Here is a 57,671-nt window from a genome sequence, read left to right as displayed (position 1 = left end):
CATAAGACTAATCCTGTGATCCGGCTGGTCAGAATGGGCTCGCATGAGGAACTATTCCAGGGCCCGCAGGGCTGATTGCTCGCTTATGATTCGCGGGGGAATAGGGATTGATTCGCGGCCGATTGGCCAAAAATGGCCCCTATTCCACCGTAACTGTTGGAGACGTCCCGTTCGTGGCTGCGACCTCCGGTTCTCCTCTTCGCTGGATTTCGCTTAAAAGTTCGGCTGCAACTTCGCTGCTTTTGAAACGGATGCTGCAGTCCTCTTTCTTAGGAAAGGCCAGTAATGGAATGGTTCCGTACCAGACGGTTTCCTCGTCAATTACTGACGCGCACAGGCGCCCTTCGGCTTTGATGGAATAGTCGACGTTCATCTCGGTAAAAATCGCTTTCACGTCATTGTGCGGAGTCGAGGCAATTGAAATCTCAAGGGCAATCCCACGGGCGGCGGCGCCTGTGAGTACGGCAGCGAGCTTTGCGAGGCATGCAGCGGATGCGTAGGGCGCGGCAATAAAAATGCTTTTCGTTGCGCGCGCGATGTCATCCGCTAAGGCCTCCACGGCCCTTGCCGGCCTAACGAGGATGTTTTGATCGGCCCGTTTGTTGTCATTTGCTGCAAAGACTTCATATCCTAGCTTTGCGTAGGTCTTGAGTCTCTTCTGGTACATACGCGCGAGCATGGGTATCGACAAATCAACATAGTCGAATATCTCAACCCGCTGCTTGCCCTCGTGACTTCTATGTAGTCTGCCTGCCTGCTGCGTTATGCTGCCGTCCCAAGATATCGGTGTGGCAATGAGCAGAGTGTCAAGGTAAGACAGGTCGAAACCCTCGCTCAGAAGGCCTTCGGTTGCGATGATAATTCGATGCTCATGCTCGAAGCCGGGAAGGCTGTTCAGTATTGCCTTTCTTTCTTTGGCGTCGATTTCTCCGGTTAAGAGTATAGGTTCGTGTCCGCGGCTTTGAAGCAGCCTACATAGCTCTTCGGCATGTTTTTTCCTTTTGGATAGCACAAGCGGATGTCGACCGTTTGACGCGGTCTCGAGGGCATCGTCGACAATTGCTTCGTTTCTCGCTGTGTGCGCACACAGGAGATCGAGAACTTGATTAAAGGACGCCCCTGGTTCGTAGGCGGGTAGTCGAACTCCGGTAAAACGCGGCCTAACAACGCGCTGAATTCCCTGTTGGATTGCTTGCGTTTTTGGATCAATGGCATGGCGAAGCGGGCCGCAGAGCATTGAGAGTGCTCGCGTGAGTCCGTCCGAGCGTTCGGGCGTCGCGGAAAGGCCGTATACATATTTGGCTGGAGCGGACTTGAGGACGAGCTCAAGCTGTGGTGCGGCTGCATGGTGACATTCATCACAGATGATGAGGCCGTAATCACGAACGAACTCCTTGGCTATTGGTTCTTCGGTCTGGGGGTCCTTGCTGGACAAAGACTGGAATGAAGCAACGTCGATGAGATGGCTTATGGCGGTTTTGCCTCCTCCGATTTGACCAATGAGCGGAGGCTGCCTTTTGCTGATTCGTCCTTTTGGGGTTCGGACGGGCTCTCTGTTGTCCGTGATGTCGAGAAATCGTTCGAGCTGGGTTTTCCATTGGGCAATGAGCGCAGTCTTGGGAACGATGACGAGCGCTGGAAGACCGATGGCAGCAATAAGATAGGCTCCAATGACGGTTTTCCCGAAACCCGTCGGTGCAGACATGATCCCGTCTTCATGGCCGAGCATTTGTTCAGCGGCAATTTGCTGTTCAGGGCGAAGAGTCCCTTTAAATGTCATTACAATTGGATTTCCAGACTGGCGCTTGTCTGAATAGTGGGCAGCAACGCCGGCTTCTTGAAGCAGCCGCTCAAGCTGAGTCTTGCAGCCTCTGGGAATCGCGACGCAGCCGTCTCTAAGTTCGCTGAGGTCTATGTACCGCGGTTTGCCGAATACCGATTGATGCATAGATTGCGCGCGGAAGAATTCTGGGTTGGCAAATGTTGCAAGCCTGCGGACTTCCATTTGAGCTGCGGGACTCAGAGATTTTTCGGGGATATAGAGCATATCGGCCTGCGTGACGGACAGCGATGACGGGAGGTCCCGCGGTGTGAGCGGAAGCCGCTTTCGCGGCCTCTGGGAATGCGGTGCGGCGGTGTTTGCCGCCGTCGCAGCCGCTATTCCGTGCGACCTATTGTCGATGCTCTCGATCAGATTTTGCACCGTCGTGCGCGGGATTAACTGGATTTGAGAAAGGTAAAGCCATTGATCGGGAAAGGGCTCAAATTGCTCGTCAACAAATACGCTGTTCCCTTTTCGCTGCGCTTTTCCTTGAAAAGGCAGCGCTATGAGATTTCCAAAGCCTCCCTCAGGAATGGTGGACTGTGCGGGCAGCATCCGGTCAAAAGCTTCAAAGGTGATTGTCTTGTTGAGCGCCGCCGCTTCGGTGATAAGGCTGCTTCCAAATTCTCGTGCGATCTTCGCGCTGGTGAGCTCTAGGAAGAAAAACCAGACATGTGTGCCGTTACCTGATCTCGATCGCTCGACTGCAGCATCGATTCCATGGTTTTTTGCGACAAGCCGAATGGCGTTTGTCGCTTCTTTCCAATCGGCTCCGTCAAAGTCGATGACCAGGACTTTTGTGTTGCTGTCATTATCGAGAACATATTGACCTATGACGTCTCGGAGTCTGTCGTCACTGCCCTTGAAATGGGAGATGATCGCGGTATCGCTCAACTCGGGGAAGACGCGGTTGCCGCATTCAGCGCATTTGGTTTTCTGACGATTTGCTTTGGGACAAATGCCTGACTTCCACTCGTTTGCGCAGGCGGGCGTATAGCCGATTCCCCCGTCTTTTCTGCGGTACCCATGGGCGTAAACATCTTTGCGGCCAGTAAAGAGATTGCGAAAGAGCTCGAGTTTGTCGCGCGCTGGGCTCGCACTGGTGACGACACCCTCGACCTGCGCCCGTCTATCGAAAGATTCGCCAGCTTTCTCCCATTCTTCCAGTGTTGCGTAACGGATGTCTGGACCGTTGCCGCAGATGACGATTTGGCTGTGCGGCTCCGATACATGGGCGACGATTTTCTTGAATTGGAATAGCGTGCCCCCGATGAGGGCGTATTGATGCGTGACGGTGCTCATGTAAATGCCGTTCTTGTCGGAGTTCATTGAAATGAGGGTACGTTATTTTGATTTTTAAGGGACTCGGCTCTGATTTTGGTTCGGCGATAGCGGAGTACAGCTCCGTGAGTGGTGTTTGGCTGATGTCAAAATGTGCGGTAGCTGTTGCTGAATGGGTTTTGGCGGCCATGAGGTGGGCTGGAGGCGCAGGAAACTATCCTCGAATAGACCCTGTGGGCAAAAAATGGCAAATATGAGTACTGTGGTTTGAGCAGTAACATATCATCAGGAAAGTATTTAAGACCAATCGATTCGGATTGGATATAATCAACCCTATAAACATGGCGATTCGGGACTTTATGACGCTCGGAATTGGCGGAAGACGGCAAATTCAGCCAGATTTCGCTGTTACTAAACTGGTAACAGTACTCATATTTGCCATTTTTTGCCCAGAGGGTATCGCAAGGGGGTTGGACAAAGCATCGATCGCCGCCAATTTCTCGATTGGCTGGTTGGGCGGCAATGAAGTTGCGGCGTAATGGGAAGCGTTTCGCGGCCTTTTGGCTAAAACGGCCCCTTTTCCGCCGCGACTCCTAAAAAGACGCCGGCGCGCCTTGAGTTGCGGCGCGTCGGCGTGATGGCTTTGTTGTGGCTGGGTGTACTTCGGTTGTTCGACGGCTTTGGCATGTCCGATCTTGCCAGGCAAGCCTTTGTTACTGTTTAACGTTTGCCCAGATAAAACCTGCCAAAATAAACCTGTCCCTAATTGGCAGGTTGGTAGTGGGGGCAGTAGCTGATGGCTATTGCGTCGACGCCTACATGGGTGGCGATGATGCAGCCGATGGGGCCGGTGCCGGCGTCTACGTAGTCTTGGCCCGCGAGCGCTTGGCTGACGAGCTCCTGCTCCTCGGCGGCGCCGGTCGTGAGCACGCGCACGCTTGAGCCCGGGTGCTCGTCCAAAAACGTGAGGCAGTCTGCCATGGTGCTGGCGACGATACGCTTGGCGCCGCGGCCCTTTTTGATGGCCTTGATCTCGCCCGACTGCCACTCCGGCGAAACGGCTAGGCGAATGTTGAGCATCTGCGTGAGCTGGCCGGCGAGCTTGGGCGCGCGGCCGTTCTTAACGAGGTTCTCGAGCGTGCGGGGAATCAGCAGCAGGTGGGCGTCGGGCAGCGTCGCGCGGATCTGCGCCTCGGTCTCGTCCAAGCTGCGGCCGTCTTCGCGCATGGCCAGTGCGTACTCCACCAGCAGGCCCTCGGCGCCCGAGCCAGTGCGCGAATCGATGCAGCGCACGTCGAGCTCGTGGGTCTCGGCGACCAGGCATGCGTTGGAATAGCAGGCGGACCATTCGCTGCACAGCGAGATAAAGATCGCGCTATCGTGGCCGTCGGCGCGCACGCGGTCAAAGAGTGCCTTGAACTCGCCGGCGCTCGGCTGCGAGGTGTGTGGCAGCTGCTCGGAGCCGGCCATGCGGGCGACGTATTCCTCGGCGGTAATCTGCACCTGGTCGAGCAGGTCCTCGCCCTCGATAATCACATGTAGCGGAATGACGTAAATGCCAAGCTCTTGAGCACGGGCGGGGGAGATGTCCGACGTGGAGTCGGTTATGATGGCAAAAGACATAATTGCACCTTTCATTGGGGCGCTTGCGTGCCGCCTTCTGAGAGCAAAGTGCGACAAGTATAGTGGAGTCATTCCACATTTCTAGGTTCAATTGTTGAATAGTCAACAGTTTGAAGTGTCGGTGTGGAAATCATCAACTGGGGAAGAGGAATGCCGATGGAGGCGTTGGAGATATGCAGGCGGCCGGTTGTGCTGTTCGATTTTGACGGCACGGTGGCCGATACGGGCCGGGCGGTGATGACCTCGACGCGCAAGACGTTGGCCGCGCGCGGGTTTTCGGAGGCGCAGATGGGTGACCTGCGCCGCATGATCGGGCCGCCCCTGTGGAAGAGCTTTCACGACTTTTATGGCTTCTCCCGCGAGGAGTCGCTTGTGGTGGCTGACGAGTACCGTGCCTTTTTTGATGAGCTGGGACCGGAAGAGTATCCCGTGTTCGACGGAATCCCCGAGCTGCTCGATGGCCTTGTCGCGCAGGGACATCGCTTGGCCGTGGCAACGTCACGCATGGAGGCGAAGTGTATCGACATGGTGGGAGAGCTGGGACTTTCTCAGTTTGAGGCGGTGGTTGGCATGAATCCGCCGCAGGGGCGCGAGACCAAGGCCGATTCGGTCCGCGACGCGTTGGCGGCCTTGGGTGCGGTCGCGGACGAGGCCGTGATGATCGGCGACCGTTTTAACGACGTTGAGGGCGCGCACGCGATGGGCGTGCCGTGCATCGGCATTTATTCGGGTGCGGCGGCGCCGGGGGAGCACGAGGCGGCGGGCGCCGATGCGGTGGTGCACTCGGTGGCCGAGCTTGCTAAACTTTTCGCTATCTAATAGACGTAATGTGAGGGGCGGGCGTGATCGCCGCTCATGGGTTAGGAGGTCGTCCATGAATCAGGTGGAGCAGAGCGTTGCCGAGTATGTTGACGAGGTCTGGGAAGATGTCGTCGCCGATATCGAGCAACTGGTGAGCTATCCGTCCGTGGCAGTTTCTGCCGATGCAGAGCCCGGCGCGCCGTTTGGCCGCCCGGTCCGTGACGCGCTCGACTGTGCGCTCGGCATCGCGCAGAAGCTTGGCTATCAGACGAGCGACGACGAGGGCTATGTGGGCATTGCCGATATCCCTGGCCGCGGCGACAAGCAGCTCGCGACCATCTGCCACGTGGACGTGGTGCCCGCCGGCCCGGGTTGGAACACCGACCCGTTTGCGCTGGAGCGTCGCGAGGGCTGGCTGCTCGGCCGCGGCGTTATCGACGACAAGGGTCCGGCGGTGCTGTCACTCTACGCCGGCGCCTATCTGCTCAAGCACGGCATTACCCCGCGCTATACTTTCCGCGCGCTGCTGGGCTGCGATGAGGAAGTGGGCATGTCCGACGTTCACCATTATCTGGAGAACCACGCAGACCCCGACTTTTTGTTTACGCCCGATGCCGAGTTTCCGGTCTGCAATGCCGAGAAGGGCCAGTTTGGGGCGACGTTCGTGAGTCCCAAGATCGACGGCGGGCGCATCGTGTCGTGGAGCGGCTCCGAGGCGAGCAATGCCATTCCGTCGCAGTCCATCTGCGAGCTCGCGATTGCCGCCGATGAACTGCCGGCGCCCGTTGAGAACGCCGACCGCCTGGAGATCACGGCGCTTGATAACGGGCATGCGCAGATTTTCGCCCACGGTATTGGCGGCCACGCTTCGATGCCTGAGGGCACCATCAACGCCGTCGGCCTGATCGTGTCGTATCTGCGCGAGGCCGAAGACGCGTTTGGTGCACGCGACGAGCGCCTGCTGACGCCTGCCGAGCACGAGTTCGTCAAGTTCCTGGCCTTTGTGCATGCGGATGCCTATGGCCGCGGCCTAGGTATCGATGCGACGAGTCCGGCGTTTGGCCCGCTTACCTGCAACGCTGGCGTCATCCGCGTGGCGGATGGCCATATTGAGCAGGTCATCGACGTGCGCTTCCCCGACAGCACGAGTGCCGATACCATCCGCGAGCAGCTCGAGCCGCTCGTGGGCCGTTTTGGCGTGACGTGCCAGCTGGGTCGCGCGAAGGTGCCGTTCTCGGTGTCTGCCGACGATCCGGCCGTGAAGGCGCTTATCGATACCTATAACGAGTTCACCGGCAAGCATGCCGAACCCTTTGCCATGGGCGGCGGCACGTATGCGCGCAACTTTGCCCGCGCCGTCTCGTTTGGCCCCGAGGAGACCGGTCTGGAGCTGCCCGAGTGGGGCGGCCAGATGCACGGTCCCAACGAGTGCGCCAACGAGGAACAGCTCAAGCAGGCGCTCAAGATTTATATCGTCGCAATCCTGCGCTTGAACGAGCTGGAGCTTTAAGGCTGCGGCGTTTTAACAACTTAGCACCCCTTTCGTCCGGGCTTTTTAAGTTGCGGTGGAATAGTTCCTAAAAGAGGCTGCCTGATGGCCAAACAGGAACTATTTCACCGCAACTTCGTTTTCATTGGTGTAAAAGGTGTGCCATGTTCGACGCTGGATTGTTATTCGTTTGTAAAGGCTGGGCCGCACTTGCGGTAAGGGTCTATCAAATGCCCGTAAGAAACAGCAGTTGGCGCGGGCGTTGCCTGGTCGGGAACGTATCTTTCCATACAGCAAAGCGGGCAGGGTGCCCGCGAGTCGCATGTATGAAAGGAAGATCATGCTCGATCAGGCTTATTCTCGTCGTCAGTTCCTCGGCCTCGCTGGTGGTCTTGCCAGCATCGTCGGTCTCGGTCTCGTTGGTTGTGGCGTCTCCGGTGCATCCGACGCCGCCGACAAGGGTAGCGCCGCCGCTGCCGAGTCCGTCTCCGGCGAGGTGACCTACGACGGCGCCTCTTCGTTCCAGGCTCTCGTCGAGGCCGCTGCCGAGAAGTTCATGGATGCCAACCCCGACGTCTCCGTCTCCGGTTCGGGCAACGGTTCGGGCAAGGGCCTGACCGCTGTCGCCGCCGGCACCGTTACCATCGGTAACTCCGACGTCTTCGCCGAGACTAAGCTCGAGGCCGATCAGGTCAAGAACCTCGTCGACCACGAGGTTGCCGTCGTGGGCATGGGTCCCGTCGTCTCCAAGAACGTGAAGGTCGACGACCTGTCCCTCGAGCAGCTCAAGGGCATCTTCTCCGGCCAGATCACCAACTGGAAGGAGGTCGGCGGTGACGACGCCAAGATCGTCGTTCTCAACCGCAAGGCCGGCTCCGGCACCCGCGCCACCTTCGAGGCCGCCGTCTTTGGCGACGAGGCCGTCGACTTTAAGGGCGACGCCGAGCTCGATAAGTCCGGCGATGTCCAGACTCAGATGGGCAGCACCGACAACGCCATCTCGTACCTCGACTTCTCGCACTTCGACGACTCCAAGTTCAACGCCATCAAGGTCGAGGGTGTCGAGCCCAAGAGCGCAAACGTCACCGACGATTCCTTCAGGATTTGGGCTACCGAGCACATGTACTGCGCGAAGGACGCCGACGAGGCCACCAAGGCCTTCCTGGAGTTCATGCTCTCCGACGACGTCCAGGGCAAGCTCGTCGAGGAGCAGGGCTTTATCCCCGTCTCTGCCATGAAGGTCGTCAAGGACGCCAGCGGCAAGGTCTCCTCTAAATAAGTAATCGCCCCCGGAAAGGTTTGCAATGGCAAAACAGCTGCCAAAGCGCGACCTTGAGAACGTGGGCCTAGTCGTCACGGGCGCGTGCGTAGCGCTCGTGACGCTTGTCGTTGCCGCGCTCATCTTTATGGTCGCCCAAAAGGGCCTCTCGGCTTTTCTCAAGGACGGCGTTTCGATCGTCGAGTTCTTTACCGGCACCAAGTGGGACCTGGCCAACACGGCCGAAAACGGTCTGCCCTATACCGGCGCCCTGCCCCTGATCGTCACTTCGTTTGCGGTCATGGTGCTCTCCACGCTTATCGCGCTACCCATCGCCATCGGCTCTGCCATCTTTGCGGTCGAGATCCAGCCTAAGTTTGGTTCCAAGGTCTTCCAACCACTGATTGAGCTTTTGACCGGCATTCCCTCGGTCGTCTTTGGCCTGATCGGTTTTCACGTGGTCGTCGGTCTTATGAAGAGCGTTTTCCACGTGAGCACGGGTCTGGGTATCTTGCCCGGCGCTATCGTGCTGGCAGTCATGATTCTGCCGACGATGACCACGCTTTCGGTCGATGGCCTGCGCGCTGTGCCCGACAGCTACCGTCAGGGCTCGCTCGCGCTGGGCTACACCCGCTGGCAGACCATCTGGCACGTGGTGCTCAAGTCCGCCATGCCGTCGCTCATGACCGCGGTCATCCTTGGCATGACCCGCGCCTTTGGCGAAACGCTCGCCGTGCGCATGGTTATCGGCGGCATCGAGGCCATGCCGACGTCGCTGCTGTCGCCTGCCTCGACCATTACCACCACGCTCACCACGTCCATGGCGGTCTATGCCGAGGGCTCGGCCCAGGACGACGTTCTGTGGGCGCTCGGTCTGCTGCTGATGGGCATGAGCCTCATCTTTATCCTGATCATCCACCTTATCGGCTGCAAGGGGGCGAAGGCTCGTGGCTAGCACGCGCATCCACATCGACGAGGCGAGACTCGGGCGTGTCCAAAAGCAGGACCGCATCGCCACGGGCGTGCTGACGGCGATTGTCGCCATCGTCATGCTTATCGTCGTCTCCATGGTGGCCTACATCCTGTTCGAGGGTATCTCGACGCTGTTCCAGCCGGGCTTTCTCACGCAGCCCGCACGCGCCAACGGAACGCAGGGCGGCGTGCTCTACCAGCTGTTCGACTCGTTCTATCTGCTGCTGATCACCCTGGTCATCTCGGTGCCCATCAGTCTGGGCGGCGCGGTCTTTTTGGTTGAGTACGCGCCCGATGGGCCCATCCGCGACATCGCCTCCACCGCCATCGAGACGCTGTCCTCGCTGCCCTCCATTGTCGTGGGCATGTTCGGCTTTCTGGTGTTCTCGGTGCAGCTGGGCTGGAAGTACTCCATCATCTCCGGCGCCGTCGCGCTTACCATGTTCAACATCCCCATCCTGGTGCGCGTGATCCAGCAGGCACTCGAGGACGTGCCGCAAGCCCAGCGCGATGCGTGCCTGGCCATGGGCCTCACTCGCTGGGAGGCCACACTGCACATCCTGATTCCCGAGGCCATGCCCGCCATCGTGACCGGCATCGTGCTTTCGGCCGGCCGCGTGTTTGGCGAGGCCGCGGCGCTGCTCTTTACCTCGGGCATGAGCTCGCCGGTCCGCCTCAACTTCTTGAGCTTTAACCTGTCGAGCCCCACCTGCGCCTGGAACGTGTTCCGTCCCGGCGAGTCGCTGGCCGTGCACATCTACAAGATCTATGGCGAGGGCAGCCCCGAGGCCCAGCAGATCGTCTGGGGCACCGCGGCACTGCTGATGATTTGCGTGCTGCTGTTTAACGTAGTCGCCCGTATCGTGGGCAAGCAACTGGCAAGGAAGATGACGGCCGAATGAGCGATATGAATGCAACGCCCGCAACCGAGGCGGCCACGTCCGACACCCCCCAGGACTTTCTGTCGAGCGTGGGGGAGAGCGAGAGGCGCGTGCGCGTGAGCGGCAAGGCCGTGAGCGACGAGGTCGTGCTCTCCGCCAAGGACGTCAACGTGTACTATGGCGACCACCATGCGCTGCACAATACGTCGCTCGACTTCCACAAGGGTGAGATCACGGCGCTCATCGGGCCTTCGGGCTGCGGCAAGTCGACCTTCTTGCGTAGCCTCAACCTGATGAATCGCGAGATTCGCCGCTGTCGCGTGGAGGGCGAGATCAACTACCGCGGGCGCAACGTGAACACCAAGACCGAGAACACGTACGAGCTGCGTCGCTCCATCGGCATGGTGTTCCAGCAGCCAAACCCCTTCCGCAAGTCCATTCGCGACAACATCACCTTTGCGCCCAAGCGCCACGGCATCACCGACCGTGACGAGCTCGACCGCATGGTCGAGGAGAGCTTGCGTGGCGCCGCGCTGTGGGACGAGGTCAAAGACAAGCTCGACAAGAGCGCCTACGCGCTTTCGGGCGGTCAGCAGCAGCGTCTGTGCATTGCGCGCACGCTGGCGCTCAACCCCGACGTAATCCTGTTTGACGAGCCCTGCTCGGCGCTCGACCCCATCTCGACGCTGGCGATCGAGGACCTCATGTCGTCGATCGTGGCCGACCGCGCCATCGTCATCGTGACGCACAACATGGAGCAGGCGTCGCGCGTGTCCAACCGCACGGCGTTTTTCTACATGGGCGATATGGTCGAGTACGACGAGACCGACGAGATTTTCCAACGGCCCAAGGATAAGCGGCTGAATGATTACCTCACCGGCATGTTCTCCTAGTCCGGGACATGCTTGAGGCCCGCGGCGGCCACGGTTGCCGCGGGACTGATTGGAGAGGCGGGTCATCTCTTGCGGGAGATGGCCCGCCTTTTTGTGTCGTGTGCTGGTGCGCTTGCCCAAAACCACCACGAAGGCGCCCGTCCCCTTTGTGGTGGTTTTCGCTATCATGGAGAACGTTGAATTTCTACGAAGGAGCAGGGCATATGGCGATTCTTTTGGGATGCGATTCCGTCAGCCTAGAGTTTCCCACCAAGCATATTTTCGATAGCGTGACGCTCGGCGTGGACGAGGGCGACCGTATTGGTATTGTCGGCAAAAACGGCGACGGCAAGTCGACGCTGCTGAGCGTGCTCGCCGGCACGCTGGAGCCCGATGACGGACGCGTGACGCACCGCCGCGGCATCACGATCGGTCTACTCGGCCAAAAGGACCAGCTTGTCGATACCGATACCGTGCATCATGCCGTTGTGGGTGACGCCCCCGAGTACGAGTGGGCGTCGAGCCCCCGTACGCGCCAGATTCTGGCCGGTCTTATTAGCGATGTGCCCTGGGAGGGCATGGTAGGCGAGCTCTCGGGCGGTCAGCGCCGCCGCGTGGACCTCGCGCGCCTGCTGATCGGCGACTATGACGTGCTCATGCTCGATGAGCCCACCAACCATCTGGACATGCGCACCATCAACTGGCTTGCGCGTCACTTAAAGGCCCGCTGGCAGCGCGGTCAGGGCGCGATGCTCGTGGTCACGCACGATCGCTGGTTCTTGGACGAGGTCTGCACCAGCATGTGGGAGGTTCACGACGGCCAGGTCGATCCCTTCGAGGGCGGCTATTCGGCATATATCCTGCAGCGCGTGGAACGCGACCGCATGGCCGCGGTTACCGAGGAGCGCCGTCGCAACATGGCACGTAAGGAGCTCGCGTGGCTGAGCCGCGGTGCCCAGGCGCGCTCCACCAAGCCCAAGTTTCGCGTGGATGCCGCTCGCGAGCTGATCGCCGACGTGCCGCCCGTGCGTGACGAGCTGGAGCTCAAGCGCCTGGCCGTGAGCCGCCTGGGCAAGCAAGTTATCGATGTGGTCGACGTGGACGCCGGCTATGCGGATACCGATGGCGCGCCCAAGCAGGTGCTCAACGACGTGACCTGGCTCATTGGTGCGGGCGACCGCTATGGTCTTTTGGGCGAGAACGGCGCCGGCAAGTCGACTTTGCTCGACGTGATCCAGGGCAAGATCGCGCCCCTGCGCGGCCGCGTGAAGATCGGCCAGACGGTGCGCTTTGGCGTGCTGTCGCAGCAGCTCGAGGAGCTCGAACCCTACATGGGCGACACGATCCGCGAGGTGCTCAGCCACTATAAGAAGTACTACGTCATTGACGGCAAGGAGACTTCACCCGAGAAGCTCTGCGAGCGTCTGGGCTTTACGACGCAGCAGCTCTGGAGCCGCATCGGCGATCTTTCGGGCGGCCAGCGCCGTCGCCTGTCGCTGTTGCTGACGATCCTGGACGAACCCAACGTGCTCATCTTGGACGAGCCCGGCAACGACCTGGATACCGATATGCTGGCGATTGTCGAGGACCTGCTCGACGGCTGGCCCGGCACGCTGATTCTGGTGACGCACGACCGCTTTTTGATGGAGCGCGTGACTGACCAGCAGTGGGCGCTGCTCGATGGCCATCTGACGCATATGCCTGGCGGCGTCGACCAGTACCTGCGCCTGTGCAACGCCACCGCCGAGGGCGAGCCCGTGGGTGCACCGAGCGCCAAGACCGGCACGTTTGACACCGGTGCCGCGGCGGCTGCGGCCGAAAAGCCCAAGTCGAGCGGCCAGCCCAATGGCCTTTCCAACGCCGAACGCCAGAAGCTTCGCCGCGAGGTGAGCTCGCTCGAGCGCAAAATGGAGACGCAGCGCGCCCGCGTGGAGGAGGCCGAGGCCGCGATGGCTCAGGTCGACCCCACCAACTACACGGCGCTGGGCGAGCAGCAGGCAAAGATCGACGAGGCCCACGCCGCCATGGACGAGTTGGAGCTGGCGTGGCTCGAGGCGAGCGAGAGGCTCGAGGGCGAGGAGTAGGCGAGGATGATCAAGGCCGCGTTTTTCGATATCGACGGCACGTTGCTGAGCTTTAAGACCCATCGGATTCCGGCGTCGGCGCAGCAGGTGCTCGACAGCTTTCATGAGCAGGGGATTGCGTGCGTGATCGCCACGGGTCGCCCGACCTATCAGATGCCCGATTGGCTGTTCGAATTGGGTTGGGATGCGTACATTACGCTCTCGGGCCAGCACTGCTTTGATGCCGAGGGGGTTTACCGCAGCTGCCCGATCGATCCGGACGACGTTGCGGTGATCGTGGACCAGGTGGCGCAGGGACGCTGCGACTCGCTGTGTATGCAGGGCGAGAACTCGTTTGTGAACCGCCTGTCCGAGCGCGTGGTGACGGCCGGCAACAACGCGGGGATCGTCTACCACGAGGAACCGTTTGAGCGCGCCTTTGACGCACCGGTCTACCAGTTCTGCGCCTTTGTGGACCCGGCCGACGAGCATATCGTGACCGATGCGGTGTCGCATTCGCTCACTACGCGCTGGTGCGATCTGTTCTGCGACATTATTCCGGCAAACGGCGGCAAGGACCTGGGTGTGGCGGCGACGCTGGAGCGCCTGGGCATCGACGCGAGCGAGGCGATTGCCTTTGGCGACGGCGAGAACGACCTGTCGATGTTTGCCGCCGTGGGCACGAGCGTGGCCATGGGCAACGCGCAGGATACCGTGAAGGCCGTGGCGACCTACGTGACGACCGCCGTGGACGACGACGGCATCTACAACGCCGCCAAACACTTTGGCCTGCTGTAGCTGCGGATTCGGCATCTGGGGACGTTCCTTTTCTGCCGGCAGCTGGGGACACTCCTTGCGGGGCGTCCCCATTTTGTTTTCGTCCCGCATGTTTTGTGAAACACGGCTAACTTTTAGGCAAAGTAGTAAGACATGGGCAACTTTTGCGGTAAAGTAAATCAAGCAAAAGTATCCAAAGGCTAACTAGAAGCCATCGCGAAAGGCGGCCCATGGCCCTGCGTGAATCTGGAGAAGACTATCTCGAATCTATCTATGTGCTCTCGGAACGGCAGGGTACCGTTCGTTCGATTGACGTTGCCGAATACCTTGGCGTAACCAAGGCAAGCGTCTCCAAGGCCATGGCGACGCTGGAAAGCAACGGCTATGTCGAAATGGGCAAGCGCGATGTGCACCTGACGGAGCGAGGGCTTGAGGTCGCCCGCCAAATGTGGGAGCGTCACTGCTTTTTTGTAGAGCTGCTCGAGGAAGCAGGCGTTTCGGCAGAGGTTGCCTCGCAAGAAGGTTGCCACATGGAGCATTGCCTGAGCGAGGAGAGCTTCGAGAAGCTGAGGGCGATGTTGAGCAAGGAAGATGCGACGGGTCCAACAACGGAAGCCTAATTGACCCCCAATAGTGCGGAGTTCGCGCAAAACGCGAACCAGCGAAAGGGGATAGGGGATTCGAACAACAGCGAGTCCGACGCAGTTCAAAGTGGAGCAATCGGTGCGCGACGCCACCACAGCTGAGCCATCTCTGCGTTCCCAAAGAGGCGCGCTGTCACGCGCCAAAGGCGCGGGACAGCGACCGGGACCAGTAGCCCCATCAACTAAGTCCAACTCAGACAAGGAACCCCGCCAGCAAGCGATGCCCAAGAACCGCCAGCAACGTCACCGCAGGCCGGGTCCGGGCTTGGTTTTGAAAACATTCCGCGAGGCCCGTCTTTCCGTTGCTCCGCAGGAGCAGGAAAGACGGGCCTCATGCGCGAGGACGTTTTCAAAACCAAGCCCGGCCCCGGCCGGAGGGACCACAGGCGCTACAGGTTCTTGACACCCATCGCGCGCATGGCGTTCAGGATGGCGATGATCGCCACGCCCACGTCGCCAAAGACGGCAAGCCACATATTGGCGATGCCGAGCGCCGCGAGCACCAGAATCAGCAGCTTAATGCCCAGCGCAAAGATTATGTTCTGCCAAACGATCGTCATGGTCTTGCGCGCCACGCGGATCGCGCGGGAAATGTTGGACGGCTTGTCGTCCATCAGCACCACGTCGGCGGCCTCGATCGCGGCGTCGGAGCCCATGGCGCCCATGGCAATGCCCACATCGGCGCGCGTAAGCACAGGAGCGTCGTTGATACCGTCGCCGACAAAGGCGAGCTTGCCCTTGCCCGATTCGGCCGCGAGCAGTGCCTCGACGCGCTCGACCTTGTCACCAGGCAACAGCTGCGCATGGAACTCGTCGAGACCGAGCTGTTTGGCCACGGACGCCGCCACTTCCCCGCGGTCGCCCGTGAGCATGACGGTGCGCTTAACGCCGGCGGCGTGCAGGTCACGAATCGTTTGCTCGGCATCGGCCTTGACGGTGTCGGCGATGACGATATGGCCGGCATAGATGCCATCGACCAGCACGTGGAGAATGGTGCCGACGACCTCGCAATTGGGTGCTTCGATGTCGGTGGCGGCGAGCATCTTGGCGTTGCCGACGACGACGGGCTTGCCGTCGATGGTTGCCGTCACGCCGTGGCCCGCGTCATTAGTGGAATCCGTTACGCGCTTGGGATCGAGCTCGCCCTGGAAGGCGGTACGTACCGACTGCGCGATGGGATGGTCGGAGAACGACTCGGCAAGGGCCGCGACTTCGAGCAGCGACTGCTCGGTATAGCCTGCCTCGGGGTGCACCGCGACGACCGAGAATGTGCCGTTCGTGAGGGTGCCGGTTTTGTCGAAGACGACGGTGTCCACATCGGCGAGCGTCTCGAGGTAGTTAGAACCCTTGATAAGGACGCCCAGCTTGGATGCGCCGCCGATGCCGCCAAAGAAGCTCAGCGGCACGCTGATCACCAGCGCGCACGGGCAGCTGACGACGAGGAAGGTCAGGCCGCGCAGGATCCAGTCGGACCAAGCGCCGGTCACCAGGCCGCCGCCGAGCGCGAGTACCGCGGCGGCGCCAGTGACGGCGGGAGTGTAGACGCGGGCAAAGCGCGTGATGAAGTTCTCGGTACGTGCCTTCTTTTCGCTGGCGTTTTCCACGAGCTCTAGGACACGAGCGACGGTGGATTCGCCAAATGGCTTAGTGGTGCGCACGTGGATGAGGCCCGTCATGTTGATGCAGCCGCTGATGATATCGTCTCCGGTTTTGGCCGGGTGGGGGACCGACTCTCCCGTGAGCGAGGCGGTGTCGAGTTGCGTCTCGCCCTCGACGATAACGCCGTCGATGGGCACGCGCTCGCCGGGCTTGACGACGATGACGGTGCCGACGGTGATGTCATCGGGGAAGACCTGCTCGAGCGTGCCGTCGGTCTGCTCGACGTTAGCGTAGTCGGGCGCGATGTCCATCATGGCACTGATCGACTTGCGGCTCTTGCCCACGGCGTATGCCTGGAACAGCTCGCCGACCTGGTAGAACAGCATGACAGCGGCACCTTCGGCCATGTGCGGGTCGGTGTCGGGGAAGAGCACCATGGCAAATGCACCGATGGTCGCGACTGCCATAAGGAAACTCTCGTCGAAGGCCTTACCGCGGCGGATGTTGTTAAATGCCTTTTGCAGTACGTCATGGCCGGCGATCAAAAACGGCACGAGGAACAGCACAAAGCTGGCATAGATGTCGCCGGGCTCGCCGAATGTGGCAGTGAGGGCACCGAGCTCGTCGAGGGCGTACACCACCGCAAAAATGCCTAGCGCTACCAGGATACGGCTGCGTTTATGCTCGAGTGACTCTTTTTTCGTGCGCTTCTTCTTTTTCTTTTTGGGGTCGGCGGTGGCCATGACTCGTATCCTCCCATTTGAATGTATGAACACTCGCTCATATAATTTCGCGAGCAAAGGCCGCGGCAAGCGCGGCCCTGAAGATTGGCGTGAACCTGGGCTAGAGAATGATCTCGCAGTCCGGCTCGGCGTCGGCGGTGAACTCCACGACGCGGTCAAGGACCTCGTCGAACTCGGCGTCATCAGCCTCGAGCGTCAGCTTCTGGGTCATAAAGTTGACGGACACGGATTTGACGCCCTCGAGCTTGGCCAGCTCGTCCTGAAGCTCGCGCGCGCAGTTGGCGCAGTCGATCTCGTCGAGTTTAAACTGCTTTTTCATGTTGGGTTCCTTTCCCGTTTTTGCGGCTTGGGTGCAGGCCGCGCTGGTACCGTGGTTGGTCGCTATTCGCAGATGTGGCTCATGCCTTGGTTGAGCATGGTATAGACGTGATCGTCGGCAAGCGAGTAGAGGATATTGCGCCCGTCGCGCCGGAACTTGACCAGGTGCGACTGCTTAAGCGTGCGCAGCTGGTGCGATACTGCCGACTGCGAGGTTTCGGTCGCTTCGGCGATGTCTGCCACGCAGAGCTCGCGACCCATGAGGGCGTAGAGGATCTTGATGCGCGTGGTGTCGCTGAAGACCTTGAACAGGTCGGCGAGGTCGTAGAGAAGCTCCTCGTCGGGAAGGTCCTCGGGCGAGCAGGTGGTGGGGATCGCGGGCTCGGTGGCCTCGATGTCGGGTTTCGTTTCATCAACGCGGATGCTCATTGCAATATCCTTTCATATGAACATGCGCTCATATAACTTACTTCCGATTATATGAGCGCATGTTCATATGTCAATACAATTTGCGATAATTTCGATGACTGCTTGCCGCCTCTGCGATTTTCTGTGGGTTGGGATGCATCGATGCAATGCTCGCCAACATATTTCGAGATGTTCGGCCAGCATGCTAAGAAAGCCGCCTCGAGAAGCATTAGAACTGTTCATATTTGTACTTAATCTTGTTAAATATCGTGAGAATCAGTTCTTTCTCTACGGGAGTTCCTGCAGAATCAGTTTTATCTAAAGTTATATTGAGCATTGCTGCGGCCAATCGGGCACATAGGTGGCCGAATAAGTCGAAAAATGTAGGTGGACATCCGCAGAGACCGCCTTTAGAAGAGCGAATTCTCAATTAGATCAATAATCGTGTCGTCTTCCGTGCGGTTTTCATCGATTTTTGCGGACATGTCGCATTCCCAAGGCCCATTGATTTCTTCAGCAAGGGCCCCGACGTGTTGCATGTCGTCGGGTTCGGGCACATCGTTGATGCTCGGGTCATCAGCTTGCGGATATTGGCTTGCAATTTCGCGCTTGGCGGACTCTTCTTCTTTGAGAGCCTCCAGGACGCGGCGACCGTATTCGAAGTAGCGCCGCAAGACAAATTGACGAAGAGTTTCTTGCAGGATGGTGAAGTTATCCGGGAGTCGACCAGGCCAGATCTTCTCGCGAATGCGAATCGCTTCCATGACCCGTCCAAAAGCGGACTGCTTGAAAAACGAATGACGAGTAACTGTGATAACGGCATATCCCATGTTTCGCAGCGTGTTGCGGCGTTCCTCGTCAATTGATTGCTGCTCGGGCTCGTCGTGGTAAAAGCCGTTGTATTCGATATCGGTCATCGAATTCTCGAGCAGCGCGTCGAGGTAGAAAACCGTCCGTCGCGTTAGGGCGGCGTATCTTTTGGGGACTGGGATCGGATAATCCGTTTTGATAGCGCGTATGGCTAAGCCACCCATTGACTTGGGCATCGTCAGCATCATGACAAACGCCGTTTCGAGTGGGGAGCGACAGCCTTCGCGTACATAAGAAAGTGCCTTAAGGGCTTTATTAGATCCACGATACCCCGACGCCTCTGAAAAGAAGGCTCTGAGCTCTTCAACGCTGGTTAGGGCTGGGCGCTCGCGATATTGAGTTTCGTTGGACGTTTCAAGCGCGTAGGAGCCGCAGATTTCAAAGTAATACTCAACGAGCTCCGAAAGGTTGAGGTCGGCTGTTGCTTCTAACGCGCACAGCTTGATATCGACGATGTAGACGTTCGGCTCGAGTTCTAGGTAGCTTTCTGCATCAAACGTATAGCGCGTGCAGTGGCAGATGCAGCCCTTGCGGTGCCTTTTGGCATTATTGGAAAACGTCAGCACATGGATGCGTTCAGAATCGACATTCTTTCTTTTGAGCCATGCTCGTGCCGCTTCCAGGTCGGATGTGGTCGGCGCAGACACCCTGATCTTTTCCATAGGTATGGGATCGGTCGCGTAGCTTGCGAGCGAGTTGGCTGTTTGGTATACAGCGCGTGCTGTAGTATGTGACAGAACGATTCCCATACGCGCATGATGGCATAGCGGACGCCACATGTGCCCGAAACTTCGGGCAACGGTATAGGGACGCGGCTTATCTTCTGCGAACGGTGGGTTTTTGAGCTGTCGTATTGAGGGGGGGGCAGCTTCGGCTGGGGAGGTTTCTGCCAGCTGCGCCTTTTTTGGTGAACTTTATTTGCGGGTTCGTAGCTTCTGGGCGTTTTTACCGAACGCCCAGAAGCCTCACCAACATAATTTGAGTTATTCGGCCTTATCCTATACGAATGGTGTGTTTACAATGTCCTATTCGAATTGATTCAGGTAGATTTATGGGGCTTGGTTGCGAAATAAAGGCGACTACAGCGCTCGATTGCGGTTCAAGGGGCCTTGACTAGTGGTTCAGCTGGCCGAACAACTCGAAAAATGTAGGTGGGTCAACCTGTCGACTGTGTGAAGCACGCGTATTTGCTTGTTTTGATGAAAACTAGGGTGCAGCCATAAGGCTGCGCCCTAGTTTACTGCGTGCCGGTGCGCCCAGAGGATTGCGCTGTGCCTGGCAGGCGCTCCCGCAGATGGATCGGTTATTTCGCAAACAGGTTCTTGAGGTTGAACTCGGCCTGTACCGTGCGGAGCATGAGGTCGGTGTCGTCCAGACCCAGATGCTGCTCGTTGGCGTCGGCGGCGAGGGTTCCGCGGCGGCGCGCCCAGTTCTCGAGCGCGGCGGGGGCGGACTCGCGGGGGAGCGAGCGGACGTCGGCATCCAGGCTGCGGCAGATCTGGCGCGAATCGATGACGATAATCTTGCCGGCACGGCGCGCCTCGGCGTAACCGTCCAGGTGAATTTTGAACCAGCTGTCCTCGAACGCGGCGTTATGCGCCATATAGGGATACTTCTTCATAAGCTTGAGCAGCTGCTTCTGCAGTTCCTTGTTCTCGCGGAACGGCTTTTTGCCGTCGATGTCGTCCCAAGTAATGTGATGGATGTTCGATAGCGGCACATCCTCGCCGCGGTAGATGTCGGGCAGGCCACAGTAGTGCGCCTCGGCATCGTGCGGGACGGCGTCGCTGGTGAGTTCCATGATCTCCCAGCCGACGTTGATGATATAACCGCGTTCGGGTGCACGGCCGGTGGTCTCGATGTCGATACCGAGCACGGTGCCCTGGATGGGCTTACGGGCGTAGGCCACGCCGAGCGCGTCGCGGTCGCCGCGGATCTCGCGCATGACCGACGCGGCGGTGCGCTTTTGCATCTTGCCGATGGCGGCGCAGGTGTCGGCATCGGACAGGCCGCGCGAAAGCGTCGCGGGCGTCACGTTGCGCAGGCGCGCCTCGCCGATCTGGTCGCACAGGTCGCGGTTGCGGTCGGCCAGGTCGCGCACGGTGGCAAAGTCGAAACCGGGGTCGCCCTCGGCGGTAAAGTACTCGGTTTCGAGCGCCTTGAGGGCCTCCTCGCCCTTCTGGCGCTCGGACTCCATGGCGCCGTGATCGCCATAGATAAACATGGGGATAAACGGCTGGCGCTCGTATTCGAGTGCTTGCGAAACGTTCATAGGCTGCTCCTTGGACGGGCCGCGTCGCGCGGCTCGGGGTTACTGAGTTGTGGCGAGATGATAGTTTACCATGGGCAACTATTGGCACAACGCCCGGGACAACTACAATACCCTAGTTGACCGCTAGGACTTTTACAATGTTGCCGAAAGACACGAAAGGTTCCATCCGTCATGGATTTACTGATTGATATTCTGCTCGACGCCGGCAAGGACACGCTGTCCCTGGTGCCGTTTTTGTTGGTGACGTATCTTGCCCTCGAGACGCTGGAGCATGTGGCGGGCGACCGCGTCAACGGCGCTATCAAGCGCGCGGGCGCCGCCGGCCCCGTGGTTGGCTCGTTGCTGGGCATGGTGCCGCAGTGCGGCTTTTCGGCCATGGCGGCCACGCTGTACGCCGGTCGCGTCGTGACGCTGGGCACGCTGGTTGCGGTGTTCCTCTCGACCTCAGACGAGATGCTGCCGCTGTTGCTCGCCGAGCAAGTTCCCGTGCAGACCATGGCGATGCTGCTCGCCTCGAAGGCGCTGATCGCTCTGGTCACGGGCTTTATCGTGGATGCGGCTATCCGCGGCCTTCGTCGTAATGCCCGCGCGCATGCGGCGATTCGCCGTACCGTGTTGGGGACTGCTGCCAATCCGGCTCATGTGAACTGTGCGCACGACGACCACACTGGCGGTGACATCATCGACGAGGTTGCCGAGGCGGGCGTGAGCGCCGACCATATCCACGAGTTGTGCGAGCGTGACCATTGCGGTTGTGATGAAGACGAGGACGAGCACGAACACGGACATGGCCACGATCACGAACATGAGGGCGAGCATGAACACCATCATGACCACGGTCACTCCCACTCCCACGAAGGCGCTCCTGTCCTGTCGATTATCCGCAGCGCCATCTCGCATACCGTGCAGGTATCGGCATTTATTTTCCTGGTGACGTTGATTCTGGTCGCCGTCCTCGAGGCCTTTGGCGAGTCCGCAATCGAGCAGTTCCTGCGCGGCAATGAGACGCTCGCCGTCCTGGGCTCGGCGCTTGTCGGCCTGATCCCCAACTGCTCAGCGAGCGTAGTCATTACGCAGCTGTACCTGGAAGGCGCGCTGCAGCTGGCCCCGATGCTCGCCGGCACGCTCATTTCCGCTGGCGTGGGCTACCTGGTGCTGTTCCGCACCAACCGCAGCGCTCGCGAAAACGCCCTGTTTCTGGTCATGATGTACGTCATCGGCGCCGGCTGGGGACTCGTTCTCTCCGCCTTTGGTCTCTAAGCCCAAAAATCTACCTTGGTTAGCGCAGCAGCTCGGTGAGGTTGCGTTTAAAGCGGGCGCGGTCTTCGCTGGTAAATGCTGCCGGACCGCGAGTGCGTCCGCCGGCGCGGCGTACCTTCTTTTCCTCGTGGCGAATAAACAGCTGCATGTCGATGGTTGCTTTGTCGTAGACGCGCCCGCGCACACCGATAGCGGCGGCATCGCGCCCGAGCACCATGCTCGCCAAGCCAATGTCCTGCGTCACGACCACGTCGCCCGCCTGCAGGCGTTCGACAATGGCAAAGTCGGCGCTGTCGGCGCCCACGCTCACGTCGAGCGTCGTGACCCAAAAGCCGCGTCGCGCGTGCTCGGCATCGCGCGGGTCGTCGCGGCGAATGTGCCGTTCCAGGTTTTGCGTGCTGTTGCCGGCGATAACAACGGCGACGCCCGCCCGCCGCGCGCAGTCAATCGACTCGCGCGTGACCGGGCAGGCGTCTGCATCAATAAAGAGCGTTCGTGGCATCTAGCGCACCAGTTTGCCAAACTGAATGGCGCGAACAATGAGCGTCACGCCAAACACCAGCAGCGCGGCACCGCTAAAGATGACGAGCATCTTGGCCGACCACAGCGGATAGATAAACACGAACATGCCCGCGATGATGGAGAGCGCGCCGCTCAGGATGGCGAGGGCGCGGTTGGCGGAAAGCTCGGATTCCAGAATCGACATGACGCCCTCGACGATCCAGCCAAAGCCGGCGACGACCACCACGAGCGTGGTGAGCGTCGCGGTCGAGAAGGCCTGGTTGCGCAGGATTATGACGCCGCCCAGAATGATGAGCAGGTTGGAGATGATGCTCGTAACGCGCCAGCCGGTGGGCAGCAGCGGCTCGAAAACAGCGGTAAACAGCCTGATCGCGGCCGTGATCACAAAGTAGATGCCCAAGACGGTCGTCAGGAAGACGAGGGATTTGGCGGGCGCAAACAGCAGTGCGATGCCGGCGACGAGCGCCAAGACGCCCGTGATGGCGTAAATCCAGCGCACGGCCTTGACGGCCTTGCCTGCCATGCTTTTCTCGTCAAATCCAAACGCGCTCGATTGCTTGTCATCGTTCTTAAAGATGCCCATGATGTCTCCTTTCCGTGCGGCGTAAGCCGTAGCTCTTGCAACCAGTATCGCCCAAGGGCGCCGTCGCGTGGGGCGGGAAGGGCGAATGGGAGCCTCATCTTCCCGAATTGTTACCTTTGTTCCCGTTTGGATGCGGAATATTCAACAGGTGTGGAACATTGCGCCGCTGTGTGTAATTGCCTACGTTTTAGGTTAGATTTTCTTAAGAACAATTGGCTTTTATTGGGGGTCTTATGAACGAAGCTGTTCCCGCGGCGCCGGTAAGCGCCGAGTCGATGGCAAAGCAGGGTTGCGAAAAGCTTGGCCTGGACACGTTTGACGCGCTGGTCCGCCGCGCCCGTACGTGCCGCCGTTTTGACGAGTCCATGCGCGTGCCGCGCGAGTTTTTGCTCGAGCTGGCGGAACTGGCGCACCTGGCTCCCTGCGGCGCCAATGCTCAGCGTCTGCGTTTTCATGTGGTGAGCGGTGCCGAGGATTGCGCGCGTGTATTTGATGAGCTTGCATGGGCCGGCGCGCTTAAGGATTGGTCGGGTCCTGCCGAGGGCGAGCGTCCGACCGGCTACATCGCGATTCTTGCCGAGCGCGCTGTTCCGGGTAAGCCCGCCGCGCCCATCACCGAGGTCGACACGGGCATTGCCGCGCAGACGATGATGCTCGCCGCTCGCAGCGCCACGCCCGAGGTGGCAGCCTGCATGTTCAAGGCCTTTACGCCCCACGCGATCGATGCTATGGGGCTCGATAACGACAAGTATGAGCTCAAGCTGATCATGGCTTTTGGCGTGCCGGCCGAGACGCAGATGATCGATGCGATCGATTCCAACCCCGACGGCTCAATTAATTACTGGCGTGACGATGCGCAGGTGCACCACGTACCCAAGCGCCCGCTCGCCGACGTGCTGGTGTAGCTGAGCGTCACCGCGGCGTGATCAGACGGTAAACCACCACAAAGGTGCCTGTCCCCTTTGTGGTGGTACGAGGGGAGAGCGTGTGGCAGATCTGTATTTGGTGCGGCATGGGCAGACTGAGCTCAATGTGCAGAGCATTTTGCAGGGCTGGCACGATTCGCCGCTTACGGCGCGCGGGCGCGAGCAGGCGCTGACGGCGCGTACGGCGTTTGCGGCGCGTGGCGTGGCCTTTGATCATGTGTATTCCTCGCCGTTGGGCCGGGCGCGGCATACGGCCGAGCTTATCGTTGGCGAGGGCCGTTCCATTGAGCTGGTCGATGACCTGCGTGAGTGGCATTTTGGCTCGCTGGAGGGCACATCAAATCGCGAGATGCCGCCGCAGCCCTGGGGCGATTATCCGGTGGCCTTTGGCGGCGAGTCGGAAGTGCAGCTTCAGTCGCGCATGGTCGCGGCGCTGTCCCGTATTATGGCCCGGCCGCAGCACAACTGCGTGCTGGCGGTTTCCCACGGCTCAGCCTGCCAGGAGTTTCTTGAGTATGTGACTGGCGGGGGAGAGCTACCCGACAACGGTGCCGTGCTTCATTTTGGCTATTGCGACGGGGCGTTTTCGCTCTTGGGTTGGTAACGAACGAAAGGACCCCTATGAATAAAGATCTGTATCTGGTCCGTCATGGACAGACGATATTCAACCTTAAGCGTATCATTCAGGGGTGGAGTGACTCGCCGCTTACGCAGTTGGGTTGCGACCAGGCGGCGCGCGCCGGCATGTTTTTACGTGCGCGCGGCATTGAGCCCGATCATGCCTACACCTCCACGCTTCATCGCACCGAGCAGACTATCGCCAACTTGTGGCCGGGCTTGGCGTACGAGCGCCTGGACGGCCTGCGTGAGTGGTTCTTTGGCGACTTTGAGGCCGAGCGCGTGATGCTTATGCCCGAGCGCCCGTGGCGCGATTTCTATCGTCAATTTGGCGGCGAGGGCCAGATCCAGGTGCGCGAGCGCATGGTGACGACGCTGACCGAACTCATGCAGCGTCCGGACCATACGTGTGTGCTCGCGGTAAGCCATGGCTCGGCTATCAAGGAGTTTATGGATCACGTGAAGGGTGCGGCGGCCGACGAGCGCGATCGCGTGCCGGGCAACTGCTCGGTGCTGCACTTTGCGTTTGGCGACGAATCCGACACGTTTGAGTTGGTCGAAGTCTTTACGCAGGAGGATTACGCGTGCGAGCTGGGGCTTGAACCGCTTGTAGCGGCAGTAGGCCCGCAGCGCGGGTAGCGCTGGCGTTGCGGCGCGGTTTGCCGGCGAAATTGTTTGATGCGAAAGGGGCGGGGATGCATGCACGGGCATTGCATCCCCGCCCCTTGTTTGTTTGGATGCTGGGTTTTCCAGCTTAGCGTTTGAGTTCGCTAGAACCGTGAGACCTGGTGAGTGAGCAGACCCGTCGGAACCTGCGGCGCGCTGCCGCTGACCTGCGCGGCGGGGAACAGCACGGCTACAGCAAAGTTGAACGGCTCTTTGCCAGAGTAGGCGCCGGCAGCGCGGGCCTCGTCGGCCAGAATCTGCGATGCCCCAGCCAGTGCGGCGACATAGGCGGAGTCACCGGCGAACACCGGGTCGGGCGCCTGATCGAGCATGGCACGGATGGCGGCAACGGCGTCCTCGCGCTTGACCTCCCACACGCGATGTGTGACGCCCGCGGGATCGGTGACGGCGTAGAGCGATGCGCCCTCTTTGGCAGCGCTCAAAATGATATCCATGACGGGCGACGCCTCGTAGGCGAGCGACACGGGGCGCGGCTGCACCTTGAGCTCGGCGATCGCGCGCGCGGTGGCGAGTGCGTCGATGCTCTCGGCGGCAGTCTCGTCGCCGCCCGTCAGCACGTTAACCGGGCAAATCGCCACGACGCCCGTCGCACGTCCCGGCTCGCCCGAGCATTCGTACACGTAATACGCCGCACCCGGGTCCTTGAGCATTAGGCCGTCAGCAATGGCGCCGCGCAGGGCGTCGTTGCCGCTCAGGATACCGCCCATCGCAGGCAGCGCCTCGAGCACACGGTCCTGAGCCGGGCGGATGCAGGGAAACGGAAGTGCTTTCATGGGCGGTCCTAACGCGCGAGTCGGTTTGTTCGCGGCTTATTATGCCCCAACTTGGCCGCTTGCGTCCCAGAGCGTGTTATCGGCAAGCACGATGAGCACGTTTTGGCAGCGAACGATATCGGCATGGGGCACATACTCGTCGGGCTTGTGTGCGAGCGCCAACGAGCCGGGGCCGTAGCTCATACAATTGCGGTTGCCTGTCTTGCCGGCAATGACGGCGGTGTCGGTGTAGCCGGTAAAGAAGCCGACGGTCGTGTCCGCGTCCGTCACGTCATCGGCGGCACGCTTGAGCGCTGCTAGAAGGGGAGAGTTCGGGTCGCGCTCGATGGCGGGGCGGTCGCCCGTCACGGTGTAGCTGCCATGGCAACCGGGAACGGCGGCTTCGGCGACGGCGATGGCCTGCTCTACCATGCGCGTCGCGGCGGCCGTATCAGTCGGCGGGGTCAGGCGCATATCGACCCAGACCTTAGCGTGGTCGGGCACGACATAGGGACGGTAGCCACCCTCGATCTGTCCAAACGTGATGGTCGATGGCCCCAGCTCCTCATGTAAAGGTAGCGTCGCAAACGTGCGACGAAGCGAGCACGCGACCTCGGCTATGGCGGCGACGGCGTCGGCGCCCTTCCAAGGCTGGCTTGCATGCGCCGTCACGCCAGCCATTTCAATCTCGAACCACGTACGCCCCTTGTGCGCCACCTGGATCTGCCCGTCGGTGGGCTCGGTGTCCAGCACCCATTCGCGCGAGCCGACCCAGCCGGCATTGATGGCCGCCTCGGAGCCGCGCATAAAGTCTTCCTCGTCGACCGAGCAGATGAGCGAAAAGCCGCGGCGTGGCAGCGCGCCATCCGCCGCCACGCGCTCGAGCGTATGGACCAGTGCGGCAATGGCGCAGGCCAGGCCACCCTTCATATCGCAGGCACCGCGGCCATAGAGTTTATCGTCGCGCACAACCGCCCCAAGCGGTGCGATGTCTGCGTCCCAGCCATCGCCCAAGGTGACGGTATCCATGTGGCAGATATAGACCAGCCGCGGCTCGTCGCTTTGGCCCGGCACGGTGACTTTAAGGTTGCGGCGCCCGGGCAGCACTTCGAGCTCCTCATTCTGCACGGCATCGAGCGCAGAACTATCAAGTTGTGCCAGCTGCTGCTCAATGAGCCTCTTAATGAAGCGCTCAATTTCATCCTCATACGCGCCCGGGTCTGAGCTGTCGATCCGCACGAGTCCTTGCGTAAGCCGCCAGGCAAAGTCCTCATCAACCATATGCAACCTCACAATCAGTTTGCTTTCCAAACCGATTGTAAGCCTCCTGAGAGATCCGCGACGTGGGCGTGGCAGTATTTACCGTTCGCAGGCCGAGCCAGCGCGTTTGCCGTCCGAGCGGGTTCACAAGCGACGCAGCGGGTACGTACCCTTCATGGACGACATGCTGTGCGACATATCTGCCTTTCGGTATCACCGGATACCTCCACAGGTCTTGGCAATAATGCCGGACCTGCCCGATTCTGCGGACGATCCGCGCAGGGAGCACCTATGTGAGCATCCGCTCGTCACGCATTTCCTGGGCACCCCGTTACACGTGTTGGCGCAGGGCAGCTGCGGACGTAAGGGCGATCGCATTGTCAGGCATGTTTGGAACGGGGAGAGGCCGTTTGATTCCGTGCGGCAGACGGAGTTTGGCCTCGATGTTGCGTCCCCACTCTTTACCCTGCTGACCCTGGCTTCCTCGGTCTCAAACGAGCGTCTAATCATGTGCATGTATGAGATGTGCGGCACCTTTGCCGTGTGCAAGATTGCACCTCAGGTAAAGTCGGCACTTGAGCAGGCATACGGGGGCCGGTGGGGTGACGCACGGTCGGGCTGGGAAAACGTAAAGGATGTCTCGGGGAATCCAACGGACTTGTGGAAACGACCTCCCTTGATCGAGCTCTCTGAGCTTACCGAGTACGTCGATAAGATCCCGGGGCTCCGCGGCGCTAAATCGTTCACGCGTGCCGCGAAATGCATTACGGGGGTGGCGGCATCGCCGCTCGAGGTCCAGGCTTCGATGCTGTTTGGCCTTACGAGGTTGCGCGGCGGCGAAGGGCTGCGCCTTACCAATAACGTCGAGATTCGCTTGACGCGCAGTGCCCGCCTGATTTCGGGGCTTGATAGGCGCTATGCCGATATTCTGCTGGCAAATAAGGACGGCAGCCGAGAGTGCCTGGTTGAATGCCAAGGTAAAGCCATACACGGATCCATAGAATCCAAGATCTCGGACTCCGATCGAACGACGGCTTTGCAAGCCATGGGATATCCCGTCGTTCTGATGACCTATGGTCAGCTGGCCGATTCCGATGCCTTCCGCGTGGTGATGGAGCTCATCATGTCCTATCTCGATGTGCCGCTGAAAGACAAGACGCCGCGGCAGCAGGAGCTCGAACGGCGGCTTCGTGAGGAGATTTTTATCGATTGGGCGGGAATGTAGCCGCGCGGGCGGAAAATGGTCGCGCGGACTAGAGTTTTGGTCGCAAAATACTTATATTTTGCCTTGGACGGGCCTTAAAAATGCTACCTAGAATAAGTTGTTTCGGAAAATGGACAGTCAACTTACATTCGGCACATAGAGACCGATTTTTACCTACTAAAGTCCCTGATAAAGCTGTTTATCAAAGCGGGTGTGCTTAGCGACTGGAGCCTCACTATCGATTATCTGAAAAAACTTGTTCTGGGTATCATTTTAAAGTCATCCGGAGCAACAAAATCGCCCCCCGTTTCGTGAAAACGGGGGGCGAATGGGCTTCGTGGTCTGTCTGGCAGGTTTGGCGCCGGCGCTACTTAATCACGCGCACGCGATACATCGACGGAATCTGCTTGAGCGCCTCGATGGTGCTGCTGTCCAGGTGCTCGTCGGTGTCGAACATGGTGTAGGCGTTCTCGCCGGCGGACTCGTTGGTCATGCGCTGCACGTTGGCGTTGTCCTTAGCAAGGATTGCCGTGATCTGGCCAATCATGTTGGGCACGTTGGCGTGCAGGCAGGCGATGCGGCTTGCGGCGCGCGCCTTGCCCATGCTGCAGGCGGGGTAGTTGACGCTGTGCGCGATGTTGCCGTTTTCCAGGTAATCCTTGAGCTCGCTGATGGCCATGTCGGCGCAGTTGGCCTCGGCCTCGCCGGTGCCGGCGCCCGAATGCGTGGTGATAAACGTATTGGGCATCTTGACGGTCTTGGGCGTGGCAAAGTCGCAGCTAAACCAGCTGAGCTTGCCCTCGCGCAGGGCGGCGTCGACGGCGTCTTCGTCAATGATGGTCTCGCGCGCGTAGTTGATGAGCACGGCGTCGGGCGCTAGCAGGTTAATCTGCTCGGTGCTGATCATACCGATGGTGTCGGCCTTGCTGGGCACGTGCACGGTGAGGTAGTCGCAGCCGCGGCACAGATCCTCGAGCGTGCCCACGCGCTGCACCTCGCGGCTCAGCACCCACGCGTGCTCGACGGAAATGAACGGGTCGTAGCCGTAGACGTCCATGCCCAGATCGACGCAGGCGTTGGCGACCTTGGAGCCCACGTTGCCCAGGCCGATGACGCCAATGCGTTTGCCCTTGAGCTCGCGGCCCACAAAGGCCTTCTTTGCCTTCTCGGCGTCGACCTGAATCTCGGGATCGTCGGCGTTGTCGCGTACCCAGTTCATCGACTGCACTACGCCACGGCTCGAGAGCACCAGCATGCCCAGGACAAGCTCCTTGACGGCGTTGCTGTTGGCGCCGGGGGAGTTAAAGACGACGACGCCCTTCTTGGCGTACTCCTCGACGGGGATATTGTTGACGCCGGCGCCGCAGCGGGCGATGGCGCGGATGCCCTCGGGAAGCTCGTAGCCGTGCAGGTCGGTCGAGCGCATCAGGATGGCGTCGGCCTCCTCGGCGGTGCTTACAAACTCGTAGCCCTCGCCAAACTCGACTTCGCCGTCTTTGGTGATGTCGTCGATGGTCTTAATCTTGCGCATGGAAAACTCCTTAGCGGGTTTTGATCTAAACAGGGTGGTCTGAGGTGGCTGGTCGGCCCGCGCGTTGCGGGCTAGTTAGATCGCGGGCTCAAACTATGCTGTGCTTCGAAGTCCTTCATATACGTGGCCAGTGCCTGCACGTCTTCTAGGTCCACGGCGTTGTAGACGCTGGCGCGCATGCCGCCTATCAGGCGATGGCCCTTGACGTTTTGAATCTGGTGCTCGGCCGCGCCCGCGACAAAGGCGGCATCGAGCTCGGCATCGCCGGTGCGGAAGGTGACGTTGGCGATGGAGCGGCTGTCGGCCTGCGCGGTGCCGTGGAACAGTTCGCTGCGCTCGAGCAGGTCGTAGAGCAGATTGGCCTTGGCCCAGTTGTGCTCGGCCATGGCGGCAAGCCCGCCGGTCTGCTCCACCCAACGGAACACCTTGCCGCACACGTAGATGCCAAAGGTGTTGGGCGTGTTGAGCATGGAGCCCTTGGCGGCCTGGGTTTTAAGATCCAGGTACTGCGGCGTCTGCGCAAAGGCGGGGCCTTTGGCGATGAGGTCATCGCGTACGATGACCACGGTCACGCCCGCGGCGCCGGCGTTTTTCTGCGCGCCGGCGTAAATGAGCCCGTAGCGCTCAACGTCGAGCGGCTGCGACAGAAAGCAGCTCGAGACATCGGCGACCAGCGGCACGTCGCCGCAATCGGGCAGCTCGTGGAACATGGTGCCAAAGATGGTGTTGTTCTGGCAGATGTAGACGTAGTCGAGGCCTTTGCCCGCGGCCTCGGCGGCAATGCGTGCGTTGATGTCGGCCATGGTGGGAATGCGATCGAAATTGGTGTCCTCGGAGCTCGCGAGCAGCACGGCCTCGCCGTACTTGGAGGTCTCTTGGTGCGCCTTGTTGGCAAAGTTGCCGGTCACGACGTAGCCGGCGCGGCCGCGGCGCATGAGGTTCATGGGAATGCCCGCAAACTGCAGCGTGGCACCGCCCTGCAAAAACAGGACACGGTAGTTGCCGGGGATGCTCAGCAGGCGGCGCAGGGTTGCCTCGGCGTCGCCGATGATCTGCTGGTACATGCTAGATCGATGGCTCATCTCGAGCACAGACATGCCGCAACCGCGGTAGTCCATCATCTCGTCGGCGATCTCGGCGAGCACGCTGGTGGGCAGTGCGGCCGGGCCAGCTGAGAAGTTGTGCACACGTGCCATCTTCTAGGTCCCCCTTATAGTCGTTTGAACGTTCGGGATACTTTAGCACAGTGGAGCGCCAGGCGCGACCGCATCATGGTAAAACTCGAGTGCGCCGCTATGATTTACAGGATGGTTACATGGGGGAGGGGCGACCTTAGCTGATGGCTCGCGTTCGATTTGCCTCTGCCTTTGCCTGCTCCCAAGGACGCACGCGACCGTTGGTGAGGTCGTCGTAGCCACGAGCGATGGCACGTTGAATGTGATCTTCGCGTTCCTGAATGGTAGTTAGTGCGCGCGTCTGATCAGAAATAGACTTTACGACAGACATATGAAGCTCCTTACATAGAAGCATATGTATAACTCTATGTTGAATATAGCGGAGGATGGCGTTGGGCGTGTGCGTGCCTGCATTCGTAAGCGCGGTTGTCTGGCAAGTGTGATTTGGGGCGACCTCGTCAAAGCTTCTGAGCTGCGAAAATGACCGTTAACCGGATTTAATTTTGTTGCTCAACATTTGACACTCTGGGCGTGGTAACTTTTTTACCAACAGGTATGATTATTGTCATGTGCGCCGCACCTGCCTGCCGGGTTGCGGCGCACTTGTGACAGCCTTTGACACCCTTGGAGCGTGTACTGTGGATATAACCACAAAAAGCGTTCGGGGGGGGGGTGCTCACCCGCGAGCAATTCCTCCCGCATGAGATGCGCATCGTCGCTGCCCTTCGTATGCAGGGCGCAAGCGACGAGCAGGTCATTGTACGCGTAAAGAGCGAGAACCTCTTTCAATATCCCACGGAGCGCATGGTCGCCAACCGCGCAACCGTGTGCCTTCGACGCCTCGACGCCATGGTGCCCACGGACGCCGCATGCGCCGTGCGTGGCATCGACTCCAATATCGCCGTCGAGGCCGTGTCATCCCTAACCAGGCTCATGGCATCCGGCACTCCCACGCAGGCGGGCCAGGCCATCTTCTACAGCATGATCTGCCGCTACGATATCGTGCGCGAGCTCGTGCTCGTCGAGGTAGGGGAGCGCCTACAAAACTTCGATTATGCCTTTACGGCGGTTGACCTCAACGCCTTTATGACACGCTTTACCACGGAGTATCCGGACGCGGCCCGCTGGACTGAGGCCACGGTCAAGCGCATTAAGGGCTCGCTCCGCCAGACGCTCCGCCATGCCGGCCTTATCGGCGAGGGCCAGGGCCCGGAGTCCGAGCGCCTGTCACCACTCTTCCTCGATTCCGATGTCGAGCGAGCCTTGGTTCTGCTGGGCGAGCAGTCGCTTATCGCGGCCCTTACCGGCAGGGTGGTGATGTAGCGTGGCTCCCGTCAACAACGCCGCTGAACCTGCTATCACCCCGGCGACCGATCTCACCACTAATTTCGGCATCCATTCCCGTAAGAGCGTCGTGGCGGCGCATGTCCGCTCCGAGCACGCCCATCAGGAATTTGAGCGACGCGCGCAGCTTCTGCGCGAGTGCCTGTGCAGCGAGGACTTTTTGGCCAACAAGGGCATAGGCAATGAGATCGGCTTCCACACCTTTTGCTATGACCCTGCGCTGGAGTTTGAAGCGCGTGCATTATTTGACGCCCTTTCACGCGATGCCGAGGCCGACAAGCTTCCGTGCACGCTCAAGGTCGTGAACCTCTACGACGCCGTGCTGGCAATTCTCGAAAAGCGCCGTGTCCTTAAGGCCATCCCACGCCAAGAGGAGCGCCGCGGTACCCAGCGCGTGCTCAAGGACGTGGCCAAGTTCGCCTCGCCCGAGAAAGTCGCCGCGTACATCCTTGAGCAGACCGAGCCGCACGCGCCTGGAGACGTCGTTCTCCTCACCGGCGCGGGCGAGGTCTTCCCATTCTTTCGCATGCACACGCTTCTCCATTGCATGCTTGCGGATTTTGATGAGGTGCCTGTGGTCGCCGCCTATCCGGGCAGTTTCAACGGCTCTTCTTTCCAGCTCTTTAACCGTCTGCCGGCCGACAACTACTACCGCGCCATCGATATCTCGTAAGCACGGCTCCCCGCAGGCAAGTCCCTGCCGCCGGTAACAACCCTTTGCCATAACATTCCCAAACCCAAAGGAGCACCCATGGACAACACGATCATTCGCGACCTCTTTGCAAAAGACATCAACCGCTCCATCAACGGCGTGGTCAAGGTCCAGGATTCAAAAGATGGGTCCATCCGCCAGGAGCTTGACGAGTACGTGGTGACGCGCGAGTTGCAGAGGCACTTTGCCACGTTCTTCAAGGCCTACGGCGATGCCATCGATGCGCGCACCGACAAGATCGGCGTGTGGATCAGTGGTTTCTTCGGTTCCGGTAAATCGCACTTCCTCAAGATGCTGAGCTACCTGCTCGAGAATCGCCAGATCGGCGGCAAGAGCGCCATCCGCTACTTTGACGGCAAGATCGTCGACCCCATGGTCGCGGCTGCCATGGAGCGCGCCTGCTCGGTGCCCACGCAGGCCATCCTCTTTAACATCGATAGCAAGGCGGGTCAGTGGAAGCAGGGCGATACGGCTCCCACGGCGCTGCTTCGCGGCTTTGAGCGCATGTTCTACGAGGCGCGCGGCTTCTACGGCGAGGACCTCAAGCTTGCAAAGCTCGAGGACTACATCGATTGCCTGGGCAAGACCCAGGAGTTCCGCGAGGCCTTTGAGCGCGTCAACGGCGAGTCCTGGCTCCAGGCCCGCGACACCTACAGCTACTTTGAGGACGACGTCGTCGAGGTGCTGCAGAGCGTGCTCGGCATGAGCGAAAAGGCCGCATGGAACTGGCTCGAGGGTTCTGAGGACGAGGTTTTGGCCCCCGATGTCTTTGCCAAAAAGGTCAAGGATTACGTGGACGCTCAGGCAGCGGCCCACGGTGGCAACTTCCGTTTGCTCTTTATGGTCGACGAGGTGGGTCAGTTTATTACAAACGACCAGGACCCAAGCCTTATGCTGAGCCTTCAGACCATCGTCGAGGAGCTGGGTGCCGCCTGCGGTGGCCGCGTGTGGGTAATGGTTACGAGCCAGGAGGCCATCGACAACCTGAGCCTGCCCGTGGGCAACGACTTTTCAAAGATCCAGGGCCGTTTCAATACCCGCCTTTCGCTCTCCAGCTCCAGCGTGGACGAGGTCATCCAACGCCGTGTGCTCGAGAAGACCGCGCCGGCGGCCGATATGCTTGCACAGGTCTACGAGCAAGACGCCGCCGTCCTCAAAAACAACTTTACCTTTGAGGGCGGCTCGCGCTCCGACCTTGCCGGCTACGCCAACTCCAAGGATTTTGTGGCCAGCTACCCGTTTGTGGGCTACCAGTTTAAGCTCCTGCCCGACGTGATGACCGAGGTACGCAAGCATGGTGTTAAGGCCAAGCACATGTCCACGGGCGAGCGCTCCATGCTGAGCGCGTTTCAGGAGAGCGCTCAGGCCATCCAGCATGACCAGACTGGTGCACTCGTGCCGTTCTGGCGCTTCTTCGACACAATCTCCAAGGATTTGGAGCACGGCATCATTCAAGTCGTCGTCTGTGCGGAGCGCGCGGCTGAAAACGCAGAGGGTCTTGAGAGCTACGATGTCCGGGTGCTTAAGCTCCTGTACTTGATCCGCTACATCGGCTACGTCAAGGCCACGGTCGAGAACATCTCCATCCTTATGATTGATAGCCTGGACGTGGACAAGCGCGCCCTTAAGGACCGCGTCAAGGAATCTCTCGCCCGCTTGGAGCGCGAGAACTACGTGGCACGCCAGGGCGATACCTATAGCTTCCTCACCGACGAGGAGCAGGAGATAGCGCAGGAGATCGCACGCACCCCGATCGACAACGCGAAGGTGATTGAATACATCAAGAAGCGCCTGTTCGAAAGCATCTACACTGCGCGCAAACTCAACCGCGGGGCCAACGACTTCCCCTTTGACCGCTACGTGGATGGCTCGATTCATGGATCCAACATGGGCGGCATGGCACTTTCCGTGGTGACCATGGCCAGCGATCTGGGCCGTTCGGACGATGCCGAGTTGGCATTGAAATCCGTGGATAAGGCCATCGTGGCCTTGAGCGACGAGGTGGATTATTGGGCTCCACTCGTCAACGCCGCCAAGATCCGCAAGTACGCTAAGACGCGAAATCTCCAGGAGCTTCAGCCGAGTACGCGCCAGATCGTCGAGTCCAAGATGCGCGAGGCGGCCTATAACGAGAAAGAGGCCGATACCCTTTTGAGCGAGGCCGTGCTCCATGCACGTTGCGCGGTCAACGGCCGCATGGTTGAGGTCCGCGCGGCCAAACCCGTTCAGGTTTTTGAGCAAGTGCTGGCGCAGCTGTGCGATGTGGTCTTTGATAAGGCCGACTATATCGGTGCGCCGGTCACGAGCGATTCCGATATTCGCTCCACTCTGGCGGGCAACGTTCAAGTGGGGCTCGCTGGCATGGACGCGGGTAACACGCGTGCGCTCAAGGAGGTCGAGGACTACCTCAAAGTGCAGCACCAGCGCCACCTGGATACCGCTATGGGCGATATCCAGCGCCAGTACCAGCAAAGGCCCTTTGGCTGGCGCGAGGTCGACATCGCAAATGTGGTGGCGCAGCTTGTGGTGGAGCAGCGCGCGCAGGTGCTGTTTGGCGGTCAGACGGTTCAAGCTAACGACAGCCGCATGGTGGCGCTCCTGCGCAAGGATGCCGATAAGGCCCAGGTGCGCTTGCGCATGCGCATGAGCGACCGGTTGCTACGCGCCGCGGGCGAACTCATGTGTGACCTGTTTGATCTCAAGACCGTGCCCTCCAACGAGGATAAGCTCGTGGCCGAGCTCAAAGAGCGCCTTGAGGGCTTGCGCGAGGCGTGCCTCGCCATAGCACGCGACTACTACACGGGCATCAAGCCGGCCTACCCGTATCCCGGTGAGGACGAGTGCGAGAAGATGCGCTCGGAGGTGGCCGACGTCCTTAAGGACCAGAACGAGGCCGAGGCGTTCTTGACCACGTTCACCAAGCATGAGGAGCGCTTGCTCGATGCTAAGGAAGACTTTGACAAGGTGGTTGAGTTCGTCGAGTCCAATCAACGAACAGCGTTTGACCACGCCAGGGATTTCTTGAACCGCACCGAGGGTATCGAGTATGCCTCCGATGACATTCCCAGCGCGGTGGAGAACGTGGCAAAGGTGCGTGAGATCCTCAAAGATCCCAAGCCCTACGGCCGTATTAAAGACCTGCAGCCGCTTATGGATCCCGTCGAGGATGACATGAAAAAGCTGCTGGGCATCCGCCGCAATGAGTTTTTGTGTCGCATCGAGAGCGATCTGCAAGACCTGCGGGCGCAGGCCGAGAGTCAAAAGGGCTTTGTCAATCAGGCCAAGGATGCCATAGCGGACGCCGGCACCAAATACGAGTCGTTCAAAAACCGTGCCCACAGCGCTCAAAGTCTCAACGAACTGAGCGTTGTTGCAACTAACTGGGGCGACTGGCTCAGTGCGGCGGCCAACGAGATGTACGACGCTGTGGATGAGGCCCGCGTGCGTATGGACAACGAGCGCCGCACCACCGAGGTCATGAGTACGGGTGAGGTGGTCAAGAAGGTCTCCAACAAGGGCGCCGCATCGTCTGCTCCCGTGCCCGCGCCCAAGCCCCAGCGCAAGATCAAGACTGTGCGCCGCGCCGATCTGGCCAAGCCGAGTCGTCTCTTGTCCGCAGAGGATGTGGAGCGCTACGTGGACGACTTGCGCTCCCGCCTTATGCAGGCGCTCGCTGCAAACGACGAGATCCGTATCAACTAACCCGCGGAGCCACCGGTGCCAAAGCGCGCACCGGTGGCTTATGGCGTTTAGAAAGGCTCATCAACCATGAACGATTCTGCTCTTAAGAGCTTCTGCACCTGGGCCCGTACGGAGCTCATCAAAGGCGTGGAGGCGCAGATGGTGCGCTACGGCATCACCGAACCTGCACCCGCGCCCGTTGGGTCCGAGACCGTTAGCGGCCTGCCCCTAAGTCCGGCTGAGATTGAGCAACGCGACGAACTGCTGCGCATGCAGGCAGAGGTGGGTCACGAGGCGCTGCGCGACCGTGCGGCCTACACCTGGTTCAACCGCATCGTGGCCATTCGCTTCATGGATGCACGCGGATGGCTTCCCAGCCGCATGCGCATGCTAAGTCGTGCGGACGGCAGCCATGGCAGCGAGGCCGTGGAGAACGCACTGGATGTGGAGATAACGACGGCCGATACCGATCGCATAGCCGAGCTCAAAATGGCGGGCTTGGATGAACCGTTGTGGCGCTACCTGTTTGTTGCTCAGTGCGAGGAGCTTGCCGATTGCCTGCCAGGCGTCTTTGATCGCGTAGGCGGAGCCATGGAGTTGCTGTTGCCCCAGGGCCTCATGATGGCCGACGGCGTGGTGGGCAAACTCAATGTTGTCCTCACTGACGAGGACTGGCGCGAGGGCGTGACCGTTCTGGGCTGGATGTATCAGTACTACAACGCTGACGTTAAAGACGAGTTCTTCAAGTCCAAGCGCAAGGCCGCAGCGGCGGACATCGCTCCCGCCACTCAGCTCTTCACCCCCGAGTGGATCGTGCGCTATATGGTCGAGAACTCGCTCGGCCGTCTGTGGATGCTCAACAATCCGGGGAGTTCGCTACGCGAGCGCATGAAATACTACATCGAGCCCGATGCTGAGCACGAGGACTTCATCCGCATTTCGAGTCCCGAGGAGATAACCCTCTGCGACCCCGCATGCGGCTCGGGCCATATCTTGGTCTATGCGTTTGAGCTGCTCTTTCATATGTACGAGGAGCGCGGCTATCGTGAGCGCGAGATTCCCGAGCTCATTCTTACTAAAAACCTTGCAGGTATGGAAATCGATTCCCGCGCGGCACAGATCGCGGAGCTGGCGCTTGCCATGTGCGCCCGCGAGCACGACCGTCGCTTCTTTAGGCGTGGCGTTCGCGCCGACGTTACCGTGCTCTCGAGCATCCCGCTTGGGGAGGACGAGCTGCCGGGTAACAAGAAGCTCGCCGAGGAGCTGAGTCATTTGGGCGAGATCGGTTCGCTGCTCAATCCGACAGATGCCGAGATCGAGAAGCTCAAAGCGGCTGCGGCCGACTGCGCGGGCGACCTTTTTGCCGCCGCGACCAAGGACAAGCTTGAGAGCGCGGTCGCAATCTGCGAGAAGCTATCACGTCGCTTCACTTGCACCGTGGCAAATCCCCCGTACATGGGTAGCAGCAGCTTCAACCCCTTTATGAGTAAGTGGGTCAAGAAGAACTACCCCGACACGAAGAGCGATCTCTGCACGTGCTTTATCGAGCGAATTATTGATTTTGCGAGCGCTAAGGGTACGGTATCTCTGGTTACCTCTGATACGTGTATGTATCTCTCGTCTTTCGAGCGTATGCGCAACACCCTTGTAGATAAACACACCCTAATTGCCCTCATTGATACTCGCGGCTCGAATGCCCACCCTGACGTGTTTGACGCCAATACCGGATGGGTCATTCAGTCGAATCATATTCCTGGTTATAAGGGTGCTTATTTTAAGTTGAATCAAAAAATCGGTGAGAAGGATGCGGCTTTGAAGGAGGCCATCCAAAACCCCACCTGCGGCTGGTTCTACCGCCGCAACGCCGACGCCTTCAAGCAGATCCCCAGCACCCCCATAGCCTACTGGGCCAGCGACGCTATGCTCGAAGCGTTTGGGGGACATTCCATTCGCGATGAAGCTTTTGCTGGAATAGGCATGCGTACGGGCGACAATGCAAGATTTTTGAGATTGTGGCATGAAGTCGGTCTGAGCGACATGGTTATCGGATGTTGCTCTGCTGAGGAGCAAATCAATAGTGGTGCTCGATGGGTTCCTTACAATAAAGGAGGCAATTTTCGCAGATGGTACGGAAACAATGACTACGTTGTTAACTGGTTTAATAATGGTGAAGAGATTAAGGCTAACACTAAGGCTGTATACCCAGAATTGGGCGATGATCTTGGATGGAAGATAAGCAACGAGCGCTTTTACTTTAAGCCTGGACTTACTTGGACGGGCGTAACTTCGGGGCTATTTAACTGCCGTCTATATCGCCAGGGTTTTATTTTTGATTCCGGCGCTAATGGCCTTTTCTCAACTAAGGAGCTTGGAGTTTCCTACCTTTCTGCCCTGCTGAACTCTTCTGTAGCTGCTTCAGCCTTTAGCTTTTTGAACCCTACGTTGAATTTTGGGGCAGGCACTGTGAATAACATGCCTGTTATTCGACCCTCTGCTTCAGACTATTCCATCGTCGAAGATCTGGCGCATCGTTGCTTTGATGCGTCGGAAGCAGATTACAACTCCTTCGAAACCTCATGGGATTTTGGTCACAATCCCCTTGTTTAGGAGACCTGTATGTGTATCGATCTTAACCAGACGGCATTTCAGCTTGCCAATAAAATTAAACGCGTTTTAGATTCTGATGTTAGAATTCGTATCTCGTTAAACAACGCCACTTTCTTTGAATACGACTCGGATGAAGATGTCGTAATCATCGCTCCTGTTTCTTTGCTTGAAATTGAAGAAAAGGAGAAAGCGCAGATAGCGTCTCGGGCAGCATATGAGTTGGTTCTTATGAGTGCGAAAACCTCCGCGCGGAAGTTCAACGGCATTTTATTGCCTGACTGTTTCTTATATTGTGTGTATTCAACGCTACACGAGATAGGCCATCATGACTATTTTGTCAGCTCTTCCGCAACGGAGTTTCAAGGCCATGTTGCACAGCGCGAGTCACTTCTTGAGTTCTCTAAGGACAAGTTGATCAATGCAATTGCTTCGGGACAAGACCCACGTAATAGCCAGGAGATATTTGCGAGATCGTATAGGAATATTCCTTTTGAGAAGATAGCTGATGATTACGCCAGGAGATTGATGCCCGTCGTTCTTTCCAAACTCTTAGTAGAGGATGGACCAAATGAAGCAAAATGAGTCTATTGACGTTCGCTGCGATATGGCAACGATGCATGATTTTTTCCTAAATAAGATTGATGAATCGATTAAGGGAGGGCTCTACTTCGAAGCCGCTTGGCTAATCTATTCGTGTCTCGAGAATCGTTTCTTTCGAGTGTTAGACAAATATAAGCGGAACTGCAAATATTGCGTTAATGGCGGCAAATGCCGTAAGGGAAGCAACCAATTGGCAATCGGGACCAAGATCAAGTGTGTTGAAAGACTATATAACGCAGATGTGTCTCGTGTTCGCAGCTCTTTTTCAGCTGAGTTATTCGCTGAAGTGAGGTTGTGGGTCAAATTACGTAACAAACTAATGCATAACTTGCTGTCCCTTGAGCACTATGAAGAGCATTTTGATAATGACTTTAAAGAACTTGCTTTAAACGGGAAGAAAGTTGTGGACGACGTTTACGATGCCTGCACGAAATTTAGGGCGGCTTTCTTCGAACCCGGCTACGAGTTCATATTCCCTGAATCGTGCATGGAGCAATGTCCTTGTAAGCCGCGTAATCAATAGAAAGACGACTAATAACTATGTGTCGCATTCGGGGCCGTGATTCACAAAGTTATCTTCATACGGGATATTCGGTTTTGCTCATCGCGCTGGGCGTGGAGTGCGGGCTTGGTTGTGTGATGGCCCTGATTTGATTCACGCTTTATTTCTTCGTTGCCGGCATCTCAACAATATCGAAAGGACGGCCCACCATGGCCACATTACTTCAAGATAAATACGAGGCTCGTAAGGCCGAGGTCAATGCTCGCTTTGAGCAGCTCCGTGCTAACGAGGAGGAGCTCAACCGCATCTTCGCCAAAATTTACAACATGGAGGGCGAAGTGCCCATCGAGGTCGAGGATAAGTACGTCTCGGTGGCGCGCATCTTTGATACCGCCGACGAGATCCCCGAGAGCTATAAGGGCAACAAATACGTGCGCACCAAGCGTGACGAGATCACCTCGCTTATAAGCTATGCCGTGGGCTGCATGTTTGGCCGCTATTCGCTGGATGTGGACGGGCTGATTCTGGCCGATCAGGGCGCCACGGTCGATGACTATCTGGCCAAGATGCCCGATCCCACGCATGTGACCTTTATGCCCGATAGCGATAACGTGCTGCCCATCACCGACGACGAGTACTTTGACGACGACATCGTGCGCTACTTTATCGACTTTGTGCGCACCGTGTATGGCGAGGAGACGCTTGAGCAGAACCTGGCCTTTATTGCCGAGGCACTCGGCGGCAAGGGTACCTCGCGCGAGGTCATCCGCACCTACTTTTTGAAGGACTTCTTTAAGGACCACTGTCAGACCTACAAGAAGCGCCCCATCTACTGGCTGTTCGACAGCGGCAAAAAGAACGGCTTCAAGTGCCTTGTTTACATGCATCGCTATCAGCCCGACCTGTTGGCTCGCATCCGAACCGACTATGTGCATGAGCAGCAGGAGCGCTATCGCTCGCAGATCGGCTATGCCAACGATGCCCTTGCCAGTGCTGAGCGTGGTGAGCGCGTGCGCTTGGATAAGCGTGTCAAAAAGCTCAATGACCAGCTTAAAGAGACCATCGGCTACGAGGAGAAGTTGCACCACTTGGCAGACCAGATGATTAAGATCGACCTGGATGACGGCGTCAAGGTCAACTACGCCAAGTTTCAGGATGTACTGGCAAAGATCAAGTAAATGCAGATACGGTAAGGATATTCATGCCCAAGATCGATGTAGAAGAACAGCTTAAGCTGCGGTTTTTGCAGCCGTTGTCCGCATGCGCGCCGCGCCGTGTGGTGGTTTGGCACGATGCGGACGGCGAGTTTGCTCCTGAGTTTGAGCGATTGGCTGCCGAGGGTTTCGACGGCGTGGGGGCCGATGCCGGCGTAATGCCTGCTCACGGTGACTTTGAGCGTCCGGTGCGGTTTGTTGAGGCCTGCGAGGGCCGCATGTTTGCCGTCAAGAAGCTCATCAACCGCGATGACCTTGCGAACGATATCTTGCTGTATCGCCGTTGCCCGCGCGGCAGGCTTGAGGGCGATTGGCTTGCCGATGTTGAGCTGTATGCCGATCAGTTCCAGGCTGACTATCTTTCGCTTTTAGCTGATCAGCTGGGCATCGAGAATATCGACGCCGTGCGCGAGAGCCTGCGCGAGCACAAGACCTTCTTTGATGCCAAGACCCGCTGTGCTAAGTTTGCCGCGTGCGTTCCGCACGTCGCGGGCGCATCCGATATCGAGCTTGGAATCCTTACGGTGATCTTTGGCGGCAAGGAGCCGGGCGACGCGCGGCCCGCGTTTGTGCTGCGCGGCTGCATGGCCACACTGCTGCACGAGGGCCCCGAGGCGCTGGCTGCGCTGGTGGATAAGTACAGCTTGCGCGACGTCCTCTCTGCCTTTATGCTGCGCTGCTATGGGTTTGATGGGCCGCTGTACGAGCGCGACTCACTGCTTATGCTTGCATCCCATGTGCTCCTTACGGCGGCATCCACCGCGCTTCCCGAGGGGGCGCTCAAGGGACTCGAAAGCTATGTGGCTCCCGCCTACGGCCCCTATTGTCTTGAGGCGGTGCGTACGTGGGACCAGGCCGCCGATGTCCAGGCATCGAGCGAGGACCTATTTGAGATCTGCCGTTTGGTAGAGGATGCCCGTGGACTCTTTGCGCGGTTCGAGACCCTGCCAATCGATGCGTTGGTCTCGCTTGACGTGTTCCCGTGCGTCAACGAGGCTGTGCTCTCACAGTTGTTCAGCTCGTTTGCCCAGGGTGCGGACCGTGTTGAGAGTGCGCGCACATTTGCTGCGCGCCGTTGCGACCTAAGCTGGTACCGTCGTGTTGAGAGCTACTTTGACTTGCTTGCCGCTGTGGCCGATATGTGCGCGTTTAGGCAGGCACACGCGGGCGGGTTCCATCTGGCGCAACCCCAGCAGGTGTGGGATGCCTATACGTCCGATTGGTATTCCATGGATGCTGCCTATCGCCATATGTGCACCGCGTATTTGCGGGCGCGCTCTGTCGAGTGCGATGTGCTCGAGGAGCCTGCCCGAGCCGTGGTGGACTGGGCGGAGAATCTCTACAGCAACTGGTTTTTGGCCGATGCCAATGCCTGCTGGACATCCGCTGCGCAAGGGGAGTGGGCCGATTGCGGCTACATCGATGGCCCTGCACGGCAGGATGAATTCTACTGGCATGTGCTGCCCACCTTTGTGGGGTCTGCCAAAACGACGGTCGTTATCGTAAGCGACGCGCTGCGCTATGAGGTGGCCCGTGATGTCGCGGCGCTTCTCGAGCGCGAGCGCGGCGGCAACGTCAGGGTTTCTAGCATGCAGGCGGTCTTTCCCTCCATCACCGAGGTGGGCATGCCCGCGCTGCTGCCGCACCAAGCGCTTGAACTTGCAGCGGATGGCTCGCTTGTGTTGGCTGACGGCATGCCCACTGCGACGACTCCGCAGCGCGAGGCCGTACTTACCCACGTTGAGCCCACGGCCCGCGCTTTGCGCTCGAGCGCATACCTCAACATGGCGGGAACCGAGCGCAAGGCACTGCTCAAGGACTCCAAGCTCGTTTTTCTCTACCACAACAAGATCGATGCTACGGGCGAGAAGGCCGCTACGCAGGATGACGTCTTCGATGCCTGTGCGGACACCGTGGAGGAACTTGCTGCGTTGGCGCGTCGCGTGTGCACCGACGCCCCGGGCGCGCGTGTTGTTATAACGGCGGACCACGGCTTTATCTACACGCGTCGGGAGCTCAGCGAGTGCCAGATGCTCGGCAAGCCAGACCTTCCCTTCCTTGACGCTCCTGTCATGCACGGCAAGCGTCATCTGGTGGTGCCCAACGAGGCCGTGGCCAAGCTTTCAGAAGAGGCATGCGGGGTGTTTGTTAATGTTGGCATGGGACGTTTGGGTGCCGGTTTTGAGGGATTTGCCCCGCGCGAGAACGTGCACTTCAAGCGTCCCGGCGGCACTAACAACTACGTCCACGGCGGCATGAGCCTGCAGGAGCTCTGCGTGCCCGTTATCGGTTTTTGGCGTGCGCGCTCGGGTTCCAAGGACTTTGTCGACACGCGCGCGGCGACGCTGCGCGTGCTAAGCGAGGGACGCCGAGTGACCAACTCGCTCTTCTCGGTCAACTTGATCCAGGAAGAACCTGCCCAAGGTAAGGTCTTGCCGTGCGAGTACGAGCTGGTGTTTACCGATGCAAGTGGCAACGAGGTGAGCGATACGGTCAAGGCGCATGCCAACAAGACTTCTGTTAACTCGCAGGAGCGCGTGGTGCATGCCAAGTTTGCGTTGCATGCAGCGGATGGATTCTCGGCCAAGGGTCCGTACTATCTGGTCTGCCGCGAGCGCGAGACGGGCAAGATCGTTTGGCGCGAGACGTACACCATTGCTGTTTCGTTTGCCCCTGTTGCTGACTTTGGTTTTTAGGAGTGTGCCCTATGTTTGATAGCCATGACGACGATCTGTGGGAAGTTCCCTCGATTGATGTGAGTGCGCCGGTGGAGGCCGCGGTGCCTGCGGTGGAGGCTGTGCCTGCCCCGGAGGCCGTGGCCGCCGCGCCTGTTCCGGAGCCGGTGGCGGCCGCTGCGCCCGATGAGGTTGCGGCACCCGCCGAGGACGAGTCCTCGACCGATGGCTATGCCCAGGCCGTGGCCGACGCTCCCGAGGACGACGGCTATGACATGGATGTACTGGACGGCAAGCTGCTCGAGCACTTTGGCGGCAAGATCGTGCGCAAGGACCTCACGGCCCTTATGAAGCGTGGCGCCAACGTGCCTACCTTTGTGCTGGAGTACCTGCTGGGCATGTACTGCTCAACCGATGACGAGGATGCCGTGGCAGAGGGCCTGGAGCGCATCCGCAAGATCCTCACCGATAACTACGTGCGTCCCGACGAGTCCGAGCGCATCAAGTCCAAGATTCGCGAGCTGGGTCGCTTTACCATTATCGATAAGGTGACGGCCAAGCTCGACGAATACAAAGACATCTACGTGGCGTCGTTTGCCAATCTGACCATTGAGCCGTTTGTGATGCCGGCCGAGTACGTGCGCGACTACTCCAAGATTCTGCAGGGCGGCATTTGGTGCATCATGAGCATCGAGTATCGTCATCCCATGGAAGAGGAAGACGAGTTTGGCATGGAGGTCTTTGGCGACGATGCGCCGCGCCGTTCCAAGGCCAAGCGCAAAAAGCGCGGACCCGAGGACTCTCCGTTTAGCGTGGCGTCGCTCACGCCCATCCAGATGCCCAACCTGGACCTGGAGGCCATGATCGACGAGCGCCAGTATTTCTCGCGCGACGAGTGGCTCAACATGCTGCTGCGCTCTGCCGGCTATGAGCCCAGCGAGCTTTCGGAGAAGGAGCGCCTGCACTTTATCGAGCGCATGGTGCCGCTGATCGAGCGCAACTATAACCTGTGCGAGCTTGGTCCCCGCGGTACCGGCAAGAGCCATATCTACAAAGAGGTCTCGCCCTACGCCATCTTGCTTTCGGGCGGGCAGACCACCACGGCCAACCTGTTCGGCCGCATGAACTCCATGCGCGCCGATCGCGTGGGCTTGGTGGGTCACTGGGATTGCGTGACGTTCGACGAGGTCGCCGGCATGCGCTTTAAGGACACCAACGCCGTGCAGATCATGAAGGACTACATGGCCAGCGGCAGCTACGCGCGTGGCCGCGACCAGATTAACGCCGATGCCTCCATGGTCTTTGAGGGCAACATCAACGGCACCGTGCAAAACGTTCTTAAGACCACGCACCTGTTTGATCCGTTCCCGCCGGAGTTTAACAACGATTCGGCCTTCTTCGACCGTATCCACTATTACCTGCCGGGCTGGGAGATTCCCAAGATGCGCTCGAGCCTGCTGACCGGGCATTACGGCTTAATCACCGACTGCCTGTCGGAGTTTTGCAAGGAGATGCGCCGCAAGGACTTTACGCATCATATCGACCGCTACTTCCGCTTTAACAGCGACTTTAACAAGCGTGACGAGATCGCCGTGCGCAAGTCCTTTAGCGGCCTGGCCAAGCTGCTGTTCCCCGACGAGGCTATGGACAAGGACGACGTTCGTTGGCTGCTGGACTACGCCATCGAGGGCCGTCGCCGCGTAAAGGAGCAGCTCAAGATTATGGCGGGCGTCGAGTTTATCGACGTCAACCTGGGCTATATGGATGCCGACAATCCGCAGGACGTGCACGTGGTGCGCGTGCCCGAGCAGTCCGAGGATACGCTGATTCCCGACGGGCCGCTGCTGTCCGGTCACGTGTTTGGCGTGGGCAGGTCGCAGGGCGGCGAGGTTGCCGTGTACAAGTTGGAGAACAAGGCCGTTGCCGGCGAGTGCAAGTTTAAGCACGAGGGCGTGGCCTTTAACAAGCCGGTGCGCGATACGCTGGAGGCCGCGTGCGACAACTTTGTGAACCTGGCGAACCGCGTGGCGCCGGGCATGCACATCGGCTCCAAGGATTATTTGCTGTTCTACAACGACCTGCAGAGCAAGGGCCTGTCCGAAGAAGTTTCGCTCGCCGAGTTTGTGGGCCTGTGCTCTGCGGCGTGCAACCGTCCGGTGATGCCCGCGCTGGCGATTCCGGGAATCTTACGTATGTCGGGCTCCATGGACGAGATTCGTGGGCTCGAGGACATTATGCGCGTGGCCAAAAACGCCGGCGCCAAGCGTGTGATTTTGCCGCTGAGTGCCATCGCGGGTCTGCAGAGCGTTTCGTCCGAGATTATCTCGGGGCTGAGCCCGGTGTTCTACATGGATGGCGACCCGGTCGATGCCGCGAAAAAGGCGCTGGATCTGTAGGGGTGCGAGCGTGCGGGGCGTCCGGTGCTCGGGCGTTCCGCGAACAGTTGGTGCGTAGTGCGTGAGGAGGCCTTTCCATGGCGGACGAGCGTTCTGTTGGTGAGCTGCTCGACGAGCTGTTTGGCTTTGAATCGGTGGCCAAGCGCCAGGCGTCGCTTGAGCAGTACGATCGCGGAGAGTTGGTGCGCAAGGCGCGCTCCCGCGAGCTGCTGGGCGTACTTAGGGGCGTCGAGGCTGCCGAGCACGCTGCGCGCGACTCTGCCGTGCGGGCTGTTGACGGGTATGTTCGCCGTGTTGAGGGCGCTGCGCTTGCACGCGCTCGCAAGCAGGCGGGCGTTGCGGGTCCGCTGCAGATGGAGCGCCGCTATGCTGCCTTTTTGCGCATGGAGGACAAGGCTGAGTTGCTGGCGCGCCTGGAGCAGACGCTCTCGTTTATCGAGGTAAAGTTACGGGCCAATACGGCGGCCAGGGTTCGTGCAGCGTACGATGCTGCGGGAGCTATGGTGCTGCAGTCCGTGGCGCGCCTGAATGACGTGCGCGTTGTGGATGCCGTTCCTTTGGATGCCGACCTGCTGTGTACGCAGCTGGAGCAGTTGCGTTGTGCCGCCGATGCGACGGACCTTGCGGGCATGATCGCAGCGACGTTTGAGTCCGAGCTGAGCGCGACTGGCCCGCAGAGCGCTGACGGGTTTGTGGGCGACGTGGCCGGTGATGTTGCTGGTGATGTGGCGTTGGAGCGTGAACTTACCAACGTGCGCGGCGCTGCGCAGCGAGCGCGCTTGGCGGCACAGGCATATCGGGCGGAGCGCGCCGCCCGCATTGCGAGGAGCACGGTGGAGCCGGTATCGTTGCCCGAGTCTGCGTGCGTTGCGTGCGAGACGGCGTGCGATACCGGGGAGCTTTCCGAGTTGCTCGCTCAGGTTAAGAAGTCGTTTGTGACCTACCGCCGTGTTGTTGCCGACGGCGGGTTGTTCTGTGCGTTTGGCACGGGCTCCCCGCACGGCATTTGTTGTGGCACGAGCTATTTGGACTACGATTCTCGGCTTGATGAGGACGTGCTGGTGGGCGAGTACGATGGTGCAACCAGGCATACTGTTCGGCGCGAGGTTGCGATTCCCGAGCTGGTAGATGAGGCTTCGACTGAGGGCGGCGACTCGCTCGAGGTTGCCGTGGCGCGCATGCGCGAGTTTAACGGACGTTGCTACGATGGCGTGTTTGACGAGGATCCCGCGCGCCATGTGAATGCGTTTTGGTATGGACTCAAAAAGCTCAGCCAGTATTGCGAGGCCGCCGTGCGCGTAGATGAGCGTGCTTGGGATTGCTTTATCGATAAGGTGCAGTTCGCCTACGATGAACCCGTGGGGCGCCTGGCCACGCAGATGGACGACAAGCAGGTTGCGGCTTTTGTTGCTGCCGTGGACGCGCTCGGTGCTAGTGAGTAGGGTCCTGGTCTGGTAGGAGGTTTCATCTTGAAGATCGACGTTGATGTAGATCAGCTGCGCGAGAGTCAGCTCGATCGTGCGGGGAGTGCGGCAGGCGTTGGCTTTCCCGCTGCCATGCTCGACGTGATGGATATCGAGGACGAGTCGCCCCAAGAGCTCCTAGCCCGAGCCGAACGCGAGGGTCTCGACCTCCGCGACTTTGCCGTCGACGATGACTAGGGTAGCTAATTTGAGACGGGGCGTCTGCACCCGCGGCTGCGCGAAGATGAACGATAAACCGTCGCAATGGAGTCTAATGAGCTCGCGACCGTTCTATTTTGACTGCCTGCTGGCTAAGTGAGTAGGCTTTATTGGAAATCCTGAGCACACGACAAATTTGCTTTAACAAACTCGCAGGTCACAGACTTGTGCTTTGGTGACGTGGTCGGCGATTCGGTAAAAGTCTACTCACTTAGTTTTGAGAGACGCTAATTGTCCGCAACGAGATCCTAGCCGGGGCGATTTATGCTCAAATATGGTCAATTCGGGACGGCTACCCCTAGCCACTACGACGCCAGCGTGGCGATGACGGCTTCGTCGCCGGCGTATATTAGGGTGTTGCCATCGGGGATGATGGTTTGGCCGTCGCGCTTGAGCATCACCACGATAAACGGGTGCTTGCCCTGCGGCACGTCGCGCAGGCGCTGACCGGCCAGGCGACCGTGGGGCGTCACGGTGACCTCGCGCAGCGTAACCTCGGCACGCTCTTCGAACGTTGGGGCTGCCATCACCAGAAGGTCGCCTTCCTCGATGACGGTATCGCCGTTGGGCAGTACCGGGTGTGCCCCGTCGCGCAGCACCAAGACCACGAGCATGTCCGTCGCGCTGCCAATATCGGCGAGCGAGCGCCCGGCAAACGGATGGCCAGCGCCCACCTTGAGCTTTACAAACGACATGCCGTCCTCGTCGTGGTAGTCGTTAAAGGTGCGGCGCACGTCGCCGGCCGCATCGATCATATCGAGTTTCTTCGCCACCGCCGGCAGTAGCGAACCCTGCACCACAATGCTCGATACGGCAATCACAAACACCAGGTCAAATAGGTCGTGTCCGCCGGGAACGCCGGCCACCACAGCAAAGAGGCTAAAGACGACCGAAGCCGCGCCGCGCAAGCCCGCCCAGCTTACGAGCGCAACCTGGCGAGGGCTCGTCTTAAAGGGCGCCAGCAGCAGACCGACGGCGATGGGGCGGCTCGCAAAGAGCATAAACGCCATGAGCGCCAGGCCGGGTAGCAGCATTTGCGGCAGGCGCGCGGGCGTGACGAGCAGGCCGAGCAAGAAGAAGATCGTCATCTCGGCCATCTCGGTAAGGGTGTCAAAGAAGTGCGCCATCTCGACCTTGCCGGTGATGTCGCTCGCGCCCAGCACAATGCCTGCCAGGTATACGGCCAAAAAGCCGTTGCCGCCCAGGTAGCTCGGCAGTGCGTAGGCGACGATCGCCACGGCGAACAAAAAGATAGTCTGCGCGCCCTCGGCCGTTGCGTGTGCGCGCTCAATCAGGCGGCTGGATATCCAGCCGATGGCAAGGCCCAGCCCCACGCCCAGGATGATCTGCTTGGCCAGCAGCACGGGAATGTCGATGTTGCCACCCGCCGCGAGGGTGGCGAGTACCGCGGTGAGCATGTAGGCGACGGGGTCGTTGGAGCCCGATTCGACCTCGAGCAGCGAGTCGGTGCCGCCCTTTAGCGACAGGTTGTGCTCGCGCAGCACGCTAAAGACGCTCGCCGCGTCGGTCGACGCCACGACCGAGCCCAGCAGCAGGCCGCCGATCCAGTCGAAGCCCAGTGCGAAGTGTGCGAACACGCCAGTGATGCCGGCGGTGGCGATAACGCCGAGCGTGCTCAGCAGCACAGCGGGCGCGGCGACGGGTTTGGCACGGTCGATGTTGGTGTTAAAGCCGCCGTAGAACATGATGAACAGCAGCGCCGTGCTGCAGACGGTTTCGGTGAGCGCGTAGTCGCTAAAGTCGATGTGCGCCGGACCGTTGACGCCGAGCAGCATGCCGAGCGCAATAAAGATGAGGAGGGTGGGGAAGGGGAGTTTTTTGCCGACGGGTTTGATGGTCAGGCACAAAATGATGACGAGGCCGATAAAGAGAAGTATCTGGTTCATGGATAGTGTCCGCTCCTGGGTGGTTGGCGTGGCACGGTCAGTTGTCTGCGGTTATTTGTACCCAAAGGTGGTGGGTTTATGGGGGCGGATTACGGGCGTGCGCGATATCGTCATAGACGGCTGCCGTCTTTGCCTCTGCTCGGAAACCCTTTCCAGCTTTATTGCAACGGAGTACAATGGGTAACGTTTAAGTTCAACTTGAAGTTTTAGTTGCGGCGCCGGGCTTAGACCGCAATGCAAGGAGAGGCGTACCATGGCGATCTATGTGACATCTGATGCTCACGGGCACGTGCGTGCGCTTGACGAGGCCCTGTCTAAGATCTCGTTGACGTCCGACGACACGCTGTACGTGCTGGGCGACATGATCGATCGCGGGCCCGATCCGGTCGGCGTTATTAAGCTCGTGCGCTCGCTGCCCAACGCCCACGTGCTCAAGGGCAATCACGAGCAGATCATGCTCGATGCCATCATTGGCCAGGACCCGCTCGATGCCGAGACCTGGGATATCAACGGTGGCTGGACGACGAGCGAGCAGCTCAACGACATGGAATTTGAGGCATACGAGGAGCTCGTGCGATGGATGGCCGCGCTGCCGCTCTACGCGGTGGCCGAGACCGAGGAGCGCCCGTACCTGCTGGTGCATGCCGGCATCCAGACCGAGGCGGCGCGCGCGTTTTTGCTTGAGCATGGTGTCGATTGCGGTGACGGCAGGGGAGCGGTCGATGCCGATAGCGAGCTGCTGCGGCAAATGCTCGCCGTGCAGTCGTCCGATGACCTGCTGTGGATTCGTCACGGCTATTGGGATGCGCCGACGGGACTGCTTTCTGCCGAGGGCGAGGGCCCGGTCGTGGTGAGCGGCCACACGCCCACGGTGTCGCTTGGGCGCTATTGCGAGGTTGGCGGCCTGGCGGGGCTCGATGAGGAGTCGGGCCGCGGGCAGATTGTGCGCCTGGGTGGCGAGGATACCGCCGGCGTGCCCGATCGCATCGACATCGACTGCGCCGCCGCCACCGGCTCCGAGTTCGGTCGCGTGGGCATCCTGCGGCTCGATGATGGGGCGGAGTTCTACGCGAACATCAACCCGGGCGAATAATCGGTGCAAGTGGTAGCTAATTTGGGACGGGGCTTTTTTGACTACTCTTGCCCTTCTGCCCGCTAATTGATTTCTCTGGGACGGGGATTAAATAATCATTTGGCTGCCCGCTGGCTAAGTGAGTAGACTTTTTTGGAAATGCCGAGCACCCAACATATTTGCCTCAATAAAACCGCAGGTCACAGACTTGTGCTCTGTCGGTGTGGTCAGGGATTCGGTAAAAATCTACTCACTTAGTTTTACGTAATGCATATTGTCTTCAACGAGACCCCAGCCGGGGCGATTCCATCGCAAATTCCGGTGACCGGGGCAGCTAATTAGGCGCCGTAGGGGTTGCGGTCGCGCTCGATGCGCTGGCGGATGTGGGCGTACTCGATTATCAGCAGCACCAGGAGTAGGGCCATGATGGCTAGGTAGCTCACCACGGCGCCCATCAGACCCAGCAGCTTAATCAGGATCACCGGCAGCACCACGCTTACGGCGAAGCAGATCAGGTAGATCTTGGTGACATCGCCGGCGTGGCGCAACACCGTGATGATGGCGTAGATAAAGTCGATTGCCGCGGTGACGCCGCCGGCGACAACCATTAGCAGTGCCAGCGTGCGGTAGCGCTCAAAGTTGAGGCCGTACATAAAGCTCATGATGGGGATGCCGGGGCCTGCCATAAATGCGGCGCACGCTCCGGTAATGACCACGATCAGTGCCATAACGGCAACAATAATCAAGTCAAAGCGGCGACGCTTGCGCGGATTCGCCCAAATGCTCGACAGACGTAGGAGCTGCGGTTTATAGATAAATCCAATGCTCAACAAAATAGCCTGCGCTGGAAAGAACAGTGCATTAAAGTACAGCTGGTATTTGTAGGCCAGTGTGCCTTCCATCACGAACTTGGGCATGCTCTCGATGAGGTTGAACAGGAACAGCGCACCAAAGAGCGGGGCGCACTGGATAAACAGGTGACCAGCCTCGCGCAGACTCATACGGCGTGATTTTTCGGTTTCGAGCAGGGCGAGCGGGGCGGTGACCAGCACGAGCGAGGCAATCGCGGCGATGCCCATGGCCATGGCGGCGATGGGCATGCTGCGCGTGAGGAACAGTGCCACGCTAAAGACCGCGATGACGCCGACGGATCGTAGCGTTTGGCTCATGCCGGCCAGGTAGAGTTTGTCGGCCTGCTGCAGGCGTCCCTCGTACACGTCGGCAATGCCGTCGATCACCTTATACAGGTAGACGCCCAGGCCGATTGTGGCCATCTGCGCATCGTAGCCGCGGGCGCTGCTGTATACCAGGCCGCATGCCAGCGCGAGCGCTCCGCAGATCCAGCGGTTGAGCTGGTAAGAGGCAAAGGACGTCTTTTCGTCGATGTCCGAGACCTGGAAATTGCGCACGCCGTAGTTGCACGCGATCATGATGAGCGTGCCGGTGACAAAGGCGATGGAGAATTTGCCAGCCTCCTCGGCGCCCACGAGCTGTGTGGACACGATGGTGAGCAACGGAAACACCATGCCCCACACGGCGGTGCCCAGGGTATTCCAAAGGTAGTCGCGACGGGTGGCGTGATCTTCGTACTCGGCTTCTTGCGTGGAGAAGCCGCCGCCGTAGACGGCTCCGAGCAGGCGGTTCCACCAGGCATTGACCATGCGGTGGATGGGGCCGGGCTGGCGATCGCGCTCGCGGCGACGGCGTGTGGCCTGGCTGCTGTCGGGACCGCCGGCGTTACGCTGGCTTAGCTCTTGGATTCGTGCGAGCTCCTCGGCGGTGTGCGATGCGGGGAACAGGCCGTTCTCGATGCGTCCGCCCTGCCCGTGCGCCCCGTCCGATACGGTGGGGTCGGCGACGCCATTGCGGCGGGCGATGGCGCGGCGAATGCTATCGATGGGCGTGATGCTCAAAGCGGAGTCCTTTCTATTGCTACGCTCTAGTATAGACGCGACGGTGTTCGTTCGTGTTTTTGAACAGGTTGTTCGATAATTTCGGCGGCGCCATTCAGTAGACGGCATTTGGGGACGTTCCTTATGTGCCGGCACTTTGGGAACGTCCCTAAGTGCCGGCATCCGGGGTCGCTCCTTGGTTGTTGCCTGTTCAAGAGTGTCCCTAACGACTAGGCCGCTTGCCTGCGATTTTTGACCGTTGGGCGGGCGCTTCGCCCTTGCCGCAAAAACGTTTTTGCATATCGGGTACAACGGGCTTTACGTGAGTAAAGTGCGCGCCTCGTCCACGTGTCGCGCTTTTAAAGGAGGCCCCATGCCAGGTGTTACCCCTGCAGAAGTTCTGTCCAACTTTGGCATTACGCTGGTCGAAGATCCCGCCGAGAATCAGCCCCGTCTGCTGGTCGATCTACCCGCCGCGGAGCTCGTCGAGCACGCTATCCGCCGCGAAGAAGGCCACATGGCATCCAACGGCGCGCTGGTGATCGAGACGGGGGAGCGCACTGGCCGTTCCCCCAATGACCGCTTTATCGTTGACACGCCCGACGTGCACGACAAGATCGCCTGGGGCGCCGTCAACCGACCGCTTTCGATCGAGAGCTACGAGACCATCAAGGCCGGCATCGTCGACTACCTCAACGAGCGCGACGTGTTCGTCACCCGCGGCATGGCCGGCGCCGACCGCAACCACACGCGCCGACTGCTCGTCGCCTGCGAGCGCGCCAGCCAGGCACTCTTCATTAAACAGATGCTCGCCCGCCCGCTTGCCCGCGAAATCGCGCGCACCGGCGAGCCCGACTTCTGCGTACTCGCAGCGCCCGGTTACCAGTGCGACCCTGCCATCAAGGGCCTCAACTCCAGCGCCGCCGTGGTCATCAACTTCCAGGAACGCGTGATTCTGGTCGCCGGCACCGGCTACTCCGGCGAGATTAAAAAGTCGATCTTTAGCGTCATGAATTACCTGCTGCCCGTCGAGGACGACGTGCTGCCCATGCACTGCTCGGCCAGCATGGATCCTGTCACGCACGAGACCGCCGTGTTCTTTGGCCTGTCCGGCACCGGCAAGACCACGCTTTCGGCCAACCCCACGCGCCTACTGATCGGCGACGACGAGCACGGTTGGTCCGACATGGGCATCTTCAACATCGAGGGTGGCTGCTACGCCAAATGCGAGGGCCTGGACGCGTTCCACGAGCCTGAGATCTTCAACGCCGTCCGCTTTGGCGCGATCTGCGAAAACGTGGTGCTCGACGAGAGCCGCAAGCCCAACTACGATGACGTCTCGGTCACGCACAACACGCGCGTGGCCTACCCTGTGGAGCACATTCCCAACGCGTGGACCAAGGGCATGGGCACCACTCCAAGCGTCGTGCTCTTCCTGACCTGCGATGCCTTTGGCGTGCTGCCGCCCATCTCGCGCCTGACGGCCGACTCCGCCATGTATCACTTTGTGACGGGCTTTACGGCCAAGATCCCCGGCACCGAGGTCGGCGTCACCGAGCCCACGCCCACGTTCTCTTCGCTGTTTGGCGAGCCGTTTATGCCGCTCGACCCCATGGTCTATGCCAAGATGCTCGGTGAGCGCATCGCCGACGGCCGCACGCGTGTGTACCTGGTCAACACCGGCTGGATCGGCGGCGGCTACGGCGTGGGTCATCGCATCGAGCTTGCCTACACGCGCGCCCTGGTGGCCCGCGCCCTCGACGGTACCATCGAGGACAGCGAGTTCGTGCACGACGACATCTTTAACGTCGACATTCCCACCACGTGCCACGGCGTACCCGACGGCATCCTGGTGCCGCGCCAGTATTGGCAGAGCACCGCTCGCTACGACGAGGCCGCGCACAACTTGGCCGTGATGTTCGAGGAGAACTTCGAGAAGAAGTACTCGCACCTGCCCGAATCCGTCAAGGCCGCCGGTCCGCATGCTCAGGTGCACGCCGACGCCCGTCATCGCGGCCACGGCCTGCTGGGACTTCGCCACTAGCGTCGCCTCAGACCCAAAACCACCATAAAGGGGACAGGCACCTTTGTGGTGGTTTTACTCGCGCGGATGACTCGGGTTACAATACGCCTGACATATCGCTCCCTTCTCCGGATGGGGGCAGCGTAAGCGCTCTTGTGGCGGCACCGTAGGACTTTGAAGGTGGCCGTCGTAAGGGCGCTTTTTGTTTAGGCACCCGGGCTCGGGCGCATGCTATGAAGGGAGAGCACATGAAGAGCTTTATTGCCGAGGATTCGTTTTGGGAGCTGTTTCCGCAGGCGGCTGTCGGTGTTGTGGTCGTAAAGGGCATGAAGCCCGCGGCTCAGATTCCTCAAGAGGACGTGGACGCGATTGCGGCGTTGCTCGACCGCGCCAATATCGATGCGGAGCGTCATCTGACCAGCGATACTATCAGCGAGAACGCACCGGTCAAGGCATGGCGCGAGGCTTATCGGCTGTTCAAGACCAAAAAGGGCGCGCGTTGCTCAATTGAGAGCCTGCTCAAGCGCGTGCTCAAGGGCAAACCGGTGGGCCACATTACGCCCGCGGTGGACATCTACAACACGGTGTCGCTGACCTACGCGCTGCCCGTTGGCGGCGAGGACCTGCATGCGATTGAGGGGGATCTTCGCTTGAAGGTGACTGACGGCGGCGATGCGTTCCTGCCACTTGGCGAGGAAACGGATGACCCGACGCTGCCCGGCGAGCTCGCCTACATCGATGATGCGGGCGCCGTATGCCGCTGCTGGAACTGGCGCGATGGCGTTCGCACGGCGCTGTCCGACGATTCGGCCGATGCATTCCTGGCGATTGAGTGCGTGGAGCCCGAGCGGATGGGGGATTGCCAGGCTGCCGTTGATCGTCTCGCCGAGTTGCTCGAGCGCTATCTGGGAGCGACGGTTGTCGTTAAGACGCTTGTGACCCGCGACAATCCCTGCGTGGAACTGTAGCGACGCCTGCGGATCATGTTCGCCGGTCAAAACCACTACAAAGGTGCCTGTCCCCTTTGTGGTGGTTTTTATGTTGATGGGTTAACAAATGGGATATTTGGGTATGGGTGTTGCCTCGTGCGGCTAAGATGTTTACCCGTTAGCATCATGTAAGCGAAAGGCGGTCGTCTCCCATGCAGCAGAACGACGAGACACGTTTTGAGGACTTTGTCGGACTGATCAGCGGGCTCTACAAGGAGATCCAGCGCATTAAGACATCCGAGGGCGCAAGGCTGGGCCTCAAGGGCTCCGACGTTATGTGCCTGTACTATCTTGAGCGCAGCAAGGACGGCCTGACTGGCGCTGACCTGGCTCGCATGGCAGGCGTGACCCGTGCCGCCGTCTCGCGCACGCTCGCGCATCTGGAGGAGGGCGGCTACGTCGAGGTCGACGACTCGGGTGATGCGGCCGTTAAGTATCGTGCCCCGGTGCGCCTGACCGCTCTGGGCGGCGAGAGCATGAGCGAGGCGGACCGCATCATTCGCGAGGTGCTCGACACCACCGGTAAGGCTATGGGTGTGGAGCAGCGCGAGCAGATGTATGCGTCGCTGCGTACGATTCTCAACACCCTGCGTGAGATCTAAGGCCGCCAAGGCATTTGCTTCCCATTAAAAACTGCATCGTCCCGTTTGAGCGCGTATGCCGTGCCGGGACATTGCTGTCAAAATTCCCTGCGCGAGACCTGCGCAAGAAAGGATTCGCTATGTCCGTCCGCATTATTACCGATTCCGCCAGCGATATGTCGCCGGCGGAGCACCCGGCGCTGTCCGTCTTGCCGCTGTCCGTTACCTTTGGCACCGATGTGTATATGGATGGCGTCGATATCGATCACCAGCGCTTTTACGAGATGCTCGTGGAGCGCGACGAGCTGCCCAAGACCGGTCAGGTCAACCCGTACGCCTTTTCGCAGGCGATTGCCGAAGCACGTGAGGCCGGCGACGAGGCGGTGATTATTACCGTGGGTGCCAAACTTTCGGGGACCAATCAGAGCGCCCGTACCGCACTTGCCGAGGCGCCGGGCGGCGACGTGTATGTGGTTGATAGCAATAACGTTACCCTGGGTGAGCGCGTGCTGGTCGAGTATGCCCTGCGCCTAGTGGACGAGGGCCAGGGCGCGGCCCAGATCGCGGCGGCTGTCGAGGCCGT

At 59.6% G+C, this 57,671-nt stretch carries 47 protein-coding genes (2 of these 47 only partly in view); 31 read left to right on the top strand and 16 right to left on the bottom strand.

Annotated features, from left to right (window positions below):
* Window positions 1–75 carry the 3' portion of a type II toxin-antitoxin system YafQ family toxin gene (locus DXB53_RS06380; RefSeq protein WP_117583790.1) on the top strand. Its footprint begins 234 nt before the window's first position, so the window shows 75 of its 309 coding nt (coding positions 235–309); its start codon lies off the left edge, out of view; it ends in the stop codon at window positions 73–75.
* A gap of 64 nt (window positions 76–139) precedes the next feature.
* Here DXB53_RS06380 and DXB53_RS06375 read toward each other — a convergent pair whose 3' ends face one another.
* Together DXB53_RS06375 and DXB53_RS06365 are read right to left on the bottom strand one after the other, a co-directional pair.
* On the bottom strand, window positions 140–3,124 hold the full coding sequence (locus DXB53_RS06375; protein ID WP_158549276.1) for a DEAD/DEAH box helicase family protein: 2,985 nt from the start codon (window positions 3,122–3,124) through the stop codon (window positions 140–142).
* Window positions 3,125–3,865: 741 nt separating this feature from the next.
* Window positions 3,866–4,726, bottom strand: coding sequence for a DegV family protein (locus DXB53_RS06365; RefSeq protein WP_158556505.1), 861 nt, complete (start codon window positions 4,724–4,726; stop codon window positions 3,866–3,868).
* A gap of 123 nt (window positions 4,727–4,849) precedes the next feature.
* Between DXB53_RS06365 and DXB53_RS06360 the strand changes: the two genes are divergently transcribed.
* The 9 genes from DXB53_RS06360 (at window position 4,850) to DXB53_RS06320 (ending at window position 14,459) form a co-directional block, all read left to right on the top strand.
* Window positions 4,850–5,545: an HAD hydrolase-like protein gene (locus tag DXB53_RS06360; protein WP_233503828.1), complete on the top strand. Its 696-nt coding sequence runs from the start codon at window positions 4,850–4,852 to the stop codon at window positions 5,543–5,545.
* Between the two features lie 55 nt (window positions 5,546–5,600).
* Window positions 5,601–7,037: a M20 family metallopeptidase gene (locus DXB53_RS06355; RefSeq protein WP_117583785.1), complete on the top strand. Its 1,437-nt coding sequence runs from the start codon at window positions 5,601–5,603 to the stop codon at window positions 7,035–7,037.
* A gap of 319 nt (window positions 7,038–7,356) precedes the next feature.
* The gene (locus tag DXB53_RS06350; protein WP_117583784.1) at window positions 7,357–8,295 is read left to right on the top strand and encodes a phosphate ABC transporter substrate-binding protein; all 939 of its coding nucleotides are present in this window, start codon (window positions 7,357–7,359) and stop codon (window positions 8,293–8,295) included.
* A gap of 25 nt (window positions 8,296–8,320) precedes the next feature.
* Window positions 8,321–9,229, top strand: coding sequence for a phosphate ABC transporter permease subunit PstC (pstC, locus tag DXB53_RS06345; RefSeq protein WP_117583783.1), 909 nt, complete (start codon window positions 8,321–8,323; stop codon window positions 9,227–9,229).
* A complete protein-coding gene (gene pstA / locus DXB53_RS06340) occupies window positions 9,222–10,148 on the top strand; it encodes a phosphate ABC transporter permease PstA (RefSeq protein WP_117583782.1) in 927 nt (308 codons plus the stop codon). Before pstC ends, pstA begins: the two co-directional genes overlap by 8 nt.
* Complete coding sequence (gene pstB, locus DXB53_RS06335) at window positions 10,145–11,020, top strand: phosphate ABC transporter ATP-binding protein PstB (RefSeq protein ID WP_117564461.1); 876 nt, start codon at window positions 10,145–10,147, stop codon at window positions 11,018–11,020. Before pstA ends, pstB begins: the two co-directional genes overlap by 4 nt.
* Before the next feature lie 203 nt (window positions 11,021–11,223).
* Window positions 11,224–13,083, top strand: a complete 1,860-nt coding sequence (locus tag DXB53_RS06330) for an ABC-F family ATP-binding cassette domain-containing protein (protein WP_117583781.1) — start codon at window positions 11,224–11,226, stop codon at window positions 13,081–13,083.
* A 6-nt stretch (window positions 13,084–13,089) separates the two neighbouring features.
* Window positions 13,090–13,860, top strand: coding sequence for a Cof-type HAD-IIB family hydrolase (locus DXB53_RS06325; protein ID WP_117583780.1), 771 nt, complete (start codon window positions 13,090–13,092; stop codon window positions 13,858–13,860).
* A gap of 209 nt (window positions 13,861–14,069) precedes the next feature.
* Window positions 14,070–14,459, top strand: a complete 390-nt coding sequence (locus DXB53_RS06320; RefSeq protein WP_117583779.1) for a metal-dependent transcriptional regulator — start codon at window positions 14,070–14,072, stop codon at window positions 14,457–14,459.
* Window positions 14,460–14,872: 413 nt separating this feature from the next.
* Here the strand turns inward: DXB53_RS06320 and DXB53_RS06315 are convergent, their stop codons facing one another.
* The 5 genes from DXB53_RS06315 to DXB53_RS06295 all read right to left on the bottom strand — a co-directional run bounded on the left by DXB53_RS06315 (window position 14,873) and on the right by DXB53_RS06295 (window position 20,693).
* Entirely contained in the window at window positions 14,873–16,825 is a 1,953-nt protein-coding gene (locus tag DXB53_RS06315) for a heavy metal translocating P-type ATPase (protein ID WP_233503827.1), read from the bottom strand.
* A 100-nt stretch (window positions 16,826–16,925) separates the two neighbouring features.
* Window positions 16,926–17,144: a cation transporter gene (locus DXB53_RS06310; RefSeq protein ID WP_117583778.1), complete on the bottom strand. Its 219-nt coding sequence runs from the start codon at window positions 17,142–17,144 to the stop codon at window positions 16,926–16,928.
* A 62-nt stretch (window positions 17,145–17,206) separates the two neighbouring features.
* Window positions 17,207–17,572: a helix-turn-helix transcriptional regulator gene (locus DXB53_RS06305; protein WP_055285819.1), complete on the bottom strand. Its 366-nt coding sequence runs from the start codon at window positions 17,570–17,572 to the stop codon at window positions 17,207–17,209.
* Window positions 17,573–17,961: 389 nt separating this feature from the next.
* Window positions 17,962–19,083, bottom strand: coding sequence for a hypothetical protein (locus tag DXB53_RS06300; protein WP_147329321.1), 1,122 nt, complete (start codon window positions 19,081–19,083; stop codon window positions 17,962–17,964).
* A 641-nt stretch (window positions 19,084–19,724) separates the two neighbouring features.
* Window positions 19,725–20,693, bottom strand: a complete 969-nt coding sequence (locus DXB53_RS06295) for a 3'-5' exonuclease (protein ID WP_117583776.1) — start codon at window positions 20,691–20,693, stop codon at window positions 19,725–19,727.
* 171 nt (window positions 20,694–20,864) lie between these two features.
* Here DXB53_RS06295 and DXB53_RS06290 point away from each other — a divergent pair, with 171 nt between their 5' ends.
* The gene (locus tag DXB53_RS06290) at window positions 20,865–21,953 is read left to right on the top strand and encodes a putative manganese transporter (protein WP_117583775.1); all 1,089 of its coding nucleotides are present in this window, start codon (window positions 20,865–20,867) and stop codon (window positions 21,951–21,953) included.
* 19 nt (window positions 21,954–21,972) lie between these two features.
* Here the strand turns inward: DXB53_RS06290 and DXB53_RS06285 are convergent, their stop codons facing one another.
* Window positions 21,973–22,455 carry a DUF188 domain-containing protein gene (locus DXB53_RS06285; protein WP_006235439.1) on the bottom strand — a complete coding sequence of 161 codons (483 nt, stop codon included), beginning with the start codon at window positions 22,453–22,455 and terminating at the stop codon, window positions 21,973–21,975.
* Window positions 22,456–23,058: an HdeD family acid-resistance protein gene (locus DXB53_RS06280; protein ID WP_117583774.1), complete on the bottom strand. Its 603-nt coding sequence runs from the start codon at window positions 23,056–23,058 to the stop codon at window positions 22,456–22,458.
* Between the two features lie 233 nt (window positions 23,059–23,291).
* Between DXB53_RS06280 and DXB53_RS06275 the strand changes: the two genes are divergently transcribed.
* From DXB53_RS06275 to DXB53_RS06265, 3 genes are all read left to right on the top strand, one after another.
* Window positions 23,292–23,963: a nitroreductase family protein gene (locus DXB53_RS06275; RefSeq protein ID WP_117563980.1), complete on the top strand. Its 672-nt coding sequence runs from the start codon at window positions 23,292–23,294 to the stop codon at window positions 23,961–23,963.
* A gap of 82 nt (window positions 23,964–24,045) precedes the next feature.
* Window positions 24,046–24,588: a histidine phosphatase family protein gene (locus DXB53_RS06270; RefSeq protein WP_117583773.1), complete on the top strand. Its 543-nt coding sequence runs from the start codon at window positions 24,046–24,048 to the stop codon at window positions 24,586–24,588.
* A gap of 17 nt (window positions 24,589–24,605) precedes the next feature.
* On the top strand, window positions 24,606–25,241 hold the full coding sequence (locus DXB53_RS06265) for a histidine phosphatase family protein (protein ID WP_117583772.1): 636 nt from the start codon (window positions 24,606–24,608) through the stop codon (window positions 25,239–25,241).
* A 131-nt stretch (window positions 25,242–25,372) separates the two neighbouring features.
* On the opposite strand, the gene DXB53_RS06260 is transcribed toward DXB53_RS06265, so the two are convergent.
* Together DXB53_RS06260 and DXB53_RS06255 are read right to left on the bottom strand one after the other, a co-directional pair.
* Complete coding sequence (locus DXB53_RS06260) at window positions 25,373–26,062, bottom strand: DUF1015 family protein (RefSeq protein ID WP_117583771.1); 690 nt, start codon at window positions 26,060–26,062, stop codon at window positions 25,373–25,375.
* 39 nt (window positions 26,063–26,101) lie between these two features.
* Window positions 26,102–27,322 carry a M20 family metallopeptidase gene (locus tag DXB53_RS06255; protein WP_117583770.1) on the bottom strand — a complete coding sequence of 407 codons (1,221 nt, stop codon included), beginning with the start codon at window positions 27,320–27,322 and terminating at the stop codon, window positions 26,102–26,104.
* A 655-nt stretch (window positions 27,323–27,977) separates the two neighbouring features.
* On the opposite strand from DXB53_RS06255, the gene DXB53_RS09895 reads away from it, so the two are divergent.
* Window positions 27,978–28,526 carry a hypothetical protein gene (locus DXB53_RS09895; protein WP_147329322.1) on the top strand — a complete coding sequence of 183 codons (549 nt, stop codon included), beginning with the start codon at window positions 27,978–27,980 and terminating at the stop codon, window positions 28,524–28,526.
* A 346-nt stretch (window positions 28,527–28,872) separates the two neighbouring features.
* Here the strand turns inward: DXB53_RS09895 and DXB53_RS06245 are convergent, their stop codons facing one another.
* The 3 genes from DXB53_RS06245 to DXB53_RS09940 form a co-directional block, all read right to left on the bottom strand.
* A complete protein-coding gene (locus DXB53_RS06245) occupies window positions 28,873–30,036 on the bottom strand; it encodes a phosphoglycerate dehydrogenase (RefSeq protein WP_117583768.1) in 1,164 nt (387 codons plus the stop codon).
* A gap of 71 nt (window positions 30,037–30,107) precedes the next feature.
* Window positions 30,108–31,232, bottom strand: a complete 1,125-nt coding sequence (gene serC / locus DXB53_RS06240; protein ID WP_117583767.1) for a 3-phosphoserine/phosphohydroxythreonine transaminase — start codon at window positions 31,230–31,232, stop codon at window positions 30,108–30,110.
* Window positions 31,233–31,368: 136 nt separating this feature from the next.
* A complete protein-coding gene (locus DXB53_RS09940) occupies window positions 31,369–31,542 on the bottom strand; it encodes a hypothetical protein (protein WP_158556504.1) in 174 nt (57 codons plus the stop codon).
* Window positions 31,543–31,883: 341 nt separating this feature from the next.
* Between DXB53_RS09940 and DXB53_RS06235 the strand changes: the two genes are divergently transcribed.
* The 11 genes from DXB53_RS06235 to DXB53_RS06185 all read left to right on the top strand — a co-directional run bounded on the left by DXB53_RS06235 (window position 31,884) and on the right by DXB53_RS06185 (window position 48,603).
* Window positions 31,884–32,534, top strand: coding sequence for a DUF1819 family protein (locus DXB53_RS06235; protein WP_117583766.1), 651 nt, complete (start codon window positions 31,884–31,886; stop codon window positions 32,532–32,534).
* A gap of 1 nt (window position 32,535) precedes the next feature.
* A complete protein-coding gene (locus tag DXB53_RS06230; RefSeq protein ID WP_117583765.1) occupies window positions 32,536–33,228 on the top strand; it encodes a DUF1788 domain-containing protein in 693 nt (230 codons plus the stop codon).
* 78 nt (window positions 33,229–33,306) lie between these two features.
* Window positions 33,307–36,969, top strand: coding sequence for a BREX system P-loop protein BrxC (gene brxC / locus DXB53_RS06225; protein ID WP_117583764.1), 3,663 nt, complete (start codon window positions 33,307–33,309; stop codon window positions 36,967–36,969).
* Between the two features lie 66 nt (window positions 36,970–37,035).
* The gene (pglX, locus tag DXB53_RS06220) at window positions 37,036–39,555 is read left to right on the top strand and encodes a BREX-1 system adenine-specific DNA-methyltransferase PglX (RefSeq protein ID WP_117583763.1); all 2,520 of its coding nucleotides are present in this window, start codon (window positions 37,036–37,038) and stop codon (window positions 39,553–39,555) included.
* Window positions 39,556–39,564: 9 nt separating this feature from the next.
* Window positions 39,565–40,137, top strand: a complete 573-nt coding sequence (locus DXB53_RS06215; RefSeq protein WP_117583762.1) for a hypothetical protein — start codon at window positions 39,565–39,567, stop codon at window positions 40,135–40,137.
* Window positions 40,124–40,678, top strand: a complete 555-nt coding sequence (locus tag DXB53_RS06210) for a hypothetical protein (RefSeq protein ID WP_117583761.1) — start codon at window positions 40,124–40,126, stop codon at window positions 40,676–40,678. The genes DXB53_RS06215 and DXB53_RS06210 overlap by 14 nt, the downstream gene beginning before the upstream one ends.
* Before the next feature lie 188 nt (window positions 40,679–40,866).
* The gene (locus tag DXB53_RS06205) at window positions 40,867–41,835 is read left to right on the top strand and encodes a hypothetical protein (protein ID WP_117583760.1); all 969 of its coding nucleotides are present in this window, start codon (window positions 40,867–40,869) and stop codon (window positions 41,833–41,835) included.
* Between the two features lie 23 nt (window positions 41,836–41,858).
* On the top strand, window positions 41,859–44,567 hold the full coding sequence (gene pglZ, locus DXB53_RS06200) for a BREX-1 system phosphatase PglZ type A (RefSeq protein WP_117583759.1): 2,709 nt from the start codon (window positions 41,859–41,861) through the stop codon (window positions 44,565–44,567).
* A gap of 11 nt (window positions 44,568–44,578) precedes the next feature.
* Window positions 44,579–46,942 carry a protease Lon-related BREX system protein BrxL gene (gene brxL / locus DXB53_RS06195; RefSeq protein WP_199409693.1) on the top strand — a complete coding sequence of 788 codons (2,364 nt, stop codon included), beginning with the start codon at window positions 44,579–44,581 and terminating at the stop codon, window positions 46,940–46,942.
* 77 nt (window positions 46,943–47,019) lie between these two features.
* On the top strand, window positions 47,020–48,384 hold the full coding sequence (locus DXB53_RS06190) for a hypothetical protein (RefSeq protein ID WP_117583758.1): 1,365 nt from the start codon (window positions 47,020–47,022) through the stop codon (window positions 48,382–48,384).
* A gap of 27 nt (window positions 48,385–48,411) precedes the next feature.
* A complete protein-coding gene (locus DXB53_RS06185) occupies window positions 48,412–48,603 on the top strand; it encodes a hypothetical protein (RefSeq protein ID WP_117583757.1) in 192 nt (63 codons plus the stop codon).
* A 326-nt stretch (window positions 48,604–48,929) separates the two neighbouring features.
* Here DXB53_RS06185 and DXB53_RS06180 read toward each other — a convergent pair whose 3' ends face one another.
* A complete protein-coding gene (locus tag DXB53_RS06180; protein ID WP_117563970.1) occupies window positions 48,930–50,531 on the bottom strand; it encodes a potassium/proton antiporter in 1,602 nt (533 codons plus the stop codon).
* Between the two features lie 253 nt (window positions 50,532–50,784).
* On the opposite strand from DXB53_RS06180, the gene DXB53_RS06175 reads away from it, so the two are divergent.
* Complete coding sequence (locus DXB53_RS06175) at window positions 50,785–51,624, top strand: metallophosphoesterase family protein (RefSeq protein ID WP_055252016.1); 840 nt, start codon at window positions 50,785–50,787, stop codon at window positions 51,622–51,624.
* Between the two features lie 317 nt (window positions 51,625–51,941).
* Here the strand turns inward: DXB53_RS06175 and DXB53_RS06170 are convergent, their stop codons facing one another.
* A complete protein-coding gene (locus tag DXB53_RS06170) occupies window positions 51,942–53,516 on the bottom strand; it encodes a lipopolysaccharide biosynthesis protein (protein ID WP_229071747.1) in 1,575 nt (524 codons plus the stop codon).
* A gap of 352 nt (window positions 53,517–53,868) precedes the next feature.
* Here DXB53_RS06170 and pckA point away from each other — a divergent pair, with 352 nt between their 5' ends.
* The 4 genes from pckA to DXB53_RS06150 all read left to right on the top strand — a co-directional run.
* Entirely contained in the window at window positions 53,869–55,539 is a 1,671-nt protein-coding gene (gene pckA / locus DXB53_RS06165; protein ID WP_192934527.1) for a phosphoenolpyruvate carboxykinase (ATP), read from the top strand.
* Window positions 55,540–55,766: 227 nt separating this feature from the next.
* Entirely contained in the window at window positions 55,767–56,486 is a 720-nt protein-coding gene (locus DXB53_RS06160; RefSeq protein ID WP_117583756.1) for a B3/4 domain-containing protein, read from the top strand.
* A 173-nt stretch (window positions 56,487–56,659) separates the two neighbouring features.
* Window positions 56,660–57,109, top strand: a complete 450-nt coding sequence (locus DXB53_RS06155; protein WP_022093866.1) for a MarR family winged helix-turn-helix transcriptional regulator — start codon at window positions 56,660–56,662, stop codon at window positions 57,107–57,109.
* Window positions 57,110–57,228: 119 nt separating this feature from the next.
* On the top strand, window positions 57,229–57,671 hold the 5' portion of the coding sequence (locus tag DXB53_RS06150) for a DegV family protein (RefSeq protein ID WP_117583755.1). The gene runs 412 nt beyond the window's last position; 443 of the gene's 855 nt are visible here — the first part of the coding sequence; the start codon lies at window positions 57,229–57,231; its stop codon lies beyond the right edge, outside the window.

Origin of the sequence: Collinsella sp. OM04-5, from assembly GCF_003439125.1 — a bacterium.
Taxonomy (GTDB): domain Bacteria; phylum Actinomycetota; class Coriobacteriia; order Coriobacteriales; family Coriobacteriaceae; genus Collinsella.
The sequence above is the reverse complement of the archived record's forward strand: the minus strand, read 5'-3'. Positions and strand labels throughout refer to the sequence as shown.

Bases quoted from the DNA above. Each gene is read 5' to 3' on its own strand.
- pstB (WP_117564461.1), top strand. From the start codon at position 10,145: ATGAGCGATATGAATGCAACGCCCGCAACCGAGGCGGCCACGTCCGAC.
- pglZ (WP_117583759.1), top strand. From the start codon at position 41,859: ATGCCCAAGATCGATGTAGAAGAACAGCTTAAGCTGCGGTTTTTGCAG.
- pglX (WP_117583763.1), top strand. From the start codon at position 37,036: ATGAACGATTCTGCTCTTAAGAGCTTCTGCACCTGGGCCCGTACGGAG.
- DXB53_RS06310 (WP_117583778.1), bottom strand. From the start codon at position 17,144: ATGAAAAAGCAGTTTAAACTCGACGAGATCGACTGCGCCAACTGCGCG.
- DXB53_RS06210 (WP_117583761.1), top strand. From the start codon at position 40,124: ATGAAGCAAAATGAGTCTATTGACGTTCGCTGCGATATGGCAACGATG.
- DXB53_RS06285 (WP_006235439.1), bottom strand. From the start codon at position 22,455: ATGCCACGAACGCTCTTTATTGATGCAGACGCCTGCCCGGTCACGCGC.
- DXB53_RS06280 (WP_117583774.1), bottom strand. From the start codon at position 23,058: ATGGGCATCTTTAAGAACGATGACAAGCAATCGAGCGCGTTTGGATTT.
- DXB53_RS06365 (WP_158556505.1), bottom strand. From the start codon at position 4,726: ATGTCTTTTGCCATCATAACCGACTCCACGTCGGACATCTCCCCCGCC.
- DXB53_RS09940 (WP_158556504.1), bottom strand. From the start codon at position 31,542: ATGTCTGTCGTAAAGTCTATTTCTGATCAGACGCGCGCACTAACTACC.
- DXB53_RS06255 (WP_117583770.1), bottom strand. From the start codon at position 27,322: ATGGTTGATGAGGACTTTGCCTGGCGGCTTACGCAAGGACTCGTGCGG.
- DXB53_RS06215 (WP_117583762.1), top strand. From the start codon at position 39,565: ATGTGTATCGATCTTAACCAGACGGCATTTCAGCTTGCCAATAAAATT.
- DXB53_RS06160 (WP_117583756.1), top strand. From the start codon at position 55,767: ATGAAGAGCTTTATTGCCGAGGATTCGTTTTGGGAGCTGTTTCCGCAG.
- brxL (WP_199409693.1), top strand. From the start codon at position 44,579: ATGTTTGATAGCCATGACGACGATCTGTGGGAAGTTCCCTCGATTGAT.
- DXB53_RS06205 (WP_117583760.1), top strand. From the start codon at position 40,867: ATGGCCACATTACTTCAAGATAAATACGAGGCTCGTAAGGCCGAGGTC.
- serC (WP_117583767.1), bottom strand. From the start codon at position 31,232: ATGGCACGTGTGCACAACTTCTCAGCTGGCCCGGCCGCACTGCCCACC.
- DXB53_RS06155 (WP_022093866.1), top strand. From the start codon at position 56,660: ATGCAGCAGAACGACGAGACACGTTTTGAGGACTTTGTCGGACTGATC.
- brxC (WP_117583764.1), top strand. From the start codon at position 33,307: ATGGACAACACGATCATTCGCGACCTCTTTGCAAAAGACATCAACCGC.
- DXB53_RS06265 (WP_117583772.1), top strand. From the start codon at position 24,606: ATGAATAAAGATCTGTATCTGGTCCGTCATGGACAGACGATATTCAAC.
- DXB53_RS06330 (WP_117583781.1), top strand. From the start codon at position 11,224: ATGGCGATTCTTTTGGGATGCGATTCCGTCAGCCTAGAGTTTCCCACC.
- DXB53_RS06375 (WP_158549276.1), bottom strand. From the start codon at position 3,124: ATGAGCACCGTCACGCATCAATACGCCCTCATCGGGGGCACGCTATTC.
- DXB53_RS06300 (WP_147329321.1), bottom strand. From the start codon at position 19,083: ATGGAAAAGATCAGGGTGTCTGCGCCGACCACATCCGACCTGGAAGCG.
- DXB53_RS06290 (WP_117583775.1), top strand. From the start codon at position 20,865: ATGGATTTACTGATTGATATTCTGCTCGACGCCGGCAAGGACACGCTG.
- DXB53_RS06260 (WP_117583771.1), bottom strand. From the start codon at position 26,062: ATGAAAGCACTTCCGTTTCCCTGCATCCGCCCGGCTCAGGACCGTGTG.
- DXB53_RS06190 (WP_117583758.1), top strand. From the start codon at position 47,020: ATGGCGGACGAGCGTTCTGTTGGTGAGCTGCTCGACGAGCTGTTTGGC.
- pckA (WP_192934527.1), top strand. From the start codon at position 53,869: ATGCCAGGTGTTACCCCTGCAGAAGTTCTGTCCAACTTTGGCATTACG.
- DXB53_RS06180 (WP_117563970.1), bottom strand. From the start codon at position 50,531: ATGAACCAGATACTTCTCTTTATCGGCCTCGTCATCATTTTGTGCCTG.
- DXB53_RS06245 (WP_117583768.1), bottom strand. From the start codon at position 30,036: ATGCGCAAGATTAAGACCATCGACGACATCACCAAAGACGGCGAAGTC.
- DXB53_RS06275 (WP_117563980.1), top strand. From the start codon at position 23,292: ATGAACGAAGCTGTTCCCGCGGCGCCGGTAAGCGCCGAGTCGATGGCA.
- DXB53_RS06350 (WP_117583784.1), top strand. From the start codon at position 7,357: ATGCTCGATCAGGCTTATTCTCGTCGTCAGTTCCTCGGCCTCGCTGGT.
- DXB53_RS06305 (WP_055285819.1), bottom strand. From the start codon at position 17,572: ATGAGCATCCGCGTTGATGAAACGAAACCCGACATCGAGGCCACCGAG.
- DXB53_RS06295 (WP_117583776.1), bottom strand. From the start codon at position 20,693: ATGAACGTTTCGCAAGCACTCGAATACGAGCGCCAGCCGTTTATCCCC.
- DXB53_RS06320 (WP_117583779.1), top strand. From the start codon at position 14,070: ATGGCCCTGCGTGAATCTGGAGAAGACTATCTCGAATCTATCTATGTG.
- pstC (WP_117583783.1), top strand. From the start codon at position 8,321: ATGGCAAAACAGCTGCCAAAGCGCGACCTTGAGAACGTGGGCCTAGTC.
- DXB53_RS06325 (WP_117583780.1), top strand. From the start codon at position 13,090: ATGATCAAGGCCGCGTTTTTCGATATCGACGGCACGTTGCTGAGCTTT.
- DXB53_RS06175 (WP_055252016.1), top strand. From the start codon at position 50,785: ATGGCGATCTATGTGACATCTGATGCTCACGGGCACGTGCGTGCGCTT.
- DXB53_RS06355 (WP_117583785.1), top strand. From the start codon at position 5,601: ATGAATCAGGTGGAGCAGAGCGTTGCCGAGTATGTTGACGAGGTCTGG.
- DXB53_RS06315 (WP_233503827.1), bottom strand. From the start codon at position 16,825: ATGGCCACCGCCGACCCCAAAAAGAAAAAGAAGAAGCGCACGAAAAAA.